This window comes from Diaphorobacter nitroreducens (genome assembly GCF_002214645.1).
In the GTDB taxonomy this organism is placed as follows: domain Bacteria; phylum Pseudomonadota; class Gammaproteobacteria; order Burkholderiales; family Burkholderiaceae_C; genus Diaphorobacter; species Diaphorobacter nitroreducens.
Genome location: NZ_CP016278.1, coordinates 2145698 through 2203368 on the forward strand (window position 1 = coordinate 2145698; position 57671 = coordinate 2203368).

General features: G+C 67.8%; 48 protein-coding genes (2 of these 48 running past the window's edge). 27 read left to right on the plus strand and 21 right to left on the minus strand.

The genetic code is table 11. The features are described from left to right. From BA022_RS10055 to lgt, 4 genes are all read right to left on the minus strand, one after another. On the minus strand, window positions 1-13 hold the 5' portion of the coding sequence (locus BA022_RS10055) for a Bug family tripartite tricarboxylate transporter substrate binding protein (RefSeq protein ID WP_088887419.1). The gene continues 1013 nt to the left of window position 1, outside the view; only the first 13 of its 1026 coding nucleotides appear in the window; its start codon is at window positions 11-13; its stop codon lies beyond the left edge, outside the window. Between the two features lie 146 nt (window positions 14-159). After that, window positions 160-1620: a malonyl-CoA decarboxylase gene (locus BA022_RS10060; protein WP_011804512.1), complete on the minus strand. Its 1461-nt coding sequence runs from the start codon at window positions 1618-1620 to the stop codon at window positions 160-162. Further along, entirely contained in the window at window positions 1617-2288 is a 672-nt protein-coding gene (locus BA022_RS10065) for a GntR family transcriptional regulator (RefSeq protein WP_011804511.1), read from the minus strand. The genes BA022_RS10060 and BA022_RS10065 overlap by 4 nt, the downstream gene beginning before the upstream one ends. Before the next feature lie 235 nt (window positions 2289-2523). Then, a complete protein-coding gene (lgt, locus tag BA022_RS10070) occupies window positions 2524-3348 on the minus strand; it encodes a prolipoprotein diacylglyceryl transferase (RefSeq protein WP_172206531.1) in 825 nt (274 codons plus the stop codon). 181 nt (window positions 3349-3529) lie between these two features. Between lgt and bfr the strand changes: the two genes are divergently transcribed. Continuing rightward, the gene (gene bfr, locus BA022_RS10075) at window positions 3530-4012 is read left to right on the plus strand and encodes a bacterioferritin (RefSeq protein WP_011804509.1); all 483 of its coding nucleotides are present in this window, start codon (window positions 3530-3532) and stop codon (window positions 4010-4012) included. A gap of 13 nt (window positions 4013-4025) precedes the next feature. On the opposite strand, the gene BA022_RS10080 is transcribed toward bfr, so the two are convergent. After that, window positions 4026-4454 carry a PaaI family thioesterase gene (locus BA022_RS10080; RefSeq protein ID WP_088887420.1) on the minus strand — a complete coding sequence of 143 codons (429 nt, stop codon included), beginning with the start codon at window positions 4452-4454 and terminating at the stop codon, window positions 4026-4028. Between the two features lie 154 nt (window positions 4455-4608). Continuing rightward, window positions 4609-6465 carry a dihydroxy-acid dehydratase gene (ilvD, locus tag BA022_RS10085; RefSeq protein ID WP_011804507.1) on the minus strand — a complete coding sequence of 619 codons (1857 nt, stop codon included), beginning with the start codon at window positions 6463-6465 and terminating at the stop codon, window positions 4609-4611. Window positions 6466-6694: 229 nt separating this feature from the next. Between ilvD (BA022_RS10085) and ilvD (BA022_RS10090) the strand changes: the two genes are divergently transcribed. After that, a complete protein-coding gene (gene ilvD, locus BA022_RS10090; protein WP_088887421.1) occupies window positions 6695-8389 on the plus strand; it encodes a dihydroxy-acid dehydratase in 1695 nt (564 codons plus the stop codon). A gap of 132 nt (window positions 8390-8521) precedes the next feature. On the opposite strand, the gene BA022_RS10095 is transcribed toward ilvD (BA022_RS10090), so the two are convergent. Continuing rightward, window positions 8522-8764 (minus strand): TIGR04438 family Trp-rich protein, encoded by a 243-nt coding sequence (locus BA022_RS10095; RefSeq protein ID WP_011804505.1) that lies wholly within the window; start codon window positions 8762-8764, stop codon window positions 8522-8524. A 108-nt stretch (window positions 8765-8872) separates the two neighbouring features. Here BA022_RS10095 and BA022_RS10100 point away from each other — a divergent pair, with 108 nt between their 5' ends. Next, window positions 8873-9178 carry a c-type cytochrome gene (locus BA022_RS10100; RefSeq protein ID WP_011804504.1) on the plus strand — a complete coding sequence of 102 codons (306 nt, stop codon included), beginning with the start codon at window positions 8873-8875 and terminating at the stop codon, window positions 9176-9178. A gap of 87 nt (window positions 9179-9265) precedes the next feature. Here the strand turns inward: BA022_RS10100 and BA022_RS10105 are convergent, their stop codons facing one another. Together BA022_RS10105 and acs are read right to left on the minus strand one after the other, a co-directional pair. Continuing rightward, window positions 9266-9775, minus strand: a complete 510-nt coding sequence (locus BA022_RS10105) for a Signal transduction histidine kinase (RefSeq protein ID WP_088887422.1) — start codon at window positions 9773-9775, stop codon at window positions 9266-9268. A 470-nt stretch (window positions 9776-10245) separates the two neighbouring features. Continuing rightward, entirely contained in the window at window positions 10246-12243 is a 1998-nt protein-coding gene (acs, locus tag BA022_RS10110) for an acetate--CoA ligase (protein WP_088887423.1), read from the minus strand. A gap of 205 nt (window positions 12244-12448) precedes the next feature. Between acs and BA022_RS10115 the strand changes: the two genes are divergently transcribed. The 7 genes from BA022_RS10115 to BA022_RS10145 all read left to right on the plus strand — a co-directional run bounded on the left by BA022_RS10115 (window position 12449) and on the right by BA022_RS10145 (window position 20770). Continuing rightward, entirely contained in the window at window positions 12449-13060 is a 612-nt protein-coding gene (locus BA022_RS10115) for a TIGR00645 family protein (RefSeq protein ID WP_011804501.1), read from the plus strand. 656 nt (window positions 13061-13716) lie between these two features. Continuing rightward, window positions 13717-15006, plus strand: a complete 1290-nt coding sequence (gene proV, locus BA022_RS10120; RefSeq protein WP_041835924.1) for a glycine betaine/L-proline ABC transporter ATP-binding protein ProV — start codon at window positions 13717-13719, stop codon at window positions 15004-15006. A 24-nt stretch (window positions 15007-15030) separates the two neighbouring features. Next, on the plus strand, window positions 15031-16233 hold the full coding sequence (gene proW / locus BA022_RS10125; protein WP_088887424.1) for a glycine betaine/L-proline ABC transporter permease ProW: 1203 nt from the start codon (window positions 15031-15033) through the stop codon (window positions 16231-16233). Between the two features lie 36 nt (window positions 16234-16269). Further along, a complete protein-coding gene (gene proX, locus BA022_RS10130; protein ID WP_187305958.1) occupies window positions 16270-17349 on the plus strand; it encodes a glycine betaine/L-proline ABC transporter substrate-binding protein ProX in 1080 nt (359 codons plus the stop codon). A 242-nt stretch (window positions 17350-17591) separates the two neighbouring features. Next, window positions 17592-19079: an ATP-binding protein gene (locus BA022_RS10135; RefSeq protein WP_088887425.1), complete on the plus strand. Its 1488-nt coding sequence runs from the start codon at window positions 17592-17594 to the stop codon at window positions 19077-19079. Continuing rightward, entirely contained in the window at window positions 19076-19804 is a 729-nt protein-coding gene (locus BA022_RS10140) for a response regulator (protein ID WP_011804495.1), read from the plus strand. Before BA022_RS10135 ends, BA022_RS10140 begins: the two co-directional genes overlap by 4 nt. Window positions 19805-19993: 189 nt before the next feature. After that, window positions 19994-20770, plus strand: coding sequence for a Crp/Fnr family transcriptional regulator (locus BA022_RS10145; RefSeq protein WP_011804494.1), 777 nt, complete (start codon window positions 19994-19996; stop codon window positions 20768-20770). 44 nt (window positions 20771-20814) lie between these two features. On the opposite strand, the gene fumC is transcribed toward BA022_RS10145, so the two are convergent. Continuing rightward, on the minus strand, window positions 20815-22206 hold the full coding sequence (gene fumC, locus BA022_RS10150; protein WP_088887426.1) for a class II fumarate hydratase: 1392 nt from the start codon (window positions 22204-22206) through the stop codon (window positions 20815-20817). Between the two features lie 190 nt (window positions 22207-22396). Between fumC and BA022_RS10155 the strand changes: the two genes are divergently transcribed. Continuing rightward, on the plus strand, window positions 22397-23956 hold the full coding sequence (locus BA022_RS10155) for a fumarate hydratase (RefSeq protein ID WP_015912701.1): 1560 nt from the start codon (window positions 22397-22399) through the stop codon (window positions 23954-23956). Between the two features lie 142 nt (window positions 23957-24098). Beyond that, on the plus strand, window positions 24099-25115 hold the full coding sequence (locus BA022_RS10160) for a YcjF family protein (protein WP_088887427.1): 1017 nt from the start codon (window positions 24099-24101) through the stop codon (window positions 25113-25115). Window positions 25116-25199: 84 nt separating this feature from the next. On the opposite strand, the gene BA022_RS10165 is transcribed toward BA022_RS10160, so the two are convergent. Next, the gene (locus BA022_RS10165) at window positions 25200-26120 is read right to left on the minus strand and encodes an EamA family transporter (RefSeq protein WP_088887428.1); all 921 of its coding nucleotides are present in this window, start codon (window positions 26118-26120) and stop codon (window positions 25200-25202) included. Window positions 26121-26145: 25 nt separating this feature from the next. Then, window positions 26146-27555 (minus strand): metalloprotease PmbA, encoded by a 1410-nt coding sequence (pmbA, locus tag BA022_RS10170; protein ID WP_088887429.1) that lies wholly within the window; start codon window positions 27553-27555, stop codon window positions 26146-26148. 95 nt (window positions 27556-27650) lie between these two features. Here pmbA and yjgA point away from each other — a divergent pair, with 95 nt between their 5' ends. The 4 genes from yjgA to BA022_RS10190 are packed head-to-tail and all read left to right on the plus strand — an operon-like array spanning window position 27651 to window position 31747. Continuing rightward, entirely contained in the window at window positions 27651-28313 is a 663-nt protein-coding gene (yjgA, locus tag BA022_RS10175; protein WP_015912697.1) for a ribosome biogenesis factor YjgA, read from the plus strand. After that, window positions 28306-28914, plus strand: a complete 609-nt coding sequence (mog, locus tag BA022_RS10180) for a molybdopterin adenylyltransferase (protein ID WP_015912696.1) — start codon at window positions 28306-28308, stop codon at window positions 28912-28914. Before yjgA ends, mog begins: the two co-directional genes overlap by 8 nt. 28 nt (window positions 28915-28942) lie before the next feature. Further along, window positions 28943-30589 (plus strand): SulP family inorganic anion transporter, encoded by a 1647-nt coding sequence (locus BA022_RS10185; RefSeq protein ID WP_088887430.1) that lies wholly within the window; start codon window positions 28943-28945, stop codon window positions 30587-30589. Between the two features lie 57 nt (window positions 30590-30646). Beyond that, window positions 30647-31747, plus strand: a complete 1101-nt coding sequence (locus tag BA022_RS10190; protein ID WP_058130996.1) for an NAD(P)-dependent alcohol dehydrogenase — start codon at window positions 30647-30649, stop codon at window positions 31745-31747. Window positions 31748-31863: 116 nt separating this feature from the next. On the opposite strand, the gene BA022_RS10195 is transcribed toward BA022_RS10190, so the two are convergent. Genes BA022_RS10195 through BA022_RS10205 form a run of 3 tightly spaced genes read right to left on the minus strand, consistent with a single transcriptional unit; the run spans window position 31864 to window position 34150 of the window. Further along, entirely contained in the window at window positions 31864-32523 is a 660-nt protein-coding gene (locus tag BA022_RS10195) for a nitroreductase (protein WP_088887431.1), read from the minus strand. Window positions 32524-32530: 7 nt separating this feature from the next. Then, window positions 32531-33322 (minus strand): serine O-acetyltransferase, encoded by a 792-nt coding sequence (gene cysE / locus BA022_RS10200; RefSeq protein WP_047349618.1) that lies wholly within the window; start codon window positions 33320-33322, stop codon window positions 32531-32533. A gap of 33 nt (window positions 33323-33355) precedes the next feature. After that, a complete protein-coding gene (locus BA022_RS10205) occupies window positions 33356-34150 on the minus strand; it encodes an RNA methyltransferase (RefSeq protein ID WP_088887432.1) in 795 nt (264 codons plus the stop codon). 170 nt (window positions 34151-34320) lie between these two features. Here BA022_RS10205 and BA022_RS10210 point away from each other — a divergent pair, with 170 nt between their 5' ends. Next, on the plus strand, window positions 34321-35289 hold the full coding sequence (locus BA022_RS10210) for an inositol monophosphatase family protein (RefSeq protein WP_088887433.1): 969 nt from the start codon (window positions 34321-34323) through the stop codon (window positions 35287-35289). An 83-nt stretch (window positions 35290-35372) separates the two neighbouring features. On the opposite strand, the gene BA022_RS10215 is transcribed toward BA022_RS10210, so the two are convergent. Beyond that, the gene (locus BA022_RS10215) at window positions 35373-36506 is read right to left on the minus strand and encodes a response regulator (RefSeq protein WP_088887434.1); all 1134 of its coding nucleotides are present in this window, start codon (window positions 36504-36506) and stop codon (window positions 35373-35375) included. Between the two features lie 35 nt (window positions 36507-36541). Continuing rightward, window positions 36542-41377: a response regulator gene (locus tag BA022_RS10220; RefSeq protein ID WP_088888588.1), complete on the minus strand. Its 4836-nt coding sequence runs from the start codon at window positions 41375-41377 to the stop codon at window positions 36542-36544. A gap of 293 nt (window positions 41378-41670) precedes the next feature. Between BA022_RS10220 and BA022_RS10225 the strand changes: the two genes are divergently transcribed. From BA022_RS10225 to BA022_RS10235, 3 genes are all read left to right on the plus strand, one after another. Then, a complete protein-coding gene (locus BA022_RS10225) occupies window positions 41671-43542 on the plus strand; it encodes a gamma-glutamyltransferase family protein (protein ID WP_088887435.1) in 1872 nt (623 codons plus the stop codon). Window positions 43543-43868: 326 nt separating this feature from the next. Continuing rightward, window positions 43869-44495: a TRAP transporter small permease subunit gene (locus BA022_RS10230; RefSeq protein WP_047349613.1), complete on the plus strand. Its 627-nt coding sequence runs from the start codon at window positions 43869-43871 to the stop codon at window positions 44493-44495. Window positions 44496-44516: 21 nt separating this feature from the next. Then, complete coding sequence (locus BA022_RS10235; protein ID WP_088887436.1) at window positions 44517-46337, plus strand: TRAP transporter large permease; 1821 nt, start codon at window positions 44517-44519, stop codon at window positions 46335-46337. Between the two features lie 138 nt (window positions 46338-46475). Here the strand turns inward: BA022_RS10235 and BA022_RS10240 are convergent, their stop codons facing one another. The 4 genes from BA022_RS10240 to xseB all read right to left on the minus strand — a co-directional run bounded on the left by BA022_RS10240 (window position 46476) and on the right by xseB (window position 50975). Beyond that, window positions 46476-47558: a TRAP transporter substrate-binding protein gene (locus BA022_RS10240; RefSeq protein ID WP_011804476.1), complete on the minus strand. Its 1083-nt coding sequence runs from the start codon at window positions 47556-47558 to the stop codon at window positions 46476-46478. A gap of 273 nt (window positions 47559-47831) precedes the next feature. Beyond that, window positions 47832-49721, minus strand: coding sequence for a 1-deoxy-D-xylulose-5-phosphate synthase (gene dxs / locus BA022_RS10245; RefSeq protein ID WP_088887437.1), 1890 nt, complete (start codon window positions 49719-49721; stop codon window positions 47832-47834). Window positions 49722-49824: 103 nt separating this feature from the next. Beyond that, the gene (locus BA022_RS10250; RefSeq protein WP_228403564.1) at window positions 49825-50721 is read right to left on the minus strand and encodes a polyprenyl synthetase family protein; all 897 of its coding nucleotides are present in this window, start codon (window positions 50719-50721) and stop codon (window positions 49825-49827) included. A gap of 8 nt (window positions 50722-50729) precedes the next feature. Continuing rightward, window positions 50730-50975 carry an exodeoxyribonuclease VII small subunit gene (gene xseB / locus BA022_RS10255; RefSeq protein WP_015912683.1) on the minus strand — a complete coding sequence of 82 codons (246 nt, stop codon included), beginning with the start codon at window positions 50973-50975 and terminating at the stop codon, window positions 50730-50732. A gap of 306 nt (window positions 50976-51281) precedes the next feature. Here xseB and BA022_RS10260 point away from each other — a divergent pair, with 306 nt between their 5' ends. The 7 genes from BA022_RS10260 to BA022_RS10290 form a co-directional block, all read left to right on the plus strand. Then, the gene (locus BA022_RS10260; protein ID WP_015912682.1) at window positions 51282-52421 is read left to right on the plus strand and encodes an aromatic ring-hydroxylating oxygenase subunit alpha; all 1140 of its coding nucleotides are present in this window, start codon (window positions 51282-51284) and stop codon (window positions 52419-52421) included. Window positions 52422-52518: 97 nt separating this feature from the next. Continuing rightward, window positions 52519-53430: a DMT family transporter gene (locus tag BA022_RS10265; RefSeq protein ID WP_015912681.1), complete on the plus strand. Its 912-nt coding sequence runs from the start codon at window positions 52519-52521 to the stop codon at window positions 53428-53430. Between the two features lie 60 nt (window positions 53431-53490). Continuing rightward, entirely contained in the window at window positions 53491-54390 is a 900-nt protein-coding gene (locus BA022_RS10270; protein ID WP_088887439.1) for a sulfurtransferase, read from the plus strand. A gap of 323 nt (window positions 54391-54713) precedes the next feature. Next, window positions 54714-55022, plus strand: a complete 309-nt coding sequence (locus BA022_RS10275) for a DUF3649 domain-containing protein (RefSeq protein WP_088887440.1) — start codon at window positions 54714-54716, stop codon at window positions 55020-55022. Further along, window positions 55019-56701: a PepSY-associated TM helix domain-containing protein gene (locus tag BA022_RS10280; protein ID WP_088887441.1), complete on the plus strand. Its 1683-nt coding sequence runs from the start codon at window positions 55019-55021 to the stop codon at window positions 56699-56701. The genes BA022_RS10275 and BA022_RS10280 overlap by 4 nt, the downstream gene beginning before the upstream one ends. Window position 56702: 1 nt before the next feature. Continuing rightward, window positions 56703-57056: a DUF3325 domain-containing protein gene (locus BA022_RS10285; protein ID WP_088887442.1), complete on the plus strand. Its 354-nt coding sequence runs from the start codon at window positions 56703-56705 to the stop codon at window positions 57054-57056. 264 nt (window positions 57057-57320) lie between these two features. After that, window positions 57321-57671: the 5' portion of a DUF4198 domain-containing protein gene (locus tag BA022_RS10290; protein WP_088887443.1), read on the plus strand. 375 nt of this gene lie beyond the right edge of the window; only the first 351 of its 726 coding nucleotides appear in the window; its start codon is at window positions 57321-57323; its stop codon lies beyond the right edge, outside the window.

The following is a 57671-nucleotide window of genomic DNA, read 5'->3' on the forward strand; positions in this document are numbered from 1 at the left end:
CTCTCTCTCGCATGGCGTTGTCTCCTGTCTTTCTGTTGTGAAAAGGGTGGGTTGGCAGGTGCTCAGGCGCGGCGCGCCCGCTCGGCCAAGGCCGCCGAGGGCAGCTGGGCGCGAGCATACAAGGCCCGCCGCGCCCGCCGGCGCCGAGGCAGCGCGCCGTCAGTCACGGCACAGGCTGTCGATATCGCCCGACACGGGCACGCGCCCCTGCGCAAGCAGGCCGTGGTGCTTGTCGATGCGCTTGAGGTCATACAGGTAGTTGACCATCAGCCCGAAGGACTGCTTGAGCCCCTTGGCCGACGGGTCGCCCGCCCAGTTCAACCGCTCCACGCGGGCGCCATTGCCCAGGTGAAAGCGCGCCACCGGGTCCACCGGCTTGCCGTCGTGCAGCTCGCGTCCCAGGTAGCGCGCCGCGCACTGCATGAGCAGCTGGCGCACGGGTGACTTGGGCGGCAGCTCCAGCGCCTTGTCGGCCGCGGCCAGCACATGCGCGGCCTGCGGCGGCTCGAAGCCCACGGCGCGGCCCAGTTCGGCCAGGCGCTTCTCGTCGAGCTGCTCCAGCTGCGCGGCGCAGTTCTTGGACAGCCAGGAACGAAAGCCCGGGATTGGCGAGAGCGTGGCGAAGGTGCGCAGGCGCGGGAATTCCTGCGTGAGCGTCTCGGCCACGTGCTTGATGAGCGAATCGCCGAAGCTCACGCCGCGCAGCCCCGTCTGCGTGCTGCTGATCGAGTAGAAGATCGCCGTGGTGGCACGCTGGATGTCGGCGGCCTCGGCGGCCTCGTCCAGCAGCGGGGTGATGCTGGACGAAATCTCGTTGACCAGCGCCACCTCCACGAAGATCAGCGGCTCATTGGGCAGGCGGGGGTGAAAGAACCCGTAGCAGCGGCGGTCGCTGTCCAGTCGGTTCTTCAGGTCCGCCCAGCTGCGGATGTCGTGCACCGCTTCGTACTTGATGAGCTTTTCGATCAGCGAAGCGGGCGAATCCCACGACAGGCGCCTCAGTTCGAGGAACGCCACATCGAACCAGGTGGAGAACAATTGCTCCAGCTCCGCGTCCAGCGGCAGCAGGCGCTTGTCGCTCTTGAGCAGAGGCAGCAGCTCGGCGCGCAAGTCCACGAGGAAGCGCATGCCTTCCGGAAACACCGCAAAGCGCTGCAGCAGCCGTGTACGCGGCGACACCATGGCGCGGCGCAGGTGGGCTTCGGCCTGGGGCGCATCGTCGGTGCCGGCGGCGGCCTCGTAGCGCTGCTGGGCCGATTTGAAACGCGTGGCATCGGGCGCGAACTGCTCGCACATCAGCAACCACAGGTCGCGCCGCTCTTCGGGCGTGGCCTCGGCGTACCACGCGGCAATGGCCTGCGCGCGGCGCCCGCCTTCGATCTCGCTCACGCGCGGGGCCACCACTTCCTGCAGGTCGGTCAGCAACCGGCGCAGCACGCGGGGCGACAGCGCCTCGCCGCTCCTGCGCAGCGTGGCCTGCAAACGCTCGTGCGTGGAGCGTTCGGCCGCAGGCTTGGGCGGCGCGGCGCTTGCGCCGTCCTTGTTCTTGCTGGCAGCTTTGCTGTCTGCGGACCGCAGGCGGTCCACGTTGCGCGAGATCCAGGTGGAGGCGGCGTTCATGGTGTGATCCGTGAGGGGTGGTTGCGTGCAAGCTCGCGCAGCGCGTCGCGCTGCGCCAGAAGGTGGTTGCGCATGGCCTGCTCGGCCGCGGCGGCGTCGCCCTTTTGGAGTGCGGCGAACACCTGCCGGTGCTCCGACAGGCTCTGCTGCAGCCGGCCGGGCACCTGCAACGTCTGGTGCCGCGCCAGGCGCAAGATCTTGCGCAGGTCGCCGATCACCTGGGCCAGCCAGCGGTTGTCCGCCAGGGTGATGAAGGCCTCGTGGATGGCGTAGTTGGCTTCGTAGTATTCGGTGATGCGCCCCGCCTCGGCATGGTCCTGCAGGCGCTGGTGCAGCACCTGCAGCGCGTCGATGTCGGCGGGCCCTGCGTGCTCGGTGGCCTCATAGGCCGCACGGCCCTCCAGCAGCGCGATCACGGGGAAGATCTCCTGCAGATCGCGCTCCGTGATCTCGGCCACGAAGCAGCCGCGGCGCGGCTCATGGCGCAGCAGCCCTTCCGCCACCAGCACCTTGAGCGCCTCGCGCAGCGGCGTACGCGACACGGCCAGCCGCTCGCACAGCGCGGCCTCGTCCACGAAGCTGCCCGGCGCCAGTTCGCCCGCAAAGATCTGCTGACGCAGCATCTCGGCGGCCTGGTGGTGCAGGGAATTGGCAGGCGGACGGCGCATGGTGAATGGGCGGCAGGCGTTATGACGTCACGAATGGCACACAAGTGGTCGCGAAACTGCATCATTTCGCGTAATTTTCAATAATTATGAAAGCATGCCCAGCCGCCGGGATGGGGACTATCCCTAGCGGGGCATATTGACGCAACGCGGCAACACTCCGCCACCGCGCCGCCCGCAAGGAACAATCAAAAATGAGAGCTGCCAGCACTTGCTGGACAAGCACTGGCGCCTTCTTTTATGCAAATCCCTCAGGAGCGTCCTGCCGCTGCGCCCAGACCCACATCGCCACCCCGGCCGCCACCATCGGGATGCACAGCCACTGGCCCATGCTCATGCCCAGCGACAACAGGCCCAGGAAGCTGTCGGGCTCACGGAAGTATTCGGCCGTGAAGCGCAGCACGCCATAGCCCACGAGGAACGCCGCCGCTACCTCGCCACGCTTGCGCGGCTGGCGCGCATACAGCCACAGCAGCACGAACAGCAGCAGGCCTTCGAGCAGGAACTGGTAGATCTGCGACGGATGGCGCGGCAGCATGGAGCCGCTTTGCGGGAACACCATGCCCCAGGGCAGATCCTGCGGCGCGAAGCGCCCCCACAGTTCGCCGTTGATGAAGTTGCCGATGCGCCCGGCCGCCAACCCCGTGGGCACGCAGGGCGCCACGAAATCGGCCACCTGCAGCCAGGGCCTGCGGCGCGAATGCGCAAACCACAGCATGGAACCGATCACGCCCAGCAGCCCGCCGTGAAAGCTCATGCCGCCCTGCCACACGTAGAAGATCTCCAGCGGGTGGCTCAGGTAGTAGCCCGGCTTGTAGAACAGGCAGTACCCCAGCCGCCCGCCCACCACCACGCCCAGCACGCCCAGGAACAGGATGTCCTCCACGTCCTTGCGCGACCACGCCTGGTCGCCACGCAGGGATGCGTAGGGCTGGTGGCTCAGGCGGCGCATGCCCAGGAACATGAACAGCGCAAAACCGGCCAGATAGGTCAGGCCGTACCAGTGAATGGACAAAGGCCCGACCTGCAGGGCCACGGGGTCGATTTGGGGGTACATCAGCATGGCGGGCATTGTGCCGCAGGGCCGTGACACGCCCGCGCCCGTCCAACGCTGCCAGGATGAGAATGCGCCTGCGTACGGCCCGCATCCAGGGCGCCCGCGCCCGGGAATTGACGGCCGCCATTGAACCGGCGCGCAAGGCGCCGGATACTCACGCCATCACCACCCCCACGAGAACAACAACATGCAAGGCCACCCGGAAGTCATCGACTGCCTCAAGGATCTGCTGCGCGGCGAGCTGGCCGCGCGTGACCAGTACTTCATCCACTCCCGCCAGTACGAGGACCAGGGCCTCACCCGCCTGTACGAGCGCATGGGCCACGAGATGGAGGAGGAAACCCAGCATGCCGACGCCATCCTGCGCCGCATCCTGATGCTGGGCGGGCGCCCCGACATGCGCCCGCACGACTTCACGCCCGGCGAATCCGCGCAGGAGATGTTGCGCAAGGACCTGGACACCGAATACACCGTGCAGGCCCGCTTGAAGGCCGCGATGGCCCTGTGCGAATCCCACCGCGACTACGTGAGCCGCGACATGCTGCTGGCCCAGTTGCGCGACACCGAGGAAGACCACGCCTACTGGCTGGAAAAGCAGCTCGGCCTGATCGAGAAGATCGGCCTGCCCAACTACCTGCAAACCCAGGCGGGCGGCCCTTCGGGCTCGTGAGGCTGCGGCGCTCTCAGGCGCCCGCCGGCACGTTGACCATGGTGGCCTGCATCAACGCCACCACCTTGTAGTCGGGCCCGTCGCCCGTGTACGCGCGCACTTCGCCGGTGCACACGGTGAGCATGCGCCCGGCGTTTTGCACCTTGCCCACGGCGAGGAAGCGCCGGCCCAGCGCGGGCCGCATGAAGTTGGTCTTGAATTCCGCCGTGACGATCTCGCAGCCGGGGGGCGAGCGGGTCAGCGCCGCGTAGCCGCAGGCGCTGTCCACGATGCTGGTGATGGCCCCGGCGTGCACGAAGCCCTGCTGCTGCGACAGGTGGGTGGAAAACGGCATCTCGATATGCACCTCACCCTCCGCCACCAGCGCCAGGCGGGCGCCGAGCGTGGCCATCAAACCTTGTGCCGCGAAGCTGGCTGCGATGCGTTGCTGGAAATCGTTCATGGGCGATGGCATTCCGTTGCTACAACAAACAGAGCTGTTGGCGCTGACCGCACGGTCATTTGAAGCTCAAATGCACCTGTAAATCGCTTCCGTCCAGCGCGAGCAGCTCACAAATCAGGAGCGCACGCCCGGCACGGGCGTGCACCACACCACATCAGTCCAGCAGCGACACGTCGCGCACGGCGCCCTTGTCGGCCGACGTCACGAGCTTGGCATAGGCCTTGAGCGCGGCCGAGACCTTGCGCGGACGTGGCTGGGCGGGCTTCCAGCCCTTGGCGTCCTGCTCGGCGCGGCGCTGGGCCAACTCCTCGTCGCTCACCAGTACGTTGATGGTGCGGTTGGGAATGTCGATGCGGATGCGGTCGCCGTCGCGCACCAGGCCGATCGCGCCGCCGGCTGCCGCCTCGGGAGAGCAGTGGCCGATGGACAGGCCCGAGGTGCCGCCAGAGAAGCGCCCGTCGGTCAGCAGCGCGCAGGCCTTGCCCAGGCCCTTGGATTTGATGTAGCTCGTGGGGTAGAGCATTTCCTGCATGCCGGGGCCGCCCTTGGGGCCCTCGTAGCGCACCACCACCACGTCGCCGGCCTTCACTTTGTCGGCCAGGATGTTCTCCACCGCCTCGTCCTGGCTTTCGACCACATGCGCCGGGCCTTCAAAGACCAGGATGGATTCATGAACGCCCGCGGTCTTGACCACGCAGCCGTCCTTGGCGATGTTGCCGGTGAGCACCGCCAGGCCGCCTTCCTTGCTGAAGGCGTGCTCCGCGGAGCGGATACAGCCCGCGGCGCGGTCCAGGTCCAGGCTGGGCCAGCGCACGCTCTGGCTGAAGGCCACCTGCGTGGGCACGCCGCCGGGGCCGGCCTTGTAGAACGTCTGGACGGCCTCGTCCTGCGTGCGCGTCACATCCCACTGCGCCAGCGCCTCGCCCAGTGTGGGTGCGTGGATGGTGGGCACGTCGGTGTGCAGCTTGCCCGCACGCTCCAGCTCGCCCAGGATGGCGAAGATGCCACCGGCGCGGTGCACATCCTCGATGTGGTACTTGTCGGTGTTGGGTGCGACCTTGCACAGCTGCGGCACGCTGCGCGACAGGCGGTCGATGTCGGCCATGCTGAAGTCGATGCCGGCCTCCTGCGCGATCGCCAGCAGGTGCAGGATGGTGTTGGTGGAGCCGCCCATGGCGATGTCCAGCGTCATCGCGTTCTCGAAGGCCTTGAAGCCGACCGAGCGCGGCAGGATGCGCTCGTCGTCCTGTTCGTAGTGCTGGCGCGCCAGTTCCACGATGCGCCGGCCCGCGCGCTTGAACAGCTGCTCGCGGTCGGCATGCGTGGCCACCACGGTGCCGTTGCCGGGCAGGGACAGGCCCAGCGCCTCGGTCAGGCAGTTCATGGAGTTGGCGGTGAACATGCCCGAGCAGGAGCCACAGGTGGGGCAGGCATTGCGCTCGGCCTCGGCCAGGTCGGCGTCGCTCACCTTGTCGTCGGCGGCCATCACCATGGCGTCGATCAGGTCCAGCTTCTTGATCTGGATGGTGCTGGTGCCGGGCACGGTCTGCTGCACCTTGCCGGCCTCCATGGGGCCGCCGGAGACGAAGATCACCGGGATGTTCAGCCGCATGGCGGCCATGAGCATGCCGGGGGTGATCTTGTCGCAGTTGCTGATGCAGACCATGGCGTCGGCACAGTGCGCGTTCACCATGTATTCCACGCTGTCGGCAATGATGTCGCGGCTGGGCAGCGAATACAGCATGCCGTCGTGGCCCATGGCGATGCCGTCATCCACGGCGATGGTGTTGAACTCCTTGGCCACGCCGCCGGCGGCCTCGATCTCGCGCGCCACGAGCTGGCCCAGGTCCTTCAGGTGCACATGGCCGGGCACGAACTGGGTGAAGGAGTTGACCACCGCGATGATGGGCTTGGAGAAATCGGCGTCTTTCATGCCGGTGGCGCGCCACAGGGAGCGGGCCCCTGCCATGTTGCGGCCGGCGGTGGAGGTCTTGGAACGGTATGCGGGCATCGTGGTTGCGGGAGATGAGTGGCTCAGGAAAGTCGATGGGCCCGTGCGCTTGGGGGCCTGCGCGCGCCGCAGCGGAAACCTCTTGAGCCCCGCCCTAGGCAAAACCGTTTGATTATGTCGTAGCCCCGGTACCCACGTTGGCGCCCTGGCCCCGCATTCACCCGCATGGACAGCCGCTGCGGCGGCGTCCACACTCGGCCGTCTCGCCACCGCAGAAGCAAGACCCGCCATGACCGACCCGCTGCCGCTGAACCGCCGCTCCGCCCACATCACCCAGGGCAAGGCGCGCGCGCCCAACCGCTCCATGTTCTACGGCATGGGCTACCAGGAGGGAGACTTCGCCAAGCCCATGGTGGGCGTGGCCAACGGGCACAGCACCATCACGCCCTGCAACAGCGGCCTGCAACGCCTGGCCGACGCGGCCATCGCAGGCATCGAGGAAGCGGGCGGCAACGCCCAGGTCTTCGGCACGCCCACCATCAGCGACGGCATGGCCATGGGTACCGAGGGCATGAAGTACAGCCTGGTGAGCCGCGAGGTGATTGCCGACTGCGTCGAGACCTGCGTGCAGGGCCAGTGGATGGACGGCGTGGTCGTGATCGGCGGCTGTGACAAGAACATGCCCGGCGGCCTGATGGGCATGCTGCGCGCCAACGTGCCGGCGATCTACGTGTATGGCGGCACCATCCTGCCGGGCCGCTGGCAGGGGCAAGACCTGAACATCGTGAGCGTGTTCGAAGCCGTGGGCCAGAACGCCGCGGGCAGGATGACCGACCAGGAACTCAAGGATATCGAGCAGCACGCCATCCCGGGCACGGGCTCGTGCGGCGGCATGTACACGGCCAACACCATGTCCTCGGCCTTCGAGGCGCTGGGCATGAGCCTGCCCTACTCCTCCACCATGGCCAATCCGCACGACGAGAAAATGAACTCGGCCCGCGAATCCGCCCGGGTGCTGATCGAGGCCATCCGCAAGGACTTGAAGCCACGCGACATCGTCACGCGCAAGGCCATCGAGAACGCCGTGGCCGTGATCATGGCCACGGGCGGCTCCACCAACGCAGTGCTGCACTTCCTGGCGATCGCGCACGCGGCGGGTGTGGAGTGGTCCATCGACGACTTCGAGCGCATGCGCAAGAAGGTCCCAGTGATCTGCGACCTCAAGCCCAGCGGCAAATACCTGGCCGTGGATCTGCACCGCGCGGGCGGCATTCCGCAGGTGATGAAAATCCTGCTCAACGCCGGCCTGCTGCACGGCGACTGCCTGACCATCACCGGCAAGACCATCGCCGAGACCCTGGCCGACGTGCCCGACGCACCACGGGCGGACCAGGACGTGATCCGCCCGATCGACAAGGCGCTGTACCGCGAGGGGCACCTCGCCATCCTCAAGGGCAACCTGAGTCCCGAGGGCGCCGTGGCCAAGATCACCGGGCTGAAGAACCCCGTCATCACCGGGCCCGCGCGTGTGTTCGACGATGAGCAGTCGGCGCTGCAGGCCATCCTGGACGGCAGGATCGTCGCGGGCGACGTGATGGTGTTGCGCTACCTCGGCCCCAAGGGTGGCCCGGGCATGCCGGAGATGCTGGCCCCCACGGGCGCCCTGATCGGTGCGGGCCTGGGCGAGAGCGTGGGCTTGATCACCGACGGGCGCTTCTCGGGCGGCACCTGGGGCATGGTGGTGGGCCACGTCGCGCCCGAGGCGGCTGCGGGGGGCACTATTGCGCTGGTGCATGAGGGCGACACGATCACCATCGACGCCCACCAACTGCTGCTGCAGCTGCACGTGGACGACGCCACGCTGGCACAGCGCCGCGCCGCCTGGCAGCCACCCACGCCGCGCTACATGCGGGGCGTGCAGGCCAAGTTTGCCTTCAACGCCTCCAGCGCCAGCAAGGGTGCGGTGCTGGATGACTTTTCATGAAAAATGCCGAAAACGCTTATCCAATAAGCGCCAGCAGCTATCAAAACAGGATCATTGCTGCGCCATCACCGCCCAAGAAAAACCCGCAGGGCGCGTGCACCGCTGCGGGTTGTCTGGACAGGGAAGAGGCCCTCAGCGCGGTCGGCGCGGACCCATGCCCATGGATTCCTTCTGTTTGTTGATGCGGTCCTTGCGGCGCTGGTCCATCTTTTCCATGGCCTTGCGCTTGGTGTAGCCGGTGGCATCCGCCCAGGCCCACCAGGCCGCAGCTACCGCAAAAGGAGACAACACCCACCACCATGACCAATTCGCCACAGGGCCGATCTCCAGATATTTGAGAAGTATCAACAAGATGCCTAAAAGCAGCGCATACATGGTCACATCCTTTGGTGCCGCGCGAGCTTTGGCCTGGAGCCCGTCAACGGCGAACACTACAATCCCATTGAAGGCTAAATGTACCCCAACCCTAGAGGAAACCCCGCGATGAAGCGCACACTGATCACCCTCGCCATGACGCTGTCGGTTGCAGCCCCTGCATTCGCCGACCAGGCCCTGGCAACCTCCAAGAACTGCATGGCTTGCCACGCCGTGGACAAGAAGCTGGTGGGCCCGTCCTACAAGGACGTTGCCGCCAAATACGCGGGCCAAGCAGGCGCCGCAGACAAACTGGCCGAGAAGATCATGAAGGGAAGTTCCGGTGTGTGGGGCCCCGTGCCCATGCCCGCCAACGCCCAGGTGAACGCCGCCGACGCCAAGAAGCTGGCGACCTGGGTCCTGTCGCTCAAATAATCCAGAGGGGAAAGCGCCTTCGCGGCGCGCCCTGCAAAAAGGCCGCAGCGCTCACGCCCTGCGGCCTTTTTTATGGCGCAAGGGCCGTCAGAGCCTGAGTTCCGGCTCCGTGCGCACCGGCGGCACGGGCTGCACGGCTTTCGGCTCGCCCCGGCGGTGCAATTGGTCTTCCAACTGTCCCACGTAGGCGGCAGTGATGTTGTCCGATTCCTGCGCCCGCGCGCTCAGGCGCGCCTCCAGCGCGTCCAGGCGCGCCATCAGGGCGTCGTAGCCCGTGCGGTGCTGGGTTTCCAGGAACTGGCGCAGCTCCGTGAAACGCGATGCCTCCGCACGGTCGGCCAGCTCGCGCTGCGCCGCCATCTCCTTGGCATGGCGGCGCGTCTCCATGAGCACGGAGCCCTGCAGCGTCAGCACATAGGCCAAGAAAAAGGCCCCCAGCAGGACGGTCAGCCCCAGCATGATGAGCCCCAGGGGCGCCTGCACCGTGGCGACGCCCAATGAAACGACGGTGGGCACCGAGAGCGTCGCCCAATTGAGTGCTCCCAACGCACCGATGGCCACGACGATCAATAAAAGGATGAGGGTTTTGAGCTTCATGCAAGGGACTCCTGATGGCCAGCTGGACCGCTATCTGTTTTCAACCCACGGGATGTGCGGCCAATGCGCGGGTTGTACCCCATGGCGGCATGCCCGTCATGGCCCAACCCGGTATTTGCGCCCTGCTCCTACAACGCCAGGGTTCAAAGCTGCTTCGCCCGAAACGAAAAAGCCGCCTGGCAAGAAGCGGCTTGGGTCTGCAAAACCTGGACGCCGACGCCTCGCGGCTTCACCCGCTGGGCTGGGCCCACCGATGCAGGTTTTGCCGACACGCCACATCTGCTGCGCAGATCGGAGTGCCGACCAACCCCGCAAGCGCTGCGCGCCGGCGCCTTGCGGCGCCTCCTGCATCAGTTGGACTGCGCCAACTGATCCAATGTTTTTGCCAGCACGTCACATCTGCTGCGCAGATATGAGTGCCGTCCAACCCCGCAAGCGCTGCGCGCCGGCGCCTTGCGGCGCCTCCTGCATCAGTTGGACTGCGCCAACTGATCCAGGATTGCGGGGTTTTCCAGGGTGCTGGTGTCCTGGGTGATGGGTTCGCCCTTGGCGATCGAGCGCAGCAGGCGGCGCATGATCTTGCCGCTGCGGGTCTTGGGCAGGTTGTCACCGAAGCGGATGTCCTTGGGCTTGGCGATGGGGCCGATCTCCTTGGCGACCCAGTTGCGCAGTTCGGTGGCGATCTGCTTGGCCTCCTCGCCCGTGGGGCGCGAGCGCTTGAGCACCACGAAGGCGCAAATCGCCTCGCCCGTCAGGTCGTCGGGACGGCCCACCACGGCTGCCTCGGCCACGAGGTCCGTCTTGGCGACCAGGGCGGACTCGATCTCCATCGTGCCCATGCGGTGGCCCGACACGTTCAGCACGTCGTCGATGCGGCCTGTGATGCGGAAGTAGCCACGGTCGGCACTGCGCACGGCGCCGTCGCCGGCCAGGTAGGTGGTGCCCCCCAACTCTTCGGGGAAATAGCTTTTCTTGAAGCGCTCGGGGTCGCCCCAGATGGTGCGGATCATCGAGGGCCAGGGCCGCTTGATCACGAGCATGCCGCCCGCGCCGTTGGGCAGGTCTTTGCCGGTTTCATCGACGATGGCGGCCTGGATGCCCGGCAGCGGCAAGGTGCACGAACCCGGCACGAGCGGCGTGGCACCCGGCAGCGGGGTGATGACGTGGCCGCCGTTTTCGGTCTGCCAGAACGTGTCCACGATGGGGCAGCGTTCACCGCCCACATGGCGGTAGTACCACATCCAGGCCTCGGGGTTGATGGGCTCGCCCACGCTGCCCAGGATGCGCAGGCTCGACAGATCCCAGTTCTTGGGGTGCACGCTCTCGTCGGAGTCGGCCGCCTTGATGAGCGAGCGGATGGCGGTGGGCGCCGTGTAGAACACCGTGACCTTGTGGCGCTCGATCATCTGCCAGAAGCGCCCGGCGTTGGGGTACGTGGGCACGCCCTCGAACACCACCTGCGTGGCACCCGCAGCCAGCGGGCCGTAGGCCACGTAGGTGTGGCCCGTGATCCAGCCGATATCGGCCGTGCACCAGAACACGTCGTCGGGGCGAATGTCGAAGGTCCACTCCATCGTCACCTTGGCCCACAGCAGGTAGCCGCCGGTGCTGTGCTGCACGCCCTTGGGCTTGCCCGTAGAGCCGCTGGTGTAGAGGATGAACAGCGGATGCTCCGCGCCCACGGGCGTGGGTGGGCATTCGGTGCCCCGCCCGGCCAGGATCTCGGAGAAGGTCTTGTCACGCCCCGCCACCATGTCGCAGGCCGTGGCCGTGCGCTGGTACACGAAGACATTCTTGATGCTGTCGCAGCCGCCCATGGACAGGCCCTCGTCCACGATGGCCTTCAGGGGCAGTTCCTTGCCGCCGCGCAATTGGTAGTTGGCCGTGATCACCGCCACGGCACCCGCATCAATGATGCGCTCGTTCAGCGCCTTGGCAGAGAAACCGCCGAACACCACGCTGTGCGTGGCGCCGATGCGCGCGCAGGCCTGCATGGCCACCACGCCTTCCACGCCCATCGGCATGTAGATGAGCACGCGGTCGCCCTGCTGCACGCCATGCGCCTTCAGGGCATTGGCGAACTGGCTCACGCGCTCCAGCAGTTGCCGGTAAGTGACCTGGGTGACGGTGCCGTCGTCGGCCTCGAAGAGGATGGCGGCCTTGTTCTCGACCGGCGTGCCCATGTGCTTGTCCAGGCAGTTGGCACTGGCGTTGAGCTCGCCGTCGGCAAACCACTGGTAGAACGGCGCCTTGGACTCGTCCAGCGTCTGCGTGAACGGCTTGGTCCATTGCAGGTGCTCGCGCGCCAGGCGCGCCCAGAAGCCCTCGGGATCCTTGTTGGCTTCGGCGCACAGGGCCTCGTAGCCGGCCATGCCCGACACGCGGGCCGCCTTCACCACGCTATCGGCAGGCGGGAAGACGCGGTTCTCCACCAATACGGATTCGATGGCATTGGACGATGCACTCATGGGTTTGTCTCCTGAAGCTAAGAATTTTGAGTGGTACTTTCAGCCCTGGTACTTACAGGCCACTGACGGAGCGCCACAGCATACGGCAGCGCTCCAGCGCCATGCCCTGGCATGCGTGAAATGCCTGACGGTGGCATGTCTTCGGGGCGAAACGGGCTGCCCCTAAAATCGCGCGCCTCACCTTCCCGACGTATTTCCCGTCACCATGACTTCCCCTTCCCCCCATTCCGCCCACATGGCAAACGCCCCGCTGCGCCCCCTGCCCGCCCTGATCTTTGCCAGCCGCTGGCTGCAACTGCCGCTGTACCTGGGCCTGATCGCCGCCCAGGGCGTCTATGTCTGGCACTTCCTGCTGGAACTGTGGCACCTGGTGGAAGCGGCTTTCGGCCACGAGGCCGCGCTGCAGGCGCTCATCACCAGCATCGGCTACAAGCCGGACGCGCCCGTCACCTCGCTCAACGAAACGGTGATCATGCTGGTGGTGCTGGCGCTGATCGATGTGGTGATGATCTCCAACCTGCTCATCATGGTGATCGTCGGGGGCTACGAGACCTTCGTGAGCCGCCTTGGCCTGGACCGCCACCCCGACCAGCCCGAGTGGCTGGGCCATGTGAACGCCTCGGTGCTCAAGGTGAAGCTGGGCCTGTCGATCATCGGCATCAGTTCGATCCACCTGCTCAAGACCTTCATCAACGCCGCCAACTACAGCGAGAAGGTGCTGATGTGGCAGACCATCATCCACGTCACTTTCCTGTTCAGCGCGCTGGCCATCGCACTCACCGACCGGCTGCTGCACACCTCCGAGGACAAGCACTGAGGCATGCGGCCGGTCCCCCGGCCAATCGCCCGCAAACCCATGGAACGCCCGCGCTCCATGGGTTTTTTGCTTCAAAAGCCCTCTAGCGCCCATGCAATAAGCGCGAGCAGCTATTAATTTTGCAGCAACCGGCGAGCATGCCGTCCGTCCACGCGCGGAATAGCACAAATCAAAAAACCCGTTTTTTGACTAAAAAACACCGAATAACTATACTTTCACGGTGTTTTACAACCTGCCACGCAGGTAATTCGCTCTTTGTGGCTGCGTTGCCCGAGAGCGCCCCGTGCCAACGCGCCTCCCACTGCTGGCGGCCCTGGCACACAGGCCGAAGTATTCGCCCCTGATGCCCCAGGGTGCCCTGCCGCCAATGCGCGGCGCACGGTACCCGCGTGACTGCGCAAGTCCTCAGCCAGACCTCTTGCGCCGCGCACCCAGGCCCTTGCGCACCGTTCGCGTGCCATTCGGGCCGATCTGGTCACTTTTCGTGTCCGCCCTCTTCCCGGCCCTGCAGGCCGCGCCCGTCGATTGGCGACGCGCGTGCCCTCGCGGGGACGCCGCATCGGGGTCGTGTGTGCCGCTTTGGCCTTTGCGTTCCTGCCGCCATTGGTGCGGCAGGGGCCCGTTCAACCCGTCACAACCGAGGAAGGACCCACACAGTGGCCAAGCAAATCATCATCGACCATGTCTTCAAGGTCTTCGGCGACTCGCCGCAGGAAGCGCTGCGCCTGGTGCAGCAGGGCCTGAGCAAGCAGCAGATCCTGGAGCGCACGGGCCATTCCATCGGCGTGTTCGATGCCAGCTTCACCATCGAGGCCGGCGAAATCTTCGTCGTCATGGGCCTATCAGGCTCGGGCAAGTCCACGCTGGTGCGCATGCTCAACCGCCTGATCGAGCCCACCAGCGGCCGCATCCTGGTGGACGGCCAAGACATCAACCGTCTGGGCGACCGCGAGTTGCGCGCGCTGCGGCGCAAGGACATCAGCATGGTGTTCCAGTCGTTCGCCCTGATGCCCCACATGACGGTGCTGGACAACGCCGCCTTCGGGCTGGAACTCGCCGGAGTGGACCGTGCCGAGCGCCAGCAGGCAGCGCAGGAGGCCCTGCAGCAGGTGGGCCTGGGCGCCTGGGGCGCCAGCTACCCCGACGAACTCTCGGGCGGCATGCAGCAACGCGTGGGGCTGGCGCGCGCGCTGGCAGCCGACCCGTCCATCCTGCTCATGGACGAGGCGTTCTCCGCGCTGGACCCCATCATCCGCACCGAGATGCAAAGCGAGCTGCTGCGCCTGCAGCAGATCAAGCGCCGCACCATCGTCTTCATCTCGCACGACCTGGACGAGGCCATGCGCATCGGCGACCGCATCGCCATCATGAAGGACGGCCACGTGGTGCAGGTGGGCACGCCCGACGAGATCCTGCGCGCGCCTGCCAACGACTACGTGCGCAGCTTCGTGCGCGGCGTGGACGCTGCGGCGGTGTTCAAGGCGGCCGACATCGCGCGCCAGGCGCTCACCGTGGTGTCCGAGCACGACGACCGCGGCTGCCGCGCGGCACTGCGCCTGCTGGAGGACTCGGACCGCGACCACGCCTACGTGCTCAACAGCCGCAAGCGCCTGCTGGGCGTGGTGTCTTCGCAGTCGCTGCGCGAAGCGCTGCACGGCCGCCAGGGCGCGCTGGGCCTGCACCACGCCTTCTTACCCAATGCCCAGCCGCTGGATGCCTCCACGCCGGTGGCGGACCTGTTCGGCCCCATGGGCAGTGCGCCCTGCCCGCTGCCGGTGGTGGACGAGGACGGCATCTACCAGGGCGTGATCAGCCGCACCACGCTGATGAAGTTCCTGGACCGCGACACGCCGCCCGTGCCGCCGCCGCAGGCGGAGGTGCCACCCATCCAGCTCAACCCCCACTTTCCGGCGCAAGCCAGCACGCCGGTGGCAGCGCCCCGCTAAGAACAACACAAGGAGAGGACACGCATGAACGACACAACGCAAGAGACCGCCGCCATCGACGATCCCTGGGCACCCGCCGACGCCGCGCCCGCTCAGGCGCAAGCACAAGCCAGCGACCCCTGGGCCGCCGACACGGCGCTGCAACCGGCGGATGCCGACCCGTGGGGCGCCGGCGGCACCGCCGGCACCGATGCCGCGGCCGGTGTGGACTGGCTTGACGCCGCGGCGGCGCCGATGCCCGAGCCCGACGCCGGCCTGGCCGGCCTGTGGCAGCAGATCGCCACGGACGGCCTGCCCGTGCAGGGCTGGATCAACGACGGCCTGCACTGGGTGGTGGAGAACTTCCGCCCGTTCTTCCAGGCGGTGCGCGCGCCCATCGACGCCACGCTCACGGGCGTGACCGACCTGCTGCTGGCCGTGCCCGCGCCCGCGCTCATCGCGCTGGTCACGCTGCTGGCCTGGCAGTTCGCCGGCCGCGGCCTGGCCGTGGGCGCGGCGCTGTCGCTGGGGCTGGTGGCGCTCTTGGGCATCTGGCCCGACGCCATGGTGACGCTGGCGCTGGTGCTCACATCGCTGTTGTTCTGCGTCGTCATCGGCCTGCCCATGGGCATCGTGCTGGCGGCCAGCGAGCGCGCGCAGCGCTGGACGCGCCCGCTGCTGGACGCCATGCAGACCACGCCCGCCTTCGTGTACCTGGTGCCGGTGGTGATGCTGTTCGGCATCGGCAACGTGCCGGGCGTGATCGTGACCATCGTGTTTGCGCTGCCGCCGTTGGTCCGCCTGACCAACCTGGGCCTGCGCCAAGTGCGCCCTGATCTGATCGAGGCCAGCCGCGCCTATGGCGCTTCGCCCCTGCAATTGCTGTGGAAGGTGCAGCTGCCGCTGGCCATGCCCTCGATCATGGCCGGCATCAACCAGGCGCTGATGCTGTCGCTGTCGATGGTGGTCATCGCCTCGATGATCGCCGTGGGCGGCCTGGGCCAGATGGTACTGCGCGGCATCGGCCGGCTGGACATGGGCCTGGCCACCGTGGGCGGCCTGGGGATCGTGCTGCTGGCCATCGTGCTGGACCGCCTCACCCAGGCCATGGGCCAGCCGCGGCGCGCCAGTGCGCGCTGGTGGCACACCGGCCCCGCGGGCCTGGTGCTGCGCGCCGTGCGCGGCAAGCCCGCAGCGCACGCGCCGCAAGCCGCCCCGCTTGCCACCCCCCGCAACTCCGCGGCCTGACACCACTCCCGTTCACCACCAGAAAGGAAACCCCGGATGACTCTTCTGTCGCTGACCTCTTCCACACACACTGCACGTTTCGGCGCATGCGCCGCCCTCGCCCGCCGCCTGCACGCGCCGCTGGCCGCGGTTGCCGCGGGTCTGGGCCTGGCGCTGGGCGCCACCGCTGCGCTGGCCCAGCCCACCGCCCTGCCCGGCAAGGGCGTGAAGGTGCTGCCTCTCAAGAGCTCGATCGCCGAGGAGACCTTCCAGACACTGCTGGTCATGAAGGGCCTGGAAAAACTCGGCTACGACGTGCAGCCCATCCAGGAGGTGGAGTACCCCACGGCCCACATCGCCATCGGCAATGGCGACGCCACGTTCATGGCCGACCACTGGAACCCGCTGCATGCCGACTATTACAAGAACGCCGGCGGCGACGCGAAGCTCTACCGGCGCGGCACCTACTCGGGCAACGCGGCGCAGGGTTACCTGATCGACAAGAAGACCGCCGACGCGCATGGCATCACCAACGTCGAGCAGCTCAAGGACCCGAAAATTGCCCAGCTGTTCGACACCAACGGCGACGGCAAGGCCGACCTGACGGGCTGCACGCCCGGCTGGGGCTGCGAGGCCATGATCGAGCACCACCTGGACGCCTACGGCCTGCGCAACACCGTCACGCACCAGCAGGGCACCTACTCCGCGCTGATCGCCGACACCATCACGCGCTACCGCGCGGGCAAGCCCGTCCTGTACTACACCTGGACGCCGTATTGGGTGAGCAACGAGCTCAAGCCCGGCAAGGACGTGGTCTGGCTGGAAGTGCCCTTTTCCTCCCTGCCCGGTGAGCAAAAACGCTTGGACACGCGCCTGCCCAACGGCAAGAACTACGGCTTCGTGGTGAACCAGCAGCAGATCGTGGCCAACAAGGCCTGGGCCGAGGCCAACCCCGCCGCCGCCAAGCTGTTTGAGGTGATGCAGCTGCCCGTGGCCGACATCAACGCCCAGAACCACCTGATGAGCCGGGGCCAGAACAAGGCCGCCGACATCGAACGCCATGTGAACGGCTGGATCAAGGCACACCAGAAGACCTTTGACGGCTGGGTGCAGCAGGCGCTAGCCGCGGCCCGCTGACGAGTGCCTTTGCAACAATTTGCATAAAAACAGGAGAGAACGCCTGTCCCTCATGCGCGAGCAGCTATCTTTTAAGTAGCACCAGAATCGGGCGGGGCGGGCTTTCGCCCCGCCCATGCCTGCGGGCGAGGCGTTGCCATTGGTTGCATTTGGCGCGCTTCCTGCCACCGTGGCCAGGCCCCGGGGGTGGCCCGGCCGTGCCATCCTCGGCGTTTCACCACGGCCAAGCGGCTCCCCACTTCATGCAACTTCCGCGTCTCACCCTCCAAGGCAAGGCCTTTGCAGCCCTGTCGGCGCTGCTGGGGGTGATGCTGGTGCTGTTCGTGGGCTTCTCGCTGCTGGGGCTGCAGCGGGGGCTGGGCCCCTACGTGGCCGAGGTGGAGTTGGCGCGCATGGACTGGCTGGTGTTCCGCCTGCAGGCCGCGTATGAACAGCAGGGCGGCTGGCAGACACTGCGCGAGCAGCCCGGCCTGTGGCGCGAGCTGCGCCGCCCGCGCAACGTTCAGATGCCGACCTTCGGACCCGCTCCCGTGCCTGCGCCCGAGCCCCTGTTGCTACCCCAGGTCACGCCCGGCACGGCCCCGCCACCGGTGGATGCGCTGTCGCGCCGCCTGGGCGTGGTGGATACGCAGGGCCGCGTGGTGGCGGGCGCCGCACCCGTTGCCGGCGGTGCGCGGACCGCGCTGCGCGACGGCGAGGGGCGCCTGATCGGCCACCTGGTGCTGGCGCCGCTCGACGGGCTGGAGCGCGATGCGGACCGCGCCTTCCTGTCCAAGCAGCTCGGTTTCGTGGTGTGGAGCGGCGTGACGGGCCTGGCGCTGGCACTGCTGCTGTCCTGGTGGCTGGCGCGGCGCTGGCTGCGCCCCATCGACACGCTGGTGACCGGCGCGCAGGCCATTGCGGCAGGCGAGCTGCACACCCGCGTGCCCGAACAGGCCGACAGCGAGGAATTCACCCGCCTGATCCACACCTTCAACGCCATGGCCGAGCAGCTTGCGAGCGTCGAGGCCTCGCGCCGCCAATGGATCGGGGACACCGCGCATGAACTGCGCACGCCGCTGGCCGCGATGCGCGCCGAGATCGAGGCCGTGCAGGACGGCGTGCGCCCGTTCGACGAAAAGACCGCGCGCCGCCTGCACCGCCAAGTCATGCGGCTGATCCAGCTCGTGGGCGATCTGCGCGCCAGTGTGGACATGGCAGGCGACCAGCCCCCGCCCGTCATGAGCGCCGTGCAGCCGCTCGCGCTGCTGCGCGAGGCCATGGCCGGCATGCAGTCGCGCTTCGACCAGACGGGTGTCGCCCTGCAGGCCGCGCCAGACCTGGCCACGCTCGCCAAGCAGCCGCTGCAGGTGCACGGCAACGCACAGCAGTTGCACCGCGTGTTCCTGAACCTGCTGGAAAACAGCCTGCGCTACACCGACCCTGGCGGGCGGCTGCAGGTGTCGGCCAATGTGCAGCGCAATGGCGGCCCGCCGCGCCTCACGCTGCGCCTGGACGACACGGCGCCCGGCGTGGCGCCGCACGAGCTGCCGCACCTGTTTGAGCGCCTGTACCGTGCCGAGGCCTCGCGCCGCCGCGCCTCGGGCGACCTGGGCGGCTCGGGCCTGGGCCTGGCCATCTGCCGCACCATCGTGCAGGCGCACGGTGGCCAGATCGAAGCCAGCGCCTCGCCGCTGGGCGGTCTGCGCATCACTCTCACGCTGCCTCTACTGGAGAACCCCTCGCCATGACCACGCCCGCACGCATCCTCGTCGTGGAGGACGAGCAGGACATCGCCGACGTGCTGCTGGACTACCTGCGCCACGCGGGCTACGCCCCGGAGCACGCGGCCGACGGCCGCACGGCCCTGCAGGCCCTCACCGCCCCCCAGCCGCCCGACCTGACGCTGCTGGACGTCATGCTGCCCGGCATCGACGGGCTGGAGGTGCTGCGCCAGGCGCGCCGCCACACCGACAACCCCATCGTGGTGATCACTGCCCGCGTGGAAGAAGTGGACCGCCTCATCGGCCTGGAACTGGGCGCGGACGACTACATCTGCAAGCCCTTCTCGCCGCGCGAGGTGGTGGCGCGCGTGAAGGCCGTGCTGCGCCGGCGCGCACCGCCGGCCCAGGCCGCCGCGCAGGCGGAGCTGGCCTACGGCGCGCTGGTGCTGGACGAGGCCCAGCTGCAAGCCACGCTGCACGGCACCCTTGTGGCGCTGACACCGCGCGAATGGCATCTGCTGCGCACCCTGCTGGCACACCCGCGCAGCGTGCTGTCGCGCGCCCAGTTGCTGCAGCACGCCTACCCGGACTCGCCGCAGGAGCCCAACGAGCGCGCCGTGGACAGCCACATCAAGAATCTGCGCCGCAAGCTGCGCAGCGCCGACCCCGCCGGGCACGACTGGATCCGCTCGGTCTATGGCGTGGGCTTTGCCTTCGACCCGCCCGCGGCGCCTCAGGACGCTCAGGACTGAGCTAGCTCCTTTTTTAATAGCTGCTTGCGCTTACCACAAGCGCCTTTAGGGCACTTTTTGCTTTAAACGCATCCCGGCAGCCACAGCGGCCTACGCCGGGTGGGGACAAGGGTTTGTTACCGAGCGTGACGGCGCCTAGAATGCCGCAGCCTCTGTTCCCGCGCCCGGCGCCCTCACCGACGAACCACCATGCCCGCTCCCCTGCGCTTTTGTGCCGACGTGTCGCTGCAACGTCCCCTGTTGTCGGCGCGCGAGCGCGAGGCCCTGGACCGCAGCCCCTGGTTCTCCACCCTCTCGCCCTCGCTGCGGCACGACATCTTTCGCCTGGGCCACGTGACGCGCCATGCACACGGCGACCTGATCGTCGAGCAGGGCCGTCCCATCCGCGAATGGTTCACCTGCGCCAGTGGCGCGCTGCGCTTTCAACGCACCACGCCCTCCGGCAAGCTGGTCACGCTGGCCTATGTGGAGCCCGGCATCTGGGTGGGTGAGGCCGAGGTGCTCTACGGCCGCCCCTGCACCTACGACGCGCATGCCCATGGCCCCACCACGCTGTTGAGCGTGCCCGAACCCACCTTCCGCACGCTGCTGCAGGAGCATCCCTCGTTCGGCGAGGCGCTGCTCACGCTGCAGGCATGGAGCATGCGGTCGCTGTATTGCATGATGGAAGACATGGCCACGCTGCCGCTGCGCGCGCGCCTGGCCAAGCAATTGCTACAGCTGCTGCAGCGCTTCGGCCCGCAGCGCACCGAGCCGGGCGAGAGCGTGCCGCTGGGCCTGTCGCTGGCGCAAGACGAGCTGGCCTGCCTGCTCGGCGGCTCGCGCCAGCGCGTGAACGTGGAATTGAAATGGCTGGAACGCGAGGGCCTGATCAGCGTGCGCCCCCGCGGCATCGAGATCCTGGACGCCACCGGCCTGCAGACGCTGGTGGACCAGGCCGCCGCGGATGGCCGAGGCGACGAGTAAGGCGCTCCCCTCTCGCGGCGCACGCCCCCGCGCTCGCCGAATCTCTAGCGTCCCACCATCCGGGCGGGCACCACCCACTCATCGAACTGCGCGGGCGTCACGTGGCCCAGCGCCAGCGCGGCCTCGCGCAGCGTGCTGCCTTCCTTGTGCGCCTTCTTGGCAATCGCCGCGGCCTTGTCGTAGCCGATGTGCGGGTTGAGCGCCGTCACCAGCATCAGCGAGCGCTCCACCAGCTCCGCGATGCGCGCGCGGTTGGGCTCTATCCCCACGGCGCAGTGCTCGTTGAAGCTCACCATGCCGTCGGCCAGCAACCGCACGCTCTGCAGGAAGTTGTGCGCCACCAGCGGGCGGAACACGTTCAGCTCGAAGTTGCCACTGGCCCCGCCGATGTTGATGGCCACATCGTTGCCCAGCACCTGGGCGCACAGCATGGTCAGCGCCTCGCACTGCGTGGGGTTCACTTTGCCGGGCATGATGGACGAGCCGGGCTCGTTCTCAGGGATGGTGATCTCGCCGATGCCGCTGCGCGGGCCGCTGGCCAGCCACCGCACGTCGTTGGCGATCTTCGTGAGGCTGGCCGCCAGCGTCTTCAGCGCGCCGTGGGCATGCACCAGCGCGTCCTGCGATGCGAGCGATTCGAACTTGTTGGGCGAGGTCACAAAGGGCTGGCCGGTGAACTGGGCCAGCTCCTGCGCCACACGTTCGGCGTAGCCCTCTGGCGCATTCAGGCCCGTGCCCACGGCCGTCCCGCCCAGGGCCAGTTCATGCAGGTGCGGCAGCGCCGCGCGCACATGGCGCTCCCCATGGGCAAGCTGCGCCACCCAGCCCGAGATCTCCTGCCCCAGCGTGAGCGGCGTCGCATCCTGCAGATGGGTGCGGCCGATCTTCACGATGTCGTCGAACGCCTCAGCCTTGGTCTGCAGGGTGGCGCGCAGCTCCTCCATGGCGGGCAACAGCCGGTGCACCAGCGCCTGCACCGCGGCCACATGCGTGGCGGTGGGGAACACGTCGTTGCTGGACTGGCTCTTGTTCACGTCGTCGTTGGGATGTACCAGCCGTGCCTCGCCGCGCTCCCCGCCCAACAGCTCGCTGGCGCGGTTGGCCAGCACCTCATTGACGTTCATGTTGGTCTGCGTGCCCGAGCCGGTCTGCCAGACCACCAGCGGGAACTCGTCGTCGTGCTCGCCCAGCAGCACCTCGTCGGCCGCGGCGACGATGGCGCGTGTCTTGTCCGCACCCAGCAGCCCCAGCACGTGGTTGACCCGGGCCGACGCGCGCTTGACCTGCGCCAGCGCGCGGATGAGTTCCTGCGGCTGTCGTTCGCCCGAGATGGCGAAGTTCTGCAGCGAGCGCTGCGTCTGCGCGCCCCAGAGCCTGTCGGCCGGCACCTCGATGGGGCCGAAGGTGTCGCGTTCGATACGGGTGCTGGAAGTCATGGAAACGCCTTTCTGATCCGGGAAGGAGCAACGGGGCGATTTCACCGCAAATGGCCGCGCGGCCACTGAAAGCCCCTGCCGCCACGCCGGGCGGACGGGGCTTCTACCCTTGCTTTTGCCCTTGCATCAGGCTCGTGCAAGGTGCAGGGCGATAATCGCGGGCGTCCGTTTCACAAGAATCCTCCCCCACATGACCACGACCATCCGGTACAACGACCTTGTGGAGTCCGTAGCTGCCGCGCTGCAGTACATCTCCTACTACCACCCCGCCGACTACATCCAGCACCTGGCCCGCGCCTACGAGCGCGAGCAGAGCCCCGCGGCCAAGGATGCGATGGCGCAGATCCTCACCAACAGCAAGATGAGCGCCACGGGCCACCGCCCGATCTGCCAGGACACGGGCATCGTGAACGTGTTCCTGAAGGTGGGCATGGGCGTGCGCTTCGAGGGCTTTGCCGCCGACCAAAGCCTGGAGGACGCCATCAACGAAGGCGTGCGCCGCGGCTACAACCACCCCGACAACACGCTGCGCGCGTCGGTCGTCGCCGACCCGCAGTTCGCCCGCAAGAACACCAAGGACAACACACCCGCCGTCATCAGCGTGCAGATCGTGCCCGGCGACACGCTGGACGTGACGGTGGCCGCCAAGGGCGGCGGCAGCGAGAACAAGTCCAAGATGGTCATGATGAACCCCAGCGACAACCTCGTGGACTGGGTGCTCAAGACCGTGCCCACCATGGGCGCCGGCTGGTGCCCGCCGGGCATGCTGGGCATCGGCATCGGCGGTACGGCGGAAAAGGCCGTGCTGCTGGCCAAGGAAAGCCTGATGGAAGACCTGGACATGTACGAGCTGCTGGCCAAGAGCCAGCGCGGCGAGAAGCTGGACCAGGTCGAAGAGCTGCGCCTGGAGCTGTACGAGAAGGTCAACGCCCTCGGCATCGGCGCCCAGGGCCTGGGCGGCTTGGCCACCGTGCTGGACGTGAAGATCAAGATGTACCCCACGCACGCGGCCAGCAAGCCCGTGGCCATGATCCCCAACTGCGCGGCCACGCGCCACGCGCACTTCGTGATGGACGGCTCCGGCCCCGTCTACATGGACCCGCCGAGCCTGGACCTGTGGCCCAAGGTGGACTGGGCGCCCAACACCGAGACCAGCAAGCGCGTGGACCTCAACACCCTGACCAAGGAAGAGGTCGCGAGCTGGAAGCCTGGCCAGACGCTGCTGCTGAACGGCAAGATGCTCACCGGCCGCGACGCCGCGCACAAGCGCATCCAGGACATGCTGGCCAAGGGTGAGAAGCTGCCCGTGGACTTCACCAACCGCGTGATCTACTACGTGGGCCCCGTGGACCCGGTGAAGGACGAGGCCGTGGGCCCCGCCGGCCCCACCACCGCCACGCGCATGGACAAGTTCACCGACATGATGCTGGAGCAGACCGGCCTGATCGCCATGATCGGCAAGGCCGAGCGCGGCCCGGTCGCCATCGAGTCCATCAAGAACCACAAGAGCGCCTACCTGATGGCCGTGGGCGGCGCCGCCTACCTGGTCAGCAAGGCCATCAAGAACGCCAAGGTGGTGGGCTTTGCGGACCTGGGCATGGAAGCCATCTATGAGTTCGACGTGGTGGACATGCCCGTCACCGTGGCCGTGGACGCGGGCGGCACCAGCGCCCACATCACCGGCCCGGCCGAGTGGCAAAAGAAAATCGCCGCGGGCGAATACAAGGTCGTGCCCATGGTGGCCGCCTGACGGCCTCGCGATGTGAACCGTCCGTGACAAAACCGCCCTCGGGCGGTTTTTGTTTTTCCAACGGATAAAGGGCCAGCGCGGCAGGGAACCCCGCTGCCGCCTTGCACTCCCATCTGCATCTCTTCACCGACTCAGGAGCACCATGACCGCAGAAGAAATTCGCGCCACCCTCACCTTGTGCCTGATGGCCTCGTACGCAGACGGCGAGAAGCACGACCGCGAACGCGAGCAGATCCGCGAGGTCGCGCAAGGCCTTGCGGGCGACGCGCAGGTCAACCTGCCCGGCCTGTACCAGGACGTGCTGCTGCGCCGTGTGCAGCTGCCAGAAGTGTTGGGCCGCCTGGCCTCTCCCGAGTCGCGCCAGCTGGCTTATGAGATGGCCGTGTGCGTGTGCGAAGCCGACGGCCACACCAGCGCCAAGGAAGACGCCTTCCTGGCCCAGGTGCGCCAGGCCTGGGGTCTGGGGGGCGCGCATACCACAGGGGGATTCGATGCCGAGGCCCAGGCCGTGGCCGACGCCCCTTTGCAAGCGCCTCTGCAAGCGCCGCTGGACGCATCCACTGCGCCTGCGACACCGCCCCCCCACCCCGCCGCTGCGGACGCACTGCCCACCACCGCCGCGCAGCGCCGCCCCGGCAGCCTGCCGCCCGCCGAGATGGACCGCAAGATCCTGCAGGCGTCGATCATGAACGGCGCCATCGAACTGCTGCCCGAGAACCTGTCCACCCTGGCCATCATCCCGCTGCAAATGCGGCTGGTCTACCAGATCGGCCAGAGCTACGGCTATGAGCTGGACCGCGGGCACATCAAGGACTTCCTCGCGACGCTGGGCGTGGGGCTCACCTCGCAGTACCTGGAGCAGGCAGGCCGCAAGCTGCTCAGCGGCCTGCTGGGCAAGGCCGGCAAGGGCCTGCTGGGTGGCCTGGGGCGCCAGGCGGTGAGCAGCGGCATGAGCTTTGCGGCCACCTATGCGCTGGGGCATGTGGCCAACCAGTACTACGCGGGCGGGCGCGCGCTGTCCACCGACATGCTCAAGGACGCCTACCAGCACGTGATGCAGGACGGCCAGCAATTGCAGGCGCGTTACTTGCCGCAGATGCAGGCGACCGCGCGCCAGCTCGACACGGCCAAGATCCTCTCCATGGTTCGCGGCGGCTGAGAGGCAAGTTGCCGCGCTGAACGCGGGTTTTGCTACTTTTTCATGAGCATCTAGCGCTTGACTGGCAAGCGCTAGAGCCATTTTTTATATAGATTCCGCCCCGCGGCGGCGCTTGGCCCACAGCCCGCCGAACTGGTTGATCACCATGCCCGCCAGCACGCCCAGCGTGCCCATCCATTGCCAGGCCGTGGGGCGCTCGCCCAGCAGCAGCATGGCCGACAGCAGTCCCACCACCGGCACCAGCAGCGACAGCGGCGCCACGGTGCTGGCGGCGTAGCGCTGCAGCAGGCGCGTCCACAGGCCATAGCCCAGCAGGGTGGACAACAGCGCCAGATAGGCCACCACGCCCAACTCGCGCCCGCCCAGGCCGCGCAGCTGCTGCACCACGGCCTCCGTGCCGTCCACCACGCAGGCCAGCAGCAACAGCGGCACGATGGGGAACACGCTGCTCCAAACAATGAAGGACACGGGCTCGTACGGCCCCTGGCGCGCTGCGACGCGCGTGAGCAGGTTGGAGCCGGCCCACATGGCCGCGGCCCCCACGGTGAGCAGGAAGCCCGCCAGGGTCATGCCGGAGGCGCCGTCGCCGTGCGCCGCGCCGATGAACGCCAGCCCGCCGATGGCGATGCACAGGCCCAGCCACTGCCAGCGGTGTGGCGTCTCGCCCAACAAGGCTGCTGCCATGAGCATGGTGATGAATGCCTGCGTCTGCAGCACCACCGAGGACATGCCCGCCGGCATGCCCAGCTGCATGCCGGTGAACAGCAGGCCGAACTGTCCCACACCCTGCACCAAGCCATAGGCCGCCATCACGCCCCAGGACAGGTGCCGCGGCGGGCGCACGAACAGCAGGAACGGCAGCGACGCCGTCAGGAAGCGCAGCGCGCACAGCACCAGCGGCGACAGCGTGGCCAGGCCCCACTTCATGACGACGAAGTTCAGCCCCCAGACCACAACCACCACCAGCGCCTTGGCCCAGTCGGCCCGCGACAGCGACGTGCTCATGCGCGGACTGCCGGCGCGGCGCGGCTCAACTGCCCGCCACCTTCATGCGGTTGATGAGGATGGAGCCCACCGTCTTGGCGCCATAGGTGTAGGCGTCGGCGCCCACGGCCTCGATGCCGCGCAGCATGTCCTTGAGGTTGCCGGCGATGGTGATCTCGTGCACCGGATAAGCGATGCGGCCGTTCTCCACCCAGAAGCCGCTGGCGCCGCGCGAGTAGTCGCCCGTCACGTAGTTCACGCCCTGGCCCATGAGCTCGATCACGAACAGGCCCGTGCCCAGCTTTTGCAGCATGGCGTCCAGGTCGTCGCCGGGCTTCGTAAGGCGCGACGACAGCACCAGGTTGTGCGAGCCGCCGGCGTTGCCGGTGGTCGGCATGCCGAGCTTGCGCGCCGAATAGGTGCTGAGGAAATAGCCCTGCACGCGGCCCGCCTCCACCACCTGGCGCGGCGCCACGCGCACGCCCTCGTCGTCGAACGGCGAGCTGCCCTTGCCGCCCAGGATGAACGGGTCCTCGGCCACGTCGATGTGCTTGGCGAACACCTGCTTGCCCAGCGAATCGACGAGAAAGCTGCTCTTGCGGTACAGCGCGCCGCCGCTCACGGCCTGCACGAAGCCGCCCAGCAGGCCGGCGGCCAGGGGCGACTCGAACAGCACCGGGCATTCGGTGGTGGGGATCTTGCGGCTGCCCAGGCGGCTCAACGCGCGCTGGGCGGCGTAGCGACCCACGGCCTCGGGCGCGGCCAGTTCGCGCGCGTCGCGCATGGAGCTGTACCAGGCGTCGCGCTGCATCTCGGCATTGCGCCCCGGCAGCGAGGCGATGGGCGCCACCGAGATGCTGTGGCGCGAACTGGCGTAGCCGCCGCGAAAGCCGCGTGTGTGGGCGCTGAAGAAGTGGCTCTGCTGCGCTGACACGCCCGCGCCTTCGCTGTTGGTGATGCGTTTGTGGGTCTTGAAGGCGGCGGCCTCGCACTCCAGCGCGAGAAGCGCGGCCTCTTCGCTGGTGATAGCCCAGGGGTGGAATAGTTGCAGGTCGCGGTGCGTTTCCTGTGGCGCGATGTCGGCCGCGTCGGGCAGGCCGGCCACCGGGTCCTCGGCGGTGAAGCGGGCGATGTCGTAGGCCGCCTGCACCGTGCGCTCCACGGCGGCCAGCGAGAAGTCGGACGTGCTCGCATTGCCACGGCGGTGGCCCACGTACACCGTCACGCCCAGCGACTTGTCGCGGTTGCGCTCCACCGTCTCCAGCTCGCCCTTGCGTACGTTCACCGACAGGCCGCAGCCTTCCGAGGCGTCCGCCCCCGCGTCGGTAGCGCCCAACTTCTTGGCATGGGCCAGAGCATGGTCCACCAGGCCTTCAAAGAACTCTCGGGTATAGCTGAAGCCGTTGTCGGGCTGGGAAGAAGTGCCGCTGGCGGCGCGGTTGCTGGATGTATTCATAGCGGCGGCTATGATACTTGCCGACCCGCGCCGCCGCGCGGCAGGCGCCATTGCCGCTGCGCCGCGCAGGGCCTGTTTCCGCCCCCAGCACACCCATGTCACGCAAACCCAAAAAAGGCTATTTTGTGAAGGGCCATTTCGTTGCCGAAGGCAGCGAGATGGACCTGCAGCTCAAGGCCGAACTCAAAGGCACCGACGGTGCCACCAAGACCGACCTCAAGCGCGAGATGGAGGCGCTGCAGGACCTGGGCTCCGAGCTGCTCACGCTGCGCAGCGACCTGTTCGCGCGCCTGGACCTGCCCGAAAAGCTCCAGGATGCATTGGCCGAGGCCCGCCGCATCACCAACTTCGAGGGCAAGCGCCGGCAGATGCAGTTCGTGGGCAAGCTCATGCGCAAGCTGGAAGAAGACACCGTAGCGGCCATCCACGCCGCGCTGGACGAGCAGCGCAACGGCTCCGCCGCCGAGAAGCTGGCCCTGCACCAGGCCGAGCACTGGCGCGACCGCCTCATTGCGGACGACAATGCGCTGGCGGCATGGCTGGAGCAGTTCCCGCGCACGGACACGCAACAGATCCGCGCGCTGATTCGCCAGGCGCGCAAGGATGCGCCGTCCGACCATGAGGCCCGGGTGGCCCAGTCGCAGGGCGAGGCCCCGCGCAAGGGGCGTGCCTACCGCGAACTGTTCCAGCTGGTGCGCCACCAGATGACCGAAGCGGCCGCCCTGGCCGTGCATGAGGAGCGCGAAGACGATGCCTGATACCCACAAAGCCCCGTCCTACGAGCCGGTCAAGATCGGCATCGTCTCCATCAGCGACCGCGCCAGCAGCGGCACGTACGAAGACAAGGGCCTGCCCGCCCTGCACGACTGGCTCAAGCGCGCGCTGCACAACCCGATTGCTTTCGAGCCGCGCCTGATTCCCGACGAGAAAGAGCGCATCAGCGCCACGCTGGTCGAACTGGTGGACGCTGGTTGCAGCCTGGTGCTGACCACCGGCGGCACCGGCCCCGCGCTGCGCGACGTGACGCCCGAGGCCACGCTGGCCGTGGCCGACAAGGAGATGCCGGGCTTTGGCGAGCAGATGCGCCAGATCTCGCTGACGTTCGTGCCCACGGCCATCCTGTCGCGCCAGGTGGCGGTGATTCGCGGCCAGAGCCTCATCATCAACCTGCCGGGCCAGCCCAAGGCGATTGCCGAGACGCTGGAGGGCCTCAAGGACGACAGCGGCGCACAGCGCGTGACGGGCATCTTCGCCGCCGTGCCCTACTGCATCGACCTGATCGGCGGGCCCTACCTGGAGACACGCCCCGAGGTCTGCAAGGCCTTCCGCCCCAAGACCGCCGTGCGCCCCCAGCGCTGAGCGCGCCGCCCCGCCACGGGGCCGTGCCATGCTGCCCACCGATCGTCCTGCCGCGCCTTCGCGCCCCCGCGCAGGCCACACGTTCCTGGCCGGCCTGGCCATCGCCGGCCTGCTGGTTCCCGAGGCGGTTGCGTACGCCGCCATCGCCGGGGTACCGCCGGCCCATGCGCTGGTGGCCGCGCTCGTCGGGCTGCTCGTCTACCCGTTCATCGGCACCAGCCGCTTCGCCACGCTCTCGGCCACGTCGTCGGCCGCTGCGATCTTCGCGTCCGTCGTGGCGGCGGAAGGCACGGGCGGCGCGTTCGCGCTGGTCGGGGTCACCGGCGGACTGTTCATCGTGGCGGCGCTCGCACGCGCCGACTTCCTGGCGGCGTTCGTCTCGCGCCCCGTGCTGCGCGGCTTTGCGTGGGCGCTCGCGGTCACCATCGTCGTCAAGCAACTGCCCGGCCTCACGGGCGTTCCGGCCCAGGGCACGCACACGCCCGGCCTGCTGTGGGACTGGCTGGGCAGGCTCGGCAACGCACAGGGTCTGACGGCAGCGCTGGGCTGCGGCGCGCTGGCTCTGTGGCTGGCGCTACAGCGCGCCCATGCGCGGCATGCCTGGGTGCAGCCCTCGGTGCTGGTGCTGGCGCTGGGCATCGCGCTGTCCGCGGCGCTGCCTTTGGCGGCGCACGGCGTGGTGCTGGTGGGGCCGGTCACGCTGCAGGGGCTGCAGTGGGGCTGGCCGCGGCTGGACTGGGACCACTGGGTGCGCGCCGCCCAGGTGGCGCCAGCGCTGATGATGATCCTGTTCGCCGAGTCGTGGGGATCGGCCCGCTCCCTGGCCCTGCAAGCGGGCGACCGCGTGCACGCGCGGCGTGAGATGCTGGCCCTGGGCGCCGCCAACATCGGCAGCAGCCTGCTGCAGGGCCTGCCCGTGGGCGCAGGCTTCTCGGCTTCGTCGGCCAACTACGAGGCTGGGGGGCACAGCCGCTGGACGGGCCTCGTCGCCGCAGCGGCGATTGCGTTGGCGCTGGGATTGGCGCAAGGCGCACTGGCGCTTGTGCCGCTGCCGGTGCTGTGTGCGGTGGTGATCGGCATCCTGTCGCACAAACTGGGCCCGCGCCCCTTGTGGGCCACGCTGCGCTGGAATGGCGACGCCTGGATGGCATTGGCCGCCGCGGCAGGGGTGTTGGTGCTGGGCGTGCTGTTCGGCATGCTGCTCGCGGTGGGGCTTTCGCTGCTGCTGGCGCTGCGCCGCTTTGCGCAGCCGGCCGCCAGCGAGCTGGGCCGCCTGCCGGGCACGCATGATTTCGTCGCGCTCAAGCTGCACCCGCAGGCGCAGCGCACGTCGGGCGTGCTGGTGCTGCGGCCGGACGAACCGCTGTTCTTTGCCAATGCCGAGGCCATGGCGCATATCGTGGCCACGCACGCAGGAGCCCAGGGCGTGCGCGCCGTGGTGCTGAGCGTGGAGTCCAGCGACGACATGGACGTGACCACGCTGGAGGCCCTGCAGGAGTTGCAGGCCCATCTGGCGCGCCGGGGACTGGCGCTGCTGCTCGCGCGCATCAAGGACCACCCGCGTGCCGCGCTTCAGCGCGCCGGGCTCACGCATATTCCGCTGTTCTGGAGCGTGGACGACGCCGTGGGCGCGGCACAGGGCATGGCCATACCCGAGCAGTCCACTCAACCGTAGCCCCGCCGCCGCGTACCCGGCGTAATGTGGCGGCTTCACCCCACAAAGGAGCCCCGCATGACCGCCATGATGAAAGCCGCTGTCTTCGTCGAAAAAGGCCGCATCGAACTGGCCGACAAGCCCATTCCCGGCGTGGGCCCCAACGACGCGCTGGTGCGCATCACCACCACCACCATCTGCGGCACCGACGTGCACATCCTCAAGGGTGAATACCCGGTGGCCAAGGGCCTGACCGTGGGCCATGAGCCCGTGGGTGTGATCGAGAAACTGGGCAGCGCCGTGCAGGGCTACCAGGAAGGCCAGCGCGTGATCGCCGGCGCCATCTGCCCCAACTTCAACAGCTACGCGGCGCAGGACGGCTATCCCAGCCAGGACGGCAGCTACCTGGTGCCGCGTGGCCTGTGCGGCTGCCACGGCTACAAGGCGACGGCCGGCTGGCGCTTTGGCAACCTGATCGACGGCACCCAGGCCGAGTACGTGCTGGTGCCCGATGCCCAGGCCAACCTGGCGCCCATCCCCGATGGCCTGACCGACGAGCAGGTGCTGATGTGCCCGGACATCATGTCCACCGGCTTCAAGGGCGCGGAAAACGCCAACATCAAGATCGGCGACACCGTGGTGGTGTTCGCGCAGGGCCCCATCGGCCTGTGCGCCACCGCCGGCGCGCGCCTGCTGGGTGCCACCACCATCATCGCCGTGGACGGCAACGACGACCGCCTGGCGGTTGCGAAGAAGATGGGCGCCGACGTGACGCTGAACTTCCGCAACGTGGATGTGGTGGAGGAGGTGATGAAGCTCACCGGCGGCAAGGGCGCTGACGGCTCCATCGAGGCACTGGGCACGCAGGCCACGTTCGCCCAGGCCATGAAGGTGCTCAAGCCCGGCGGCACGCTGTCCAGCCTGGGGGTGTACTCGGAAGATCTGTCGATCCCGCTGGCGCAGTTCGCTGCCGGCCTGGGCGACCACACCATCCGCACCGCGCTGTGCCCCGGCGGCAAGGAGCGCATGCGCCGCCTGATGAACGTGATCGCCGCCAACCGCCTGGACCTGGGGCTGCTGGTGACGCACCAGCGCAAGCTGGACGACATCGTGGAGGCCTACGACCTGTTTGCGCACCAGCGCGACGGGGTGCTCAAGATCGCCATCAAGCCTCACTGAGGCGAGCCAACGCCCACCAAGGAAAATAGGCCGCTAGCGCTTATACATCAAGCGCTGGCAGCTATTGAATTAGGAGCATTCATCCAACAAAAGGCCCCGGCGGCCCTTCCTCGGGCTCAGAACCCGCGCATCTCGCCCCACTCGCCCCAGGGAGCGCGCGAGGAGCGCAGGGTATTGATGGGCGCCGCCGCATCCTCATAGCCCAGCGCCACGCCAAAGGCCACGCGGTACGGCTCGGGCAATCTCAGCTGCTGCTGCAGCGTGCCGGCATAGCGGCGCCAGAAGCCCTGGGCGCAGGTGGCCAGCCCATGCTGCACCGCCAGCAGCATCAGCGACTGCAGGTAGATCCCCAGATCAGCCCATTGCGGCTGGCCCATGCGCTCGTCCACGCACACGAAGATGCCCACGGGCGCGCCAAACAGCTCGGCATTCTTGGCCAACTGCTGCAGGCGCCCGGCCTTGTCCTCGCGCGGAATGCCGATACTGCGGTACAGGTCTTCGCCGTTGGCGAAGCGGCGTGTGCGGTAGGGCTCCCACAGGCCCGGCGGGTAGGACTGGTTGTCCGGTCCTTCCTCGGGTTGCGCCTGGGCGACGACCGCCAACAACTCCTGCAGCGGCGCGCCCGTGAGGGCCACCACGCGCCAGGGCTGCAGATTGCCGCCGGAGGCCGCCTGTGCGGCTTCTTGAAGAATCGTCTGCACCGTCGCCGCGGGGGGCGCGTCGGGCAAGAAGGCGCGCACCGAGCGGCGCGCACGCAGGGCCTGGGTGACTTCCATGGATTGTTTACTTGCCAATGATGTCGTTGAGCTTGGCCGCCTGGAATTGCTCGCAGCGCACGGCCTCGTCGGGTACACAGCCGCCGCTTTGCGGGGTGGACCTGGAGAGCTTTTCAATGGCCTGCCACAGCAGTGCGATCTGGTGCTCCTGCGTGGCGGCGGAATCGATCAGGCCGCGCATGGCCTGGGTCAGCGGGTCGTCCTGCAGGGAGGTCACGCCGTAGGCGCTGAACTTGGCCTCCTCGGGCTTGTGCGGCTCGGTCACATCGGCGCTCTGGCCTTCCTTGGACGGAATGATGCGCGCGGGGATGCCCACGGCCGTCGCACCCGCCGGCACCGGCTTGATGACCACGGCGTTGCTGCCGATCTTGGCCCCATCGCCCACCTCGAAGCCGCCCAGCACCTTGGCGCCCGCGCTCACCACCACGTTCTTGCCCAGCGTGGGATGGCGCTTGGTGCCCTTGTAGAGCGAGGTTCCGCCCAGCGTCACGCCCTGGTAGATGGTGCAGCCGTCGCCGATCTCGGCGGTCTCGCCCACCACCACCCCCATGGCGTGGTCGAAGAAAACCCGCTCGCCGATCTTGGCGCCCGGGTGGATCTCGATGCCCGTGAACCAGCGCGCAAAGTGCGAGATGAAGCGCCCCAGCCACTTGAAGCCGTTCGTCCAGCACCAGTGCGCCGGCCGGTGCAGCCAGATGGCGTGCAGGCCGGGATAGCAGGTAATGACCTCCCAGGTGCTGCGCGCAGCCGGGTCGCGTTCGAGGATGCACTGGACGTCGGATCGCAGGCGGGCAAGCATGAAGGGCAATGGTGTAACGAGAAGCTTGGCAGTCTAGCGGTTTGCCTGCGTGGCCTGCAGCATGGATTTGGCGACACCGCGCAGGATGTGGATTTCCTCCTGCGTGAGTTGCGCGCGGTTGAAAAGCTGGTTCAAGCGCGGCATGAGCTTCTTGGGCGCGGCCGGGTCCAGAAAGCCGATGCCCGTGAGCGCCTGCTCCCAGTGCGCAAGCATGCCGGCCACTTGCGCGGCGTCCGCACGCTCGCCCTGAGGGGCGGACTCCTGCACCGCAAAGCCCTCCCCACGGGTGGCGAGGGCCTGCCGCCATTCATAGGCGATGACCTGTACCGCCGCGCCCAGGTTGAGCGAGCCGAACTGCGGATTGGTGGGAATGCTCAGCGCCACATGGCAGCGGTACACATCCTCGTTGGCCATGCCAAAACGCTCGGAGCCGAACAGGAAGGCCACGCCAGTTTCCGGCGACGGGTTTCTAGCCAAATCAGCCCCTGGCGCTTTGCCATCAAGCGCGGGCAGCTCATTATTCAATAGCATCTCGAAATGCTGGCGCGGCGTGCGCGTGGGCGGGCCGAAATCGCGCGGCGTCATCGCCGTGGCACACAGGTGGCTCACGCCCTCCAGCGCCTCGTCCAGCGTGGCGACGATGCGGGCATGGGCCAGCACGTCCAGCGCGCCGCTGGCCCGCTGGATGGTCTCCTCCTTGCGCAGCACGTTGGGCCAGCGCGGTGCGACCAGCACCAGGTCATCGAAACCCATGGTCTTCATGGCGCGGGCCGTGGCGCCCACGTTGCCGGCGTGGCTGGTCTGGATCAGGATGAAGCGGGTTCTCATGGCGCGAAGTGACTCGGGAGCAAGCCTGCCATTGTCGCCGCTGCTGCAAAGCGCTCGAAGGCCCGCGCGTGCAAGCCCGAAGGGTGATGGGTAAAATGCCCGTTTTGCGCCCGCATCGCCGGCTGCGCGCCCCGCGGCCACGAGCCGCCCCGCTCCTTCGTCACAATCCAATGTCGTCCAATCTGCACCCCATGCTCAACGTGGCCATCAAGGCCGCTCGCGCCGCCGGCGCCATCATCAACCGCGCGGCCCTTGACGTGGAGGCCGTGCGTATTTCGCAAAAGCAGATCAACGACTTCGTGACCGAGGTGGACCATGCCGCCGAGCAGGCCATCATCGAGACGCTGCTCACCGCCTACCCCGGCCACGGCATCCTGGCGGAGGAATCGGGTTCGGAGCACGGCTCCAAGCATTCCGAATACGTCTGGATCATCGACCCGCTGGACGGCACCACCAATTTCATCCACGGCTTTCCCGTGTACTGCGTGAGCATCGCCCTGGCCGTGCGCGGCAAGGTCGAGCAGGCCGTGGTGTACGACCCCTCGCGCAACGACCTTTTCACCGCCACGCGCGGGCGCGGCGCCTTCCTGAACGAGCGCCGCATCCGCGTGAGCAAGCGCACGCGCCTGGGCGAATGCCTGATCTCCACGGGCTTCCCCTTCCGCCCCGGCGACAACTTCAAGCAATACCTGAACATGATGGCCGAGGTGATGCCCCGCACCGCCGGCCTGCGCCGCCCCGGCGCTGCCGCGCTGGACCTGGCCTATGTGGCCGCCGGCTACACGGACGGCTTCTTCGAGAGCGGCCTGTCGATCTGGGACGTGGCCGCGGGCGGCCTGCTGGTGACCGAGGCCGGAGGTTTGGTGGGCAACTTCACGGGCGAGGCCGACTACATGGAGCAGCGCGAATGCCTGGCCGGCGCGCCACGCATCTATGGCCAGCTGGTGACTCTGCTGGGCAAATACAGCAAGTTCGCCAGCGCGGGCGACAAGGCCGCGGTGCGCCAGGCCGCCGAGGTCACGGAAGTCGCTGACGTGGCCGGCGACGAGGCGGCCGCGCAGTCGCCAGACGACGCCACGCCCACCGCACCGGACAGCGCCGCCGAGGACACCCACACGCGCCCCCCGGCCGCGCCGTAACCCCCACACTCACAAAACAATAGCTGCTCGCGCTTGCTGCAAGCGCCTTAGCAGCTATTTTTTATGAGAGCTGCGGCAGCACTTCAATGGGGATCGGGGTAGCGCTGTGCGATGCCGCGGAAGTCGTCGGCCAGTTCCACGAACGCATCCACCATGTCCGGGTCGAAGTGCGTGCCCCGCCCCTTGAGGATGATGGTGCAAGCCTGCTCATGGGAGAACGCCGGCTTGTACACGCGCTTGCTGATGAGTGCGTCATACACGTCGGCCACGGCCATCAGGCGCGCAGACACGGGAATGGCGTCGCCCTTGAGGCCTTCGGGGTAGCCCGATCCGTCCCACTTCTCCTGGTGGCTGTACGCGATCTCCTTGGACACGCTGAGGAAGGCCACGCGCATGCCCAGGCGCTGCTCGGCATCCTCGATGGCCTTGCGCCCCAGCGTGGTGTGGGTCTTCATGATCTCGAACTCCTCCACCGTGAGCTTGCCCGGCTTGAGCAGGATGCTGTCGGGGATGCCGATCTTGCCGGTGTCGTGCAGCGGCGCCGACTTGTACAGTAGATCGATCATGCGGTCGTTCAAGGCCGCCTCGAAGCGCGGGTGGTGGCGCAGACGCTCAGCCAGGGCCTTGACGTACAGCTGCGTGCGGCGGATGTGGTTGCCGGTTTCGTTGTCGCGCGTCTCGGCCAGAGAAGTCATCGCCATGATGGTCACGTCCTGGATCGCCTGCACCTCCAGCGTGCGCATCGCCACCTCACGCTCCAGGTAGGCGCTCTTGTCGCGCAGGAAGTCGGCCGTGGCCTTGAGCGCCAGGTGCGTGGCCACGCGCGCCAGCAGGATGGAGGGGCTGATGGGCTTGGTGATGTAGTCCACCGCCCCCAGCGCCAGGCCTTCGCGCTCGTCGTCGGGATCGGAGCGCGCGGTGAGAAAGATCACCGGAATGTGACGCGTGGCCTCGTTGGCCTTGAGGCGCCGGCAGACCTCGTAGCCGTCGATGCCGGGCATCATGATGTCCAGCAGCAGCAGGTCGGGCGGAGCGTCGGACTGCGCGATTACCAGGGCCTTCTCACCGCTGGCCGCCACCTTGACGCGGTAATGCCCCTGCAGCAGTCCGGCCATGAGCGTCAGGTTGTCGGGCGTGTCGTCCACTACCAGCACGGTGGCGATGGGCTTGTCGACCAGGCGGTCCGGAGCGGCGTTCACGTAGCGTTGCTGATCCATGGGAAGTCCTGCCAAAGAGTTGGTGGGATGGGGCGTCATTCCGCCGGGGCCGCGGGGCATGCCTCCAGCCGCCGCAGCGCGTCGTCATAGGCGAAGCTGCGCACGCTGCGCTCCAGCGCATCGAAGTCCGCACCCAGCAAGGCGGCAAGCCCAGCCGCGTTGCGCTGGAGGTAGTCGCCTGCGGCCGGGTCGTCCGCGCGCAGCAGCGTACGCAGCCCGCGCAGCAGCTGGGCGGGCGTCTGCGGCGGCACGGTGGCCTCGCGAGCGTCCGCGCCCGGAGCCTGCCGGGCCCAGGCACCCAACGCCTGCAGCAAAGGCGCCATATGCCCTGCCAGGGCCGCCAGCAGGGGCTGGAGCGTTTCTGCCGGCGCCTGAGAGCGCAGCGCCTGCTCCAGTGCCTGCGCATGCCGCGACACCGGCTGCGCACCGAGGTTGGCGGCCACCGAGCGCAGCGTGTGCGCGGTGCGCTCGGCCAGTGCCCAGTCCTCCGCCTGTATGGCCGCCTGCAGGTTCTGGACGACGTCACTCTGGCTCAGCGCGAAGCGCTGCAACAGTTCGGCGTACAGCCCCGGCTTACCCGAAGCCCGCTTCAGGCCCAGCGCGGTATCCAGGCCCGGCACACCCTGTGGCAGGGCAGGCGCGAATGCAGGTGCCAGCGGCGCGTTCGCCGGGGGTGCGGGCGAGTGCGATGCCGCCTCGGGGCGCGGCGACAGCCAGCGCACCAGCGTGGCCCACAGCACTTCGGGGTCGATGGGCTTGGGCACGTGGTCGTTCATGCCCGCGGCAAAGCAGCGCTCCCGGTCGGCCTGCATGGCATTGGCAGTCATGGCGATGATCGGCAGGCCGGCATGGCGCGGGTCGGCACGCAGTTGCCGCGTGGCCGTTTCGCCATCCATCACGGGCATCTGCATGTCCATGAGCACCACGTCGTACCGGCGCCGGTCGATGCATGCGATGGCCTCCTGGCCGTTGGACGCCACATCCACCTGCATGCCCGCATCGCGCAGCAGCTCCTGCGCCACGATCTGGTTGAGCTCGTTGTCTTCCACCAGCAGCACCACCGCACCGCGCAGCACGGCGGGTGCGGCGCCAGACGCAGACCGCGGCAGCGGATGCACGTCCCACGCCTGGGCCAGCGGCTGCATGAGCGTGTCGAACAGCACCGACGCGCTCACCGGCTTGACGAGCACGTTGTCGATCCCCGCGCTGCGCGCTGCGTCCATCACCTCGTCGCGCCCGTGCGCCGTAACCATCAGCATCTGCGGGATATGCGCAAGGCCCAGCCCGCGGATGCGGCGCGCCAACTCGATCCCGTCCATCCCCGGCATGTGCCAATCCAGCAGCAGCAGGCCGTAGGGGCGCTGCTCGGCCACCGCGTCGCGCAGTGCCTGCAGCGCCTGCACGCCCGAGTGCACCTGCGTGGCCTGCAGGCCCATGGTCTGTAGCATGTCCACCAGCACCTGGGCGGCGGTGTGGTTGTCGTCCACCACCAGCACCCGGCAGCCGCGCCAATCGCTGCGCAGCAGCGCGCGGGGCAGCGGCTCGCCCCGTACCAGCGGCACGATGATCCAGAAGGCCGAGCCCTGCCCTGGTTCGCTGCGCACGCCCACTTCGCCGCCCATGAGTTCGGCCAGGCTCTTGCTGATCGCCAGGCCCAGGCCCGTGCCGCCGTAGCGGCGGGTGGTGGAGGAATCGGCCTGCTCGAAGCTCTGGAACAGCCGCTGCATCTGCTGCGGCGCGATGCCGATACCGGTGTCGCGCACCTCGAAGCGCAGCAGCACGCGCGCGCCTTCGTCGCGCTCCAGCCGCACCAGCAGATGGATCTCTCCTTGCTCGGTGAACTTAACGGCGTTATTGGCAAAGTTGATGAGGATCTGCCCCAGGCGCAACGCGTCGCCCACCAAGTGCTGCGGCACGTCGGGGGCCACGTCCAGCACCAGCTCCAGCCCCTTGGCCGCCGCCTTGAAGCCCACCACGTCGGCCACGCCTTCCAGCATACGGTCCAGCGCGAAGGGGCTGCGCTCCACCACGAGCTTGCCGGCCTCGATCTTGGAGAAGTCCAGGATGTCGTTGATCACGCCCAGCAGATGCTGGCCCGCCTGCTGCATGCGCACCACGTAGCCGCTTTGGCGCGCATCCAGCCCCGACTTGAGGGCCAGGTGCGACATGCCGATGATCGCGTTGAGCGGCGTGCGGATCTCATGGCTCATGTTGGCCAGGAAACGCGACTTGAGCGCCGCCGTCTCCTCGGCCAGTTCCTTGGCGCGGCGCAGTTCCACTTCGGCGCGCTGGCGGTCGGAGACGTCCACGAAGGTGCCGATGACTCCGCCCGCCGAGCCGTCCGGGCGGTTGAACCCATGCAGCCAGAACATCGTGTGGTGCACCAGTCCATCGGCATACGGCATGGCCATCTCGCGGTGCACGGACTGCGCGCCCCGCAGCGCGGCCTCGGTATCCGCGTGCAGGCGTTCGCGCTCCAGCATGGGCAGGAACTCCAGGTCCAGCACCGTCTTGCCGATGAAGTCTTCCGTATGGATGTCGAAGGCCTGGACATAGGCCCGGTTGAAACCCAGGTAGCGCCCCTGCGCGTCTTTGTAGAAGAGCGGTACCGGAATGGCATCGATCAGCGCCTGCTGGAAGGCGAGCTGCTCGGCCACGCGCGCCTCCAGCATCTTCTGGTCATGCACATCCACCTGCACGCCGATGATGCGCGCGGCCTGTCCTGCTTCGTCGCGCACCACGCGCGCGGTACACAGGATCCAGCGCGTGCTGCCATCGGCGCGCACGATGCGCCAGGAATCGCGCAGACGGCCGCCGCCCTGGCCGGCCTGTGCCTGCGCCAGCAGGCCTTGCACGCGCGCACGGTCTTCGGGATGGATCACATCCATCCACGCCTGGAACGGCCTCTCTGCGGCATGCCCGTCCTTTTGCGCCGGCAGCGACGCCGCGCCATACAGCTGCTCCAGTTGGGGCGACCACACCATGCGCTGCGTCAGCAAGTTGTAGTCGAACACGCCGATGTGCCCCGCCTCCTGCGCCAGCTCCAGCCGCGCGTTGGCTTCGCGCGTGGCAGCCTCGGCGCGCTGCGCCTCGGTCACGTCCTCGATCACCCACAGCGATGCGATCTGCACGCCCTCCATCTTCAGCCCGCGGCCCGCCATGCGCGCCGTGAACGACGTGCCGTCCGGACGCCGCAGCACGGCCTGCTCGCGCACCGAGCCACCGGCCAGAAGCATGGGAACGGTCCGTGCAGTGAAGGCGCCGTAGCCGGCCTCGCCTGCGAACAGGTCCTGTACCGGGGTTCCCGCCAGGGCATCGTCCGAGGAGCGCAGCAGTTCCGCCAGGGCACGGTTGAACTGCCGTATCTGCCCGTCGCAGACGAGCACGATGGGCGGCGCGTTGTCAAAAAGCGCTGTCTGTTGTTCCAGCAGTTCGCTCAGGCGGCGCTCACGCCGCTCCAGCTCTTGTGCGGCCTCGATGCGTGCGGTCACGTCCTGCAGCAGCCCCACGATCGCGATGCGCCGGCCCTTGGCGTCGAACACCGGCGACAGCGTGGCTTCCTCGTGGTACAGGGTGCCGTCCCGGCGCCGGTTCACGAAGCGTCCGCGCCAGGAATGGCCGGCCAGCAACCGGCTCCACATGTCCCGGTAAGTACCGGCGGGCGTGTGTTCGCTGGCGGCTATCGATGGCTTGCGCCCGCGCACTTCACCCAGCGTGTAGCCGGTGTTGCGTTCGTACTGGGGATTGACCCACGCGATCACCCCTTCCGCATCGGTGATGACGATGGAAATGGGACTGTTCTCCAGTGCCGCGCCCAGCACGGAAAAGCGCTGCATGCTCTCCGCCAGGCGGCGCCGGTTGCGCAGCGCGTCCAGCGCCATGGCGCCCACGAGCGCGAAGAGCGCGAACGCGCCCCCTCCCACCATCCAGCGCAACCCCATGGGCATGATGGCACTCATGTCGTCCAGCAACACCAGCTGCCAGGGGCCCGCAGGGTCCTCCCAGTCCACGGCGCGGCGGCCCACGGCATAGCGCACGCCGTCGATCAGCGCTTCGCGGGAGTCGATGGAAAACGGCAGGGCCGACACCAGCCCGTTGTCGAAACGGCTGCCAAACTGGCGCGTGCTGCGCACCGCGTCGATGCGTTCCTGCGTCAGGGGCGCGGTCATCGCGTAGAGCCACTCCGGACGGGTGGAAGAGAACACCACGCCCTGCGGCGACATCAGCAGCACGGGATGCCCCGCCCGCGTGAGCAGGCGGTCGAAATGGGAGAACCCCACCTTGACGGTAACCACACCGATGATGGGACTGGACGGGGTATCGCTCTCATACAGCGGCGCTGCGTAATAGAGGCCGCGCTCCTGCGACGTGCCGCCCAGGGCGGCATATACGGACGCATTGCCCTGCAAGGCCTGCTGAAAATAGGGCCGATGTCCCAGCTGCGCACCGGTCGTGCGGTTACCGGCGGTGTCATGCGCTACCACCGTGCCGTCGCGCGCGATCACGTAGGCACCATCCACCATGAAGCGGCCGCGGATGACGCCCAGGCGCGCCAGCACCGGCGGCGCATCGTAGGGCAGAAAGCCCTGCGCGGCAGCCTTGAGCGACGGCTCGCTCAAGCCAAGCAAGGTAACCATCCCCAGCAGCGGGCCGTTGCTGCTCTCGCTCAGCAGCGTCTGCTCCATGCCTTCCAGCAGCTGATTGCGTTCGTGTTGGCGCTGTTCCGAGCGCACCAGCGCGACCGCTTCCACTGCCAGCCAGGCACCCAGCGCCGCCAGCACGAGCACCCATAGGGCGCCCCGCAACCACCGGCCCTGTGGGTCGCGCAGCGAATCGCGCAGAACAGCCAGCCGTTCCTTGCGCTCAGGCATGGCCGTCATGCCTGCCAAGGGGCCGAGCGACCAGCCACACATCGGGGGAGCTTTTCAAGGAAACCTCCATCAGCCCCGTGTTTCGGGGGTCGGTGCAAGATGCGTCACAGACGCGTGGCGCGCCGTGATCCAGTGGGTGCGCGGAGTATGTCAAAACGTAACCATTTTCGCCATCCCGCATGACACTTATCCACCACCTGCCAACAGCAGCGTACCAGCATGTAACAGCGGGAGCGTGTGACCTTCCTGCCCAGTACGATGGCCCGGATCACGCCACCACCAAGGAGACCCCGATGCGACCGTACCTGCGCGCCCAACGTATGACCGCCTCTGTCGTTGCCGCCCTCGCGGTGGTGACGCTGGCGGCCTGTTCCAGCTCCCCAGCCGCATTCCACTACCAGGCGCCGCAGCAGCCCGAGGGCTCTTCCGGCTACACGGAGAAGCCCGGTTGGGCTACCGAGCGCTTCGCGGTGGCAGCCGCCAATCCGCTGGCGACCGACGCCGGCTACCAGGTGCTGAAGGCAGGCGGCTCGGCGCTGGATGCGGCCATCGCGGTACAGATGGTGCTTACCCTCGTGGAACCGCAGTCCAGTGGCATCGGCGGCGGCGCGTTCCTGCTGCACGCGGCTGGCAGCAAGGTCGAGGCCTACGACGGGCGCGAGACCGCCCCCACGGCCGCCACGGAGAACCTGTTCATTGGCGCCAATGGCAAGCCCATGGCCTTCCATGACGCTGTGGTGGGCGGGCGCTCGGTCGGCGTGCCGGGTACGGTGCGCATGCTGGAGCAGGCCCACAAGGAACACGGCAAGCTTGCCTGGGCCTCACTGTTCGAGCCCGCCATCCAGTTGGCGGAACAGGGCTTCAAGGTCAGTGCGCGCCTGCACACCTTGCTGGCCAATGAGAAGTTCCTCGCGCAGGACCCCGTGGCGCGTGCCTATTTCTTCGATGCCGCTGGCCAACCCTGGCCCGTGGGGCACACGCTCAAGAATCCTGAGCTGGCGAGCGTGCTGCGTGCCATTGCCAGGAACGGCTCCAAGGCGCTGCTGGAAGGGGAAGTGGCCCAGGCCATCGTGGCCAAGGTCCAGGGCCACGCAGGCAATCCCGGCGGGCTCAGCCTGGCCGACTTGGCAGGCTACCAGCCCAAGAAACGAGAGGCCCTGTGCTCCGACTACCAGATCGGCGCTAAAGCCTATCGCGTCTGCGGCTTTCCGCCGCCCAGTTCCGGCGCCATTGCCGTGGCGCAGATCCTGGGCATCCTGAAGAACACCGATGCCACGACCATGCCGTTGCAGGAGGGCCCCCAAGGTTCCGCCGACCCGCTGGGCCCGCTGCCCACGGCCGACTGGCTCTATCTGTACAACGAAGCCGCCCGCCTGGCCTTCGCCGACCGCGCGCAATACGTGGCCGACCCCGATTTCGTGCGCCCCCCTGCCGGCAGCTGGATGAGCCTGCTGGACCCGGCCTACCTCGCCAGCCGCGCACGCCTCATCCAGCCGCAGAGCATGAAGGTAGCCCAGCCCGGAACCCCCGGCGGGGCGCAGACCAGCATGGCGCCCATGCCCGACCAGCCGGAGTACGGCACCAGCCACATCAGCGTCGTCGATGCCCGGGGCAATGCCGTCGCCATGACCACCACCATCGAAGACCAGTTCGGCTCCCGCCAGATGGTCAGCACCAGCAGCGCGCGCAGCGGGGGCTTCCTACTCAACAACGAACTGACCGACTTCAGCTTTGCGCCGCGCGACGCCCAGGGCCGCCCCATCGCCAACCGCGTCGAGCCGGGCAAGCGCCCCCGCTCGTCCATGGCGCCCACACTGGTGTTTGACAAGGCGTCCGGGCGCCTGCTGATGAGCGGAGGCAGCCCGGGCGGCGCGCTCATCATCCACTACACCGCCAAGACGATCTACGGGATCTTCAACTGGGGCCTGACGCCGCAGCAGGCGATCAATCTGCCCAACTTCGGCAACCTCAACGGCCCCACCCTGCTGGAGGAAAAGCGCTTCACCTCCACCACGATCGACAACCTGCGCGCACGCGGCGCGGAAGTGCGCGAGATGAACATGACCAGCGGCCTGCAGGCCATTACGCGCAGCGAAGTGCATGGCAAACCCATGTGGCTGGGCGGAGCGGACCCGCGGCGCGAAGGCGTGGTCATGGGCGACTGAAAGCCCCGATCCCCCCCTGGCGACGCACGGGCGATGCGTCGCCCTTCGTGCGGCAGCGCGTGGACCGCCTGCGCTATTGCGTGCGCCGTTTTCTCCCATTTTCATAGCAGCGCAACGCCCCTCCCCCTGCGGGGGCAGGCTAAACCCTTTACCTGGCGAGGCTGCGTGACTTCGTAGAATGTCACCTTTGTAAGGACGTGTGCGCGGCGCCGCCGACCGTGCCCTGCCTACCGACGGCAGCGTCAGCGTTCTGCAAATCGATCTGGCCCATGCCCCACCCCGCGTGCGGACAGACACGCGCACCCAGCCATCTTCTTGGAGACACCATGCAGGCTTTACTTTCACTGTCGCGGGCCATCGACAGGCTCAACGCGTTCGTGGGCAAGTATTCAATCTGGCTCATCTTCGCATCCACTTTCATCAGTGCCGCCAACGCCATCGTGCGCAAGGCGTTCGACACGAGTTCCAACGCCTTTCTGGAAGTGCAGTGGTACCTGTTCGCATGGTCTTTCCTGATCGCCGCCGGCTGGACGCTGCTCAACCGCGAGCACGTGCGCATCGACGTGGTCAACAGCCGCTTGCCCAAGAAGGTGCAGGTGTGGATCGACATCGTGGGCTTTGCGCTCTTTCTCACCCCGCTGTGCATCACCATCCTGTACCTGAGCATGCCGGTCGTGATCCAGATGTACCAGTCGGGTGAAGTGTCCGGCAATCCTGGCGGCCTGATCCGCTGGCCCGTATGGGTGGCGATTCCCGTCGGTATCACGCTGCTGATGCTGCAAGGCTGGTCCGAACTCATCAAGCGCATCGCTTTCCTGCGTGGCCAGGGGCCCGATCCCATGGGCAAGCTCAGCGACAAGAGCGCTGAAGAAGAACTGGCCGAGGCGCTGCGCGCCGAAGCTGAGAGAAAGCAGGAGCAGGCCCTGTCCGCCGCTCCCGCCGCGCAACGCTGATCTGCCCCAGGAAAGCATTTCATGGAATTCATCACAAGCAATTACGCCCCCGTCATGTTCGGGGGCCTGATCATCTTCCTGCTGCTGGGCTTCCCCGTGGCGTTCAGCCTGGGCGCCTGCGGCCTGCTGTTCGGCTTCCTGGGGATCGAGCTGGGGGTCTTTCCTTCATCCGTGATGGCCTGGCTGCCGCAGCGCCTGATCGGCATCATGGCCAACGACACGCTGCTGGCGGTGCCCTTCTTCACGCTCATGGGCCTGATCATGGAGCGCAGTGGTATGGCGGAGGACCTGCTCGACACGGTGGGCCAGGTGTTCGGCCCTTTGCGCGGCGGCCTGGCGCTGGCGGTGGTTTTCGTGGGCGCGCTGCTGGCGGCCACCACCGGTGTGGTGGCGGCCTCGGTGATCTCCATGGGCCTGATCTCGCTGCCCATCATGCTGCGCTACGGCTACGACCGGCGGCTCGCCAGCGGTGTGATTGCTGCATCCGGCACCCTGGCCCAGATCATTCCCCCTTCACTGGTGCTGATCCTGATGGCCGACCAGCTCGGCCGCAGCGTGGGCGAGATGTACAAGGGCGCATTCGTGCCCGCATTCATCCTTGTGGGCCTGTACGTGCTGTGGGTGGTCATCCTGGCCATCTTCAAGCCCCAGTCCGTACCCGCCCTGCCACCCGAGGCGCGCATCTACCGCGAAGACAACGGCAGCTCCGGCTATGCCTCGCTGGCCGTCGTGATGGGTATCTCCACGGCAGCATCGATCTTCCTGGCCGCTCACATGGCCGACGTGCATACGTGGTGGACAGGCACCGAAGTGCTGGATGTGCCGACCGATGAGAAGGTCGTCACCGCCATGTGCGGCGGCACCTTCATCGCGTTCGTCATCGCGAGCATCAACCGCGTGCTCAAGCTGGGCATGCTCTCCCGCCTGGCCGAGCGCGTGACCTTCGTGCTGATTCCGCCACTGCTGCTGATCTTCCTGGTGCTGGGCACCATCTTCCTGGGCATTGCCACGCCGACCGAAGGCGGCGCCATGGGTGCCATGGCGGCGTTGGTCATGGGCTTCGCGCGCCGGCGCCTGGACATGCCCCTGCTCAAGCAGGCGCTGGGCGCCACTACGCGCCTGGCCAGCTTCGTAATGTTCATCATGATCGGCGCCACCACGTTCAGCCTGGTGTTCCAGGCGGCCGACGGCCCGAAGTGGGTGGAGCACCTGCTGGCCAGCCTGCCCGGCGGACAGGTGGGCTTCCTGATCGTGGTGAACCTCATGATCTTCTTTCTGGCGTTCTTCCTGGACTACTTCGAGCTGTCCTTCATCGTGGTGCCGCTGCTGGGACCCGTCGCCGACAAGATGGGCATCGATCTGATCTGGTTCGGCGTGCTGCTGGCGATGAACATGCAGACCTCGTTCATGCACCCGCCTTTCGGCTTCGCGCTGTTCTTCCTGCGCTCGGTAGCCCCGGACAAGCCCTACATCGACCGGGTGACGCACAAGGCCATCCAGCCCGTGACCACCATGCAGATCTACAAGGGCGCCATTCCCTTCGTCCTGATCCAGTTGATCATGGTGAGCCTGCTCATCGCCTTCCCGTCCATCGTGACGGGCAGCCTGGACAAAAAGGTGGAAGTGAACATGGAAGCAGTGGGCGCGCAAATGATGGATGCGCTCCAGGATGCGGAGAGCTACGGGGCCCCAGGCAACGACCCGTTCGCATCGCAGCCCGCTCCAGACGCCGAGCAGGCACCTGCACCGGAGGGCGAGTTGGCACCCCCTGCCGACGGCGGCTACGGCTCGGACGACCCAGCCAAGGCGCTGCAGGACGCCATGGGCTCGGGCAGCAAGTAAGCCGTCTCACCCCCACTAAAAGCCCCGGTATGCCGGGGCTTTTTTAGTTTGCGCGGGCAACAAAAAAGCCGCAGGGAACTGCGGCCTCGTTGGATTGGTCGCAAGCCGCCGCCGCAAGGGCAGCAGCCCGCCACGCGATCAGATCTTCACACTGTTCATGTACTGGTTGAACGGGAACTCCGAGAAGCGGTTCCACAGGATCTGGTCGCGCTGGAAGGCGCGCATGTCCTGGTGGATCTTCTTGAACTCGGGCGACTTGGCCTCGTGCTCGGCAAACACTTCCATCGACGCCTTGAAGCCGGCGTCCATGATCGCCTTGGGGAACGCCTTAAGCTGCGTCTTGTTGGCCACCAGGTTCTTGATGGCGCGCGGATTGAACACCTGGTACTTGGCGGTCATGTCGGCAGCGGCCACGCGGGTGGCTGCGTCCAGGATCGCCTTGTGCTCGGGCGACAGGGCGTTGTACTTCTTGATGTTGATGAAGAACTCCAGGTCAGCGGAGCCTTCCCACCAGCCGGGATAGTAGTAGTACGGCGCCACCTTGTTGAAGCCCAGCTTTTCATCGTCGTACGGGCCAACGAACTCCACGGCGTCCAGCGTGCCCTTCTCGAGCGCCTGGTACACGTCACCGGCGGGCATGTTCTGCGCCACCACGCCCAGCTTGGCCATGGCCTCGCCGAACACGCCGCCGCCCAGGCGCATCTTCAGGCCCTTGAGGTCAGCGACGGTCTTGATTTCCTTGCGGTACCAGCCGCCCATCTGGGTGGTGGTGTTGCCGGCGCTGGCGGTCTTGAAGTTGTATTTCTCGAAGAAGGCATCCAGGTACTTGCGGCCGTTGCCGTGGTCCTTCCAGGCGGCCATCTGCAGCGTGGTCAGGCCGAAGGGCACGGCGCAGCTGAAGGCGAACACGGGGTCCTTGCCGGTGAAGTAGTAGGCGGCCGTCTGGGCCATATCGATGGTGTCGCCCTGCAGCGCATCCACCACGCCAAACGCGGGCATCAGCTCGCCGGCGGGGTGCACGGAGATCTCGAACTTGCCGCCCGACATCGCCTTGACGGCCTGGGACAATTTTTCTGCACTGCCAAAGATCGTGTCCAGCGACTTGGGGAAGCTGGAGGCAAGGCGCCAGCGAACGGCGGCCTGGGCATGCACTGCGGGTGCAACCCCGGCTGCGAGTACGCCAGCCAAACCGGCCTGCTTGATGATTGAGCGACGATCCATGGACAAATTCTCCGAAATGATGAAGCAAACAAACAGTAACGCGGTTGAGTGTACGCGCCGCTGAATCCCGCCGATGAGCGGAGGTAAATTGTAAAAACGTGGGTTGCCGGCCCCGTTGCGGGTTTCCCCTGAAAAATCCGCGAATGGCGCGTATTACTCGGCCGGGCAAGGAGCAGCGCAGGCCTCCGCGATGGGCTGCACAGGCGCCGCGACGCATCCCAGCGGCACGCTGCCGCGGGATGACTGCATTGTTGTGAAGGGAAGGAAAGCGCGTCAGGCCGCTGCCAGCGCCTGCTCGCCCGGCAATGCGCCGAAGCGCTCGGTGATGGAGCGCTGTATGCCAGCGGCGTCCAGCCCCTGCAGGGCCAGCAGCTTGGCCGGGTCGCCATGCTCGATGAACGCGTCGGGCAGGCCCAGTTGCAGCAAGGGGCGCTGCACGCCTGCGGCGGCCAGCGCCTCGGCCACGGCACTGCCGGCGCCGCCCATGATGCAGCCCTCCTCGACGGTGACCAGCGCATCGTGCTCCGCTGCCACCTGAAGCAGCAACTGCGTATCCAGCGGCTTGGCCCAGCGCATGTTCACCACCGTGGCGTCCAGCGCCTCGGCCGCCTGCAGCGCCGGGTACAGCAGCGTGCCGAAAGCCAGGATGGCAATGCGCCGGCCCTTGCGGCGCACCTCGCCCTTGCCGAAGGGCAGCCCCTCCAGACCGGGTAGCGGCGCCACGCCCACGCCCGCGCCGCGCGGGTAGCGCACGGCCACAGGGTGGTCTTGCTCGTAGGCGGTGGTGAGCAGTTGGCGGCATTCGCGCTCGTCGGCCGGGCAGGCCATGCTCATGTTGGGAATGCAGCGCACGAAAGCGATGTCATACGCGCCGGCGTGCGTGGCGCCGTCCGCACCCACCAGGCCCGCACGGTCCAGGGCAAACACCACGGGCAGGTTCTGCAGCGCCACGTCGTGGATGAGCTGGTCATAGGCGCGCTGCAGGAAGGTCGAGTAGATCGCCACCACCGGCTTCACCCCCTCGCACGCCATACCGGCGGCAAAGGTCACGGCGTGCTGCTCGGCGATGCCCACGTCGTAGTAACGCTCGGGAAAGCGCTGGTGGAACTCCACCATGCCCGACCCCTCGCGCATGGCGGGCGTGATGCCCACCAGGCGCTCGTCCTTCTCGGCCATGTCGCACAGCCACTGGCCAAAGACCTGCGTGAAGGTCTGCTTGGGCGGCGTGGCCGGTTTCACCAGGCCCACGCGCGGGTCGAACTTGCCCGGGCCGTGGTAGGCCACCGGGTCGGCCTCGGCCAGCTTGTAGCCCTGGCCCTTCTTGGTGACTACGTGCAGGAACTGCGGGCCCTTGAGGCCGCGGATGTTTTCCAGCGTAGGAATCAGCGAGTCCAGATCGTGCCCATCAATGGGGCCGATGTAGTTGAAGCCGAACTTCTCGAACAGCGTGGCCGGCACCACCATGCCCTTGGCCTGCTGCTCCAGGCGCTTGGCCAGCTCCAGCAGCGGCGGCGCGTTCTTGAGCACACTCTTGCCCACGTCGCGTGCCTTGGCGTAGAACTGTCCGCTCATGAGCTGCGCCAGGTAGCGGTTCAGTGCACCCACGGGCGGGCTGATGCTCATGTCGTTGTCGTTCAGGATGACCAGCAGGTTGGCGTCGGCCACGCCGGCGTTATTCAGCGCCTCGAAGGCCATGCCGGCGGTCATGGCGCCGTCGCCGATGATGGCTACACAGCGGCGTTCGTCGCCGCGCTGCTTGGCCGCCAGCGCCATGCCCAGCGCCGCGGAGATGCTGGTGGACGAGTGCGCGGTGCCAAAGGTGTCGTATTCGCTCTCGGCGCGCTGCGGAAAGCCCGACAGGCCGCCCAGCTGGCGCAGCGAGGGCATGCGGTCGCGCCGCCCGGTCAGGATCTTGTGCGGGTAGGTCTGGTGGCCCACGTCCCACACCAGCCGGTCGCGCGGCGTGTCGAACACGGCGTGCAGCGCCACGGTCAACTCCACCGTGCCCAGGTTGGACGACAGATGCCCGCCGGTCTTGGACACGCTCTCCAGCACGAAGGCGCGCAGCTCCGTAGCCAGTGCCTTGAGCTCGGCACGGGGCAGCCGGCGCAGGTCGGCGGGATCGTTCACGCGCTCAAGCAGCGGATAGTTCGTCGTGGACATATGCTATGTTTTTAGTAGCTGCTAACGCTTGATGAACAAGCGCTAGAGGCCAATTTGATTCATAAAAAGACACCAGCCCCGCCATGCGCAGCCTTGCCCATCATCAATGCGAACGGCGCACCACCATGTCGGCCAACGCCGCCAACGCCCGCGTGTCGGTCAGGCCGCTGGCGGCCAACGCCGCCAGTGCCTGCGCGCGCAGGGCTTCGGCATGCGCGCGCGCGGCCTCCAGCCCCATCAGCGAGACATAGGTCGGCTTGTCGCACGCGGCGTCCTTGCCGGCGGTCTTGCCCAGTGTGGCGGAGTCCTGGGTCACGTCCAGCACGTCGTCCACCACCTGGAAGGCCAGGCCCATGGCTGCGCCGTAGTCGCTCAGCGCGCGCAGCGTGCCCTCCGGGGTCTGGCCGCAGACCGCGCCCATCACCACGCTGGCCTGCAGCAGCGCGCCCGTCTTAAGGCGGTGCATCTGACGCAACTGGTCTTCAGACAGCTGCAGGCCCACGCTGGCCAAGTCGATGGCCTGCCCGCCGGCCATGCCGTCGGCGCCCGCGGCGCGGGCCAACTCACGGCACAGCCGCGCCTGCATGGCCGGCGGTACCCCCTCCTCGGGTGTGAGCAGCTCAAACGCCAGCGCCTGCAGTGCGTCGCCCGCCAGCAGTGCACGCGCTTCGCCAAAGCGCACATGCACCGTGGGCTTGCCGCGGCGCATCACATCGTTGTCCATGCAGGGCATGTCGTCATGCACCAGCGAATAGGCGTGGATCAGCTCCACCGCGCAGGCGGCGCGCAGGGCGGCCTGCGCGTTTCCACCGACGGCCTCGCAAGCTGCCAGCACCAGCAGCGGGCGCAGGCGCTTGCCGCCATCCAGCACGGCATAGCGCATGGCCTCGCCCAGGCCTGCGGGCGCATCGGGGCACACCCAGTGGGACAGGGCGTCCTCGACCCGCGCAAGCTGCGCGCGCATCCAGCCATCGAAATCGAACACAGGTACGGCGGACATGGCGGGCGTCACTCCTGCGTCCATGGCTGCAGCGTGCCTTCGTCCAGCACCTTGATCTGGTCCTGTACCGCGTCCAGGCGCGCGCGGCAGAAGTTCAGCAGCACCGCGCCCCGCTGGTAGCCCGCCAGCATCTGGTCCAGCGGTAGCTGGCCCGACTCGATGCGGCCCACGAGCTGTTCAAGCTCTTCCAGTGCGGCTTCGTAGCTGACGGGATCGGGCTGGGTGGATGAAGGGGCGGCGGGAGCCTTGGCCATGGAGACGCAGCGCCAAGGGCGCAAGTGGAAACGGCCAATTTTAGGCGCAGGGCCCCGCGCCTGCCCGGCGAAGGCCGCGGGGATGCCCCCGCGGCCGGCGGGAGATCGCCGCCCCGGACGCCGCACGCGGCTTGCTAGGCGCGCGCAATACACGTACACCCGCCGCGGAAATAACCCCACCACCTATAATCCCATTCCTTCACTACGAACCGGCTATGGAGTACTTCCCTGGGCCGGTTTCGTTTTTTCTATAGCCCCGTGCGCACGCGCACCCTCCCTGTGGGGAGTCTTTAGGTCAGGTCACCCATGTCTGATTTAAGTCTTCAACTGCAGCAGGCCGCAAGCCAACTACCAGTTTCCAGCTATTTCGACGAAGCGCTGCTGCAGCGCGAACTGGAGACGATCTTCCAGCGAGGGCCCCGCTACGTGGGGCACCAACTCGCAGTCCCCGAGGTGGGCGACTACTTCGCGCTGCCCCAGGAAAAGGAGGGCCGCGCCCTCGTGCGCAATGCCCAGGGGCAGGTGGAGCTGATCTCCAACGTCTGCCGGCACCGCCAGGCGGTGATGCTCAAGGGCCGCGGCAACCTGCAGGCCCAAGGCAAGGGCCATGCGGGCGGCAACATCGTCTGCCCGATTCACCGCTGGACGTATTCCACCAGCGGCGAGCTGTTGGGCGCGCCGCATTTCGCGCACGACCCCTGCCTGAATCTCAACAACTACAAGCTGCGCGAATGGAACGGCCTGCTGTTCGAGGACAACGGTCGCGACATCGCCGCCGACCTGGCCGGCATGGGCACGCAGCGTGAGCTGTCGTTCGAGGGCTATGCGCTCGACCATGTGGAACTGCACGAGTGCAACTACAACTGGAAGACCTTCATCGAGGTCTACCTGGAGGACTACCACGTGGGTCCGTTCCATCCAGGCCTGGGCAACTTCGTCACCTGTGACGACCTGAAGTGGGAGTTCCAGAAGGAATACTCCGTGCAAACCGTGGGGGTGGCTTCCACGTTCGGCAAGCCGGGCTCCGACGTGTACAAGAAGTGGCACGAGGTGCTGCTGAAGTACCGCGAAGGCAAGATGCCCGAGCGCGGCGCGATCTGGCTGACCTACTACCCGCACATCATGGTGGAGTGGTATCCGCACGTGCTCACCGTCAGCACGCTGCACCCGATCGGTGTGGACAAGACGCTGAACATGGTGGAGTTCTACTACCCCGAGGAAATCGTCGCCTTCGAGCGCGAGTTCGTCGAGGCGCAGCGTGCGGCCTACATGGAAACCTGCATCGAGGATGACGAGATCGCCGAGCGCATGGACGCGGGCCGCAAGGCCCTGATGGAACGCGGCGACAACGAGGTCGGCCCCTACCAGAGCCCCATGGAGGACGGCATGCAGCACTTCCACGAGTGGTACCGCGGTCGCATGGGTGCCGCCGTGTCCCGCGGCTAAGGCCCCACACCGCCGCCCCACGCTACCATTACAATAGCTGCCAGCGCTTGATACACAAGCGCTGGCAGCTATTTTTATTCATACCCATAGGTTTTCCATGCAAGCGCTCTGGATGGTGTTGGCGGCGTTCCTGTTCGCAAGCATGGGGGTCTGCGTGAAGATGGCCTCGGCCTACTTCAACGCGGCCGAGCTGGTCTGCTACCGCGGCTTCATCGGCATGGCCATCCTCTGGGCGCTGGCACGCTCGCAAAAGGTGGCGCTGGCCACACGCTACCCCGGCATGCACGCCTGGCGCAGCCTGATCGGCGTGACATCGCTGGGCGCGTGGTTCTACGCCATCGCCTACCTGCCCCTGCCCACGGCGATGACGCTCAACTACATGAGCAGCGTGTGGATCGCCGCCTTCCTGATCGGCGGCGCGTTGCTCGCCTGGCGCCCCTCCAGCGCGCAGCCGCGCCCGCCGTTGCAGGTGACCTTGGTGCTGACCGTGCTGGTCGGGTTCGCGGGCGTGGTCATGATGCTGCGCCCCAGCATCGACGACAACCAGGCCTTCGCGGGCCTGGTGGGCCTGTGCTCGGGCCTGACCGCCGCGTTCGCCTACATGCAGGTGGTGGCGCTGTCGCGCCTGGGCGAGCCCGAGACGCGCACCGTGTTCTATTTCGCCGTGGGCTCGGCCGTAGCCGGCGGCGCGGCTATGCTGGTCACGGGTATGTCCGACTGGCCCGGGTGGCCCGCGCTGTGGCTGCTGCCGCTGGGCCTGCTGGCCGCGGGCGGGCAGTTGTGCATGACACGTGCCTACTCGCGCGCCCTCACCGCCCGCGGCACGCTGGTGGTGGCCAACCTGCAGTACTCGGGCATCGTCTTCGCCAGCATCTACGGCGTGGCGCTGTTCGGCGACCAGTTGCCACTCATCGGCTGGGCGGGCATGGCGCTCATCGTGGGCAGCGGCATCACGGCCACCGTACTGCGTGCCCGGGCCGCGCCGGACACGCCTGCCGAAGAACACTGACGCGCTGGCGCGCCCAACGCCGCGACAATGGGGCCTGATCGATACGCACAGAGCCCGACCATGCCCTACACCACGCTGATCTCCGTTCCTGAACTGCAGTCCCTCCTGCACAGCGGCCAGCCGCTGATGGTGTTCGACTGCAGCTTCGACCTCACCCAACCCACCCTGGGCGCCAGCCAATACCGCGAGGCGCACATCCCCGGCGCCTTCCACGCCGACCTAGACAAGCACCTGAGCGCCCGCCATGGCGCCCCCGGCGCGGGCGGCACGGTCGTGGCCTCGGCGGCGGACGAGCCCGCATCGGGCGGGCGCCACCCGCTGCCCAACCGCGAGCGATTTGCGACCTGGCTCTCGGACATCGGCTTTGCCAATGACATGCAGGCCGTGGTGTACGACCGCAACGGCGCCAACTACTGCGGCCGCCTGTGGTGGATGCTCAAGTGGGCGGGACATGATGCCGTGGCCGTGCTCGACGGCGGGCTGCAGGCCTGGCAGGCCGCCGGCGGCGCGGTGGCCAGCGGCGACGAGCCGGCGCGTTTCCAGTCGCACTTTCGGCTGCAGGCGCCGCTGCGCCGGCTGGTGAGCGCGCAGGAGGTGCTGGCGCAACTGGGTCAACCCGGCCAGACGGTGGTCGACGCGCGCGCCACACCGCGCTACCGGGGCGAGGTGGAGCCGCTGGATCCCGTGGCGGGCCACATCCCCGGCGCACTCAACCGCCCCTTCGGCCTGAACCTGGGAACGGACGGCCACTTCAAGAGCCCGGAGCAGCTGCGTGCCGAGTTCACCAACCTGCTGGATGGCCGCGACCCCGCCACCGTCGTCCATCAATGCGGCAGCGGCGTGAGTGCCCTGCCCAACCTGCTGGCCATGGAAATCGCGGGCCTGGGTCCCACGGCCCTGTTTGCCGGCAGCTGGAGCGAGTGGTGCAGCGACCCCGGCCGGCCGGTTGAGCGCGGCTGACGCTCACGCGGACGCTTCCGCAACGTTACAGCCCGTTTTGCGGTGCACGGCCAAGCCGGCGCCGTGCCTGGGCCTGCCTGTGGTGCCGGCGCAGCGGCACCTGTCGCGCGCACGCATCGCAACGGCGGACGGCCTTCACGTACGCAGGCATTTCTCACCTATACTTAAATGCGAATCGTTCTCATGACATATCTTAAGTAGCCTGTGATCCGCGCCTGCTCCGCCTTGACGCCGTGCCTCGACACTGCCCCGCCCCTGTTCAACGGCGAGGCCTCGGCCGCCGTGCGGCCGTCCCGCTCCCTCGCGGCACAGGAGGGAGTCCGATGAGGCCCACGCAACCGTTGTGGCGCTACCGGCTCGCCGTAGCCTCGCGCACACTGGCCGCGGTGGCGGGAGGCTATGCGCTCACGGCGGCCTTCACGGCTGCGGCCGCGCTGGCCCTGGCACAACGCAGCACCCGCGTGGACGCCGTGCTGGCCGCCACCTTGCTGGCGTGGCTGGTCTATGCGTTGACCATCGCCTGGGTTTTCTTTGCGCGCACGGCCTGGCAGGCCTGGTGCGGCGTGCTGGGCCCTGCGATGCTGCTGGGGCTGGCCGCCCAGGTGCTGCAATGGCTGGCGGGTGCCGCATGAGCCCGCCCGCCGATGCATCCCGCGCCCCCGCACGCGAGGGCTTTCGCCAGGCCATGGCCTGGCTGCACACCTGGGCGGGGCTGCTGCTGGGCTGGCTGCTGTTTGCCATCTTCGTGACGGGCACGCTGTCGTATTTCAAGCCCGAGTTCAACCACTGGATGCGCCCCGAACTCCAGGCCTTGCCGCCCGCCAAGGCAGATGACGCGGCAGCCGTCGCCGAGCGCGCCCTGGCCGCCCTGCGGCAGCACGCACCGCAGGCCACCCAGTGGATCATGCGCCTGCCCGACGAGCGCCAGCCCGAGGTGTCGCTGCTGTGGCACGCTGGGCCGCGCGAGCGCTTCCAGACCCTGCTGGTGCACCCCGCCACCGGCGACATCCTCACGCCACGGGCCACGGCGGGGGGAGACTTCTTCTACCGCTTCCATTTCGAGTTGCGCACCGCGCACCAGGGCCGCTGGGTGCTGCAAGGGCGCTGGATCGTGGGCGCGGCCACGCTGCTGATGTTCGTGGCGCTGCTCACCGGCGTGGTCACGCACCGGCGCATCTTCAAGGACTTCTTCACCTTTCGCCCCGCCAAGGGCGGCCAGCGTGCATGGCTGGATGCGCACAACGTCAGCGGCGTGCTGGCGCTGCCGTTCTACCTGGTGATCACCTTCAGCGGACTCATGATCTTTCACTCGCTGTACCTGCCGGCGGGCATTGCCGCCGTGTATCCCGGCGCACGCGGCACCGACACGGCCAGCTACTTCGCAGAACTGCAGGGGGACGCCCCGCGCAGCGCGGGCTCCGCCCGGGCCGGTCCGCCCGCGCCCCTGCCACCGCTGGCCGTGGCCGCTGCCATGCAGCAGGCCCAGGCCCACTGGCAGGGAGGGCGCGTGCAGCGCCTGCGCGCGCAGCGCGACCCCGGCGGCGATGTGCGCCTGGAGGTCACGCGCCATGACGGCGACCGCCTGCAGTACGGTCCCGAACGCCTGTGGTTCGATGGCGCCAGTGGCCAGTTGCTGCACGAAGCCGCCCCCGCCGGCGCGGCACGGCAGACCTATGGCGTGCTCTACGGCCTGCACCTTGCACGGTTCGCAGGTCCCGGCCTGCGCTGGGCCCTGTTCGGCTTCGGCGTGCTGGGCAGCCTGATGATCGCCACCGGCCTGGTGCTGTGGACTGTCAAACGCCAAGCGCAGGCACGGCGTCCCCATGCCGGGCAGCCCCAGCGCCTGCCCTTCGGCGAGCGGCTGGTGTCCACCCTCAACCTGGCGGCGCTGGCCGGCCTGCCGCTGGCTTTGGCGGTCTACCTCGCTGCCAACCGGCTGCTGCCGCTGCACTGGGCGGCGCGGGCCGATGCAGAGCTGGCCTGTTTCTTCAGCGCATGGGCGCTAGCGCTGCTGCTCGCGGCCGTCTCGCCGGGCCGGCGCGGCTGGTGCGCCCTGCTGGCACTGGCCGGGGCGCTCTGGGCGCTGCTGCCGCTGTTGAACGCAGCCACCACGCACGCGCACCTGGGCGTCAGCCTGCCAGCCCGCGACTGGGTTTTGGCGGGCATGGACCTGGCATTCCTCGCCACCGGCGCGTTGCTGCTGGCGCTGGCCTACCGGCTGCGACCCCTGCGGGCGACCGCTGGCGCAAGGCCCCCAGCGGCCGTGCCGGCACACCTAACGGCCGCGCGCGGCCACCGCGCGGGAGCCTGAGATGACGGAACTGTTGTTGTGCCTGGCCGGCTGGTGCGCCATGGCCCTGGGCATGGATCGGCACCACGAGGACGCGCTGCGCCGATCCGCCACCGCCCCCACGCTGCAGCGCCTGCGCGGCGCGGGCTGGGTACTGCTGGCAGCGGCCCTGGCCCATGCCGTGGGACGGCCGGCCCCGACCGTGCCCATGGGCCTGGTGTGGTGGGGCGTAGCCCTCTCGCTGGCAGCGCTGGCCGCCACGGCGCTGGCCACCTGGCGACCACGCTGGCTGCCTACCGCCGGCGTGGCGGCCTTGCTGGCTGCGCTGTTCGTAGGGGCCGCGGCCACGGGCTGCGCCGGCGCCGGGCCGGGCTGAGCCCGCATGGCCCGCATCGCGGGCCGGTGTGCCGACGCACACGCACTTCTTTCAGAGCCACCCACGCCAGCCGCCCGGCTGGCGCAGGCAGCCAGCGTTATCCAAAAAGCGCCCCGTGGCGCCCTTGCGAGAGCCTTCATGCGCCTGCCTGTATTTCACATAAAAACCTGCCACAGCGCTTATCCGTAAAGCGCTGACAGCTATCCATTCAATAGCAAACGCCATTCCTCGCATACATCCATCCATTCACAGGAGAACACGCCCATGTCCCTCATCCCTCGACACCCCCTCGCGCGGCTGGCCGGTGCGCTGCTGCTGGCTGGCGGCGCTGCACAGGCCCACCAGGTCTGGCTGGAGCAGGCACCGAACGAGACGCGCCTGCACTTCGGTGAATACGCCGATAACCTGCGCGAGACCTCGCCGGGCCTGTTGGATAAATTCACCGCAGTGCCTGTGCTACGCCAGGCCGGAGCGCGGTCGACCGAAGGCCGCCGCACGCCCACGGCCTTCGTCTATGCGCCGCAAAGCGCTGTGGACACGCTCTGGGCGGAAGCCCCGTACCCGCTCATCGACCGCAGCAAGACGCAGCGTCCGCCGCTGCTGTGGCGCCCCGCG

Coding starts and splice junctions, on each gene's coding strand:
- BA022_RS10275 (WP_088887440.1), top strand. CDS start 54,714: ATGAGGCCCACGCAACCGTTGTGGCGCTACCGGCTCGCCGTAGCCTCG.
- xseB (WP_015912683.1), bottom strand. CDS start 50,975: ATGGCCAAGGCTCCCGCCGCCCCTTCATCCACCCAGCCCGATCCCGTC.
- BA022_RS10135 (WP_088887425.1), top strand. CDS start 17,592: ATGCAACTTCCGCGTCTCACCCTCCAAGGCAAGGCCTTTGCAGCCCTG.
- BA022_RS10100 (WP_011804504.1), top strand. CDS start 8,873: ATGAAGCGCACACTGATCACCCTCGCCATGACGCTGTCGGTTGCAGCC.
- proX (WP_187305958.1), top strand. CDS start 16,270: ATGACTCTTCTGTCGCTGACCTCTTCCACACACACTGCACGTTTCGGC.
- BA022_RS10250 (WP_228403564.1), bottom strand. CDS start 50,721: ATGTCCGCCGTACCTGTGTTCGATTTCGATGGCTGGATGCGCGCGCAG.
- BA022_RS10145 (WP_011804494.1), top strand. CDS start 19,994: ATGCCCGCTCCCCTGCGCTTTTGTGCCGACGTGTCGCTGCAACGTCCC.
- pmbA (WP_088887429.1), bottom strand. CDS start 27,555: ATGAATACATCCAGCAACCGCGCCGCCAGCGGCACTTCTTCCCAGCCC.
- BA022_RS10105 (WP_088887422.1), bottom strand. CDS start 9,775: ATGAAGCTCAAAACCCTCATCCTTTTATTGATCGTCGTGGCCATCGGT.
- BA022_RS10160 (WP_088887427.1), top strand. CDS start 24,099: ATGACCGCAGAAGAAATTCGCGCCACCCTCACCTTGTGCCTGATGGCC.
- BA022_RS10140 (WP_011804495.1), top strand. CDS start 19,076: ATGACCACGCCCGCACGCATCCTCGTCGTGGAGGACGAGCAGGACATC.
- ilvD (WP_088887421.1), top strand. CDS start 6,695: ATGACCGACCCGCTGCCGCTGAACCGCCGCTCCGCCCACATCACCCAG.
- BA022_RS10205 (WP_088887432.1), bottom strand. CDS start 34,150: ATGAGAACCCGCTTCATCCTGATCCAGACCAGCCACGCCGGCAACGTG.
- BA022_RS10115 (WP_011804501.1), top strand. CDS start 12,449: ATGACTTCCCCTTCCCCCCATTCCGCCCACATGGCAAACGCCCCGCTG.
- BA022_RS10215 (WP_088887434.1), bottom strand. CDS start 36,506: ATGGATCAGCAACGCTACGTGAACGCCGCTCCGGACCGCCTGGTCGAC.
- acs (WP_088887423.1), bottom strand. CDS start 12,243: ATGAGTGCATCGTCCAATGCCATCGAATCCGTATTGGTGGAGAACCGC.
- BA022_RS10280 (WP_088887441.1), top strand. CDS start 55,019: ATGAGCCCGCCCGCCGATGCATCCCGCGCCCCCGCACGCGAGGGCTTT.
- cysE (WP_047349618.1), bottom strand. CDS start 33,322: ATGCTTGCCCGCCTGCGATCCGACGTCCAGTGCATCCTCGAACGCGAC.
- ilvD (WP_011804507.1), bottom strand. CDS start 6,465: ATGCCCGCATACCGTTCCAAGACCTCCACCGCCGGCCGCAACATGGCA.
- yjgA (WP_015912697.1), top strand. CDS start 27,651: ATGTCACGCAAACCCAAAAAAGGCTATTTTGTGAAGGGCCATTTCGTT.
- fumC (WP_088887426.1), bottom strand. CDS start 22,206: ATGACTTCCAGCACCCGTATCGAACGCGACACCTTCGGCCCCATCGAG.
- BA022_RS10235 (WP_088887436.1), top strand. CDS start 44,517: ATGGAATTCATCACAAGCAATTACGCCCCCGTCATGTTCGGGGGCCTG.
- BA022_RS10165 (WP_088887428.1), bottom strand. CDS start 26,120: ATGAGCACGTCGCTGTCGCGGGCCGACTGGGCCAAGGCGCTGGTGGTG.
- BA022_RS10060 (WP_011804512.1), bottom strand. CDS start 1,620: ATGAACGCCGCCTCCACCTGGATCTCGCGCAACGTGGACCGCCTGCGG.
- BA022_RS10185 (WP_088887430.1), top strand. CDS start 28,943: ATGCTGCCCACCGATCGTCCTGCCGCGCCTTCGCGCCCCCGCGCAGGC.
- BA022_RS10210 (WP_088887433.1), top strand. CDS start 34,321: ATGTCGTCCAATCTGCACCCCATGCTCAACGTGGCCATCAAGGCCGCT.
- BA022_RS10265 (WP_015912681.1), top strand. CDS start 52,519: ATGCAAGCGCTCTGGATGGTGTTGGCGGCGTTCCTGTTCGCAAGCATG.
- BA022_RS10225 (WP_088887435.1), top strand. CDS start 41,671: ATGCGACCGTACCTGCGCGCCCAACGTATGACCGCCTCTGTCGTTGCC.
- BA022_RS10095 (WP_011804505.1), bottom strand. CDS start 8,764: ATGTATGCGCTGCTTTTAGGCATCTTGTTGATACTTCTCAAATATCTG.
- BA022_RS10195 (WP_088887431.1), bottom strand. CDS start 32,523: ATGGAAGTCACCCAGGCCCTGCGTGCGCGCCGCTCGGTGCGCGCCTTC.
- bfr (WP_011804509.1), top strand. CDS start 3,530: ATGCAAGGCCACCCGGAAGTCATCGACTGCCTCAAGGATCTGCTGCGC.
- BA022_RS10190 (WP_058130996.1), top strand. CDS start 30,647: ATGACCGCCATGATGAAAGCCGCTGTCTTCGTCGAAAAAGGCCGCATC.
- BA022_RS10270 (WP_088887439.1), top strand. CDS start 53,491: ATGCCCTACACCACGCTGATCTCCGTTCCTGAACTGCAGTCCCTCCTG.
- mog (WP_015912696.1), top strand. CDS start 28,306: ATGCCTGATACCCACAAAGCCCCGTCCTACGAGCCGGTCAAGATCGGC.
- BA022_RS10220 (WP_088888588.1), bottom strand. CDS start 41,377: ATGCCTGAGCGCAAGGAACGGCTGGCTGTTCTGCGCGATTCGCTGCGC.
- BA022_RS10080 (WP_088887420.1), bottom strand. CDS start 4,454: ATGAACGATTTCCAGCAACGCATCGCAGCCAGCTTCGCGGCACAAGGT.
- lgt (WP_172206531.1), bottom strand. CDS start 3,348: ATGCTGATGTACCCCCAAATCGACCCCGTGGCCCTGCAGGTCGGGCCT.
- BA022_RS10155 (WP_015912701.1), top strand. CDS start 22,397: ATGACCACGACCATCCGGTACAACGACCTTGTGGAGTCCGTAGCTGCC.
- dxs (WP_088887437.1), bottom strand. CDS start 49,721: ATGTCCACGACGAACTATCCGCTGCTTGAGCGCGTGAACGATCCCGCC.
- BA022_RS10260 (WP_015912682.1), top strand. CDS start 51,282: ATGTCTGATTTAAGTCTTCAACTGCAGCAGGCCGCAAGCCAACTACCA.
- proW (WP_088887424.1), top strand. CDS start 15,031: ATGAACGACACAACGCAAGAGACCGCCGCCATCGACGATCCCTGGGCA.
- BA022_RS10065 (WP_011804511.1), bottom strand. CDS start 2,288: ATGCGCCGTCCGCCTGCCAATTCCCTGCACCACCAGGCCGCCGAGATG.
- BA022_RS10240 (WP_011804476.1), bottom strand. CDS start 47,558: ATGGATCGTCGCTCAATCATCAAGCAGGCCGGTTTGGCTGGCGTACTC.
- BA022_RS10230 (WP_047349613.1), top strand. CDS start 43,869: ATGCAGGCTTTACTTTCACTGTCGCGGGCCATCGACAGGCTCAACGCG.
- BA022_RS10285 (WP_088887442.1), top strand. CDS start 56,703: ATGACGGAACTGTTGTTGTGCCTGGCCGGCTGGTGCGCCATGGCCCTG.